We start from the raw sequence: 57,671 nt of genomic DNA, 5'->3' as shown, positions 1-57,671 counted from the left end.
CCGCTTGCGGCGGGTCAACGCGTCCATCAGGGTGTGGTCGAGTGCGTGCCCCATGTGCAGGTTGCCGGTGACATTCGGCGGGGGAAGCACGATCGAATACCCCGGCTTGGTGCTGGCCGGATCGGCGGTGAAGTAGCCGGCATCAACCCAGCGCTGGTAGATCGCGTCCTCGACCGCACCCGGCTCCCAGGATTTGGGCAGGTGTTCGGCGTTGGCGGCGTTGGGGGTGGCGGTCACCGCTCAATTCTAGGAACGACAGTCGAGCGATCCCGCCGAGGGCGGCAGCCCCCCGAGAAAAGACCCCCGAATCCAGCCGGATTCAGGGGTTTTCTCGTGTGGTCTCGCCGGTCGTTGCGCGGCTACTTCTTGCCGCCGAGCAGGCCACCGAGGATGTCGCCGATGGCGCCGCCGGTCTTGCCGCCGATCATGTTGCCCAGGATGCTGCCCATCGACTGGTTCTTAGCACCGCCACCGGAGGCCATGCCGCCCAGGATGCCGCCGAGGACGTCCCCGAGGCCGCCGCCAGAGGTCTGCTGCTGGGCCGGCTCGGCCTTCTGGCCGCTCAGTTGCTTGCCGATGTAGGCGAGCACGATCGGCGCGAGGATCGGGAGCAGCCGCTGCAGCAGGTCGTTGTTGCCGGCGCCGGCGCCCGACAGCGCCGAGGCGACCTGGCTGGTGTCGTTGCCGCCGAAGATGGTCGAGATCAGCTGTTGACCCTCGGCCTGGTTGGCGCCGAGCGCATTGTCCAGCAGCCCCTGGGCCGCGAAGGTGTTGGCCCTGCTGGCGATGTTGTCGGCCTGGCCCGGATCCTGAGCGTTGTGGCTGAGCCCGCTGACCAGCACGGGAACCAGCGTGCGGATGGTGCTGTCCACTTCGCCCGAGTCGGCACCGAGTTGGTTGGCGATGTCCTGGATGGGAATCTGCGCGAAGAGATCGTCGAGGCCGGCCATGAGTTCGTCCACCTTCGTTGCTCGGGTGCTGCAGGGACAACGGTCGAAAATGACACTAGCCCAAAGTGCAGCCACCAGCACCGGTCGTTTCCGGCCCGGTCAGCTCAGCCGGGACACCTCCAACGTCACCCCCGCCGCGGGCAGTCTGGTCAGCAGCGCATCGCCCATCGCGGCCGCCGGGGTCAGCACTCCGTACCGGTCGGGCAAGGAGTCGCGATCCAGCGCGAGCGCCAGCGCGCTCTCGGCCAGCAGCACCGCGGTGGCCTGGTAGCCGGGGTCGCCCTGCTGTGCGATCACCGCCCGGTAGCGCGCTCCGGTGCTGGTGGTGGCGTAGGTCTCCAGGCGGTAGTAGCCGTTTTCGCGCGTGCTCCGGCTGGGGCCGGTTCCCGGCTTGGGCAACACCCGCTCGAGCAGCGCGGCCGGCAGCAGCCGGAAGAGGTGGCCGCCGACTCCGAAGGTCAGCTTGCCCAGCGCGGTCGCGATCACCGACAGCGCGGGTGCCGCGACCGACGAACCGACGCTCATGTGTTCGGCGTAGCGGAAGCGGCGTCCGTAGGCCCAGTCCAGCAGCCCGTTGCTACGCCGGACGATGCGGGTGTTGTAGGGCGCCATGGCGAAGCCGGCGGTCCAGATACCGTCCAGTTCCGGCGCGATGTCACGGCCCCGGCGCCAGGTCAGGTCGGGTTCGGGGCCTAGCCGGGGTTCCGCGGACCGGTCGACGCTGAGCGTATGGGTGTCGAAGAGCTGGCGCCGGGCCTCCGGGTCGCTGGAGACGGCGCTCAGTACCTCGACCATCGAGGCGAGGGTGCCGCCGGACACCCCACCGGAGAAGCCCCGCACGACGAGGTCGGTGCCGAGCAGATCCCCGGTGCCCTCGTCTCGGGCCGTCCGGTAAAGCGCGTAGACGCTCATATCCGACGGAATGGCGTCGAAGCCGCAGGCGTGCACGATGCGGGCGCGGTTGTCGGCGGCCTGCTTGTGGTAGAGGTCGATGCTCTCCCGCACGAACGTCGCCTCGCCGGTCAGGTCGACGTAGTCGGTGCCCGCGGCCGCGCATGCCCCAACCAGCGGCATTCCGTAGCGGGTGTAGGGGCCCACGGTGGTGATCACCACCCGGGTGCGCGCCGCCATCGCCTCCAGCGTCGCGGGGTCTTCGGCGTCGGCGACCACGATCGGCCAGTCCTGCGCCGCCGCACCGAGCTCGTCGCGAACCGCGCGCAACCGTTCCTCGGAACGCCCCGCCAACCCGATTCGGGCAGCGGCACCGGCGCGGGACAGGTATTCGGCGGTCAGCTTCCCGGCAAAACCGGTTGCTCCGTAGAGAACGATGTCGAGCTCGCGCGGCGTGTCTGGCACGGAAGCGACGTTACTCGCCGCCCGTAGCCGGTTCCTACGGCGACGGCGCCGGGGGTGCTACCCCCCGGCGCCGTCGACAGCACTGTGCAGATGTTCAGCCGCGACGGCCGCACACCGGCCACGCGCCGATGCCCTGGGTGCGCAGGACGTTCTCGGCCACCCGGATCTGCTCGGCGCGGCTGGCGTTGTGCGGCAGACCGCTGCCGCCGTTGGCACGCCAGGTGCCCGCGTTGAACTGCAGGCCGCCGTAGTAGCCGTTTCCGGTGTTGATCGACCAGTTACCGCCGGACTCGCAGGCTGCGATGGCGTCCCAGTTGACGCTGTCCGCCTTGGCGGTGGCCTCGGACAGGGCAACCGCTCCGGTGACCAGGGCGCCGGCGATCGCGGCCAGGGTGAGGGGCTTCCGGACGTTCTTCAACATCGTTCCTTTCGCAGTGCGCGCGCCGAAGTACAAGTGGGTTGGCATGCCTGGCTCTGCAGGCGGGGAGTGGTGGTCTTCGAGACGTGCCATCTCGGTCAGGCACGACAGCGGGGGCAGGGTCTGCCCGCCGGGATGACACCCGGCACCGCGGAAGCATTCATTGGGGCCGCCCGCGGCCCCGCTCACACGCGGTTCCGTGGATTCAATTTGTTTGCCCGCTATTCGGGCGAGGGGAAACTTACGAAACGTTGAGGCGACAAGTCCAACCGCTAAACGTGGCATTTCGGGCAGATCACGAAACCATCACAGCTGTGGATCGAATGGTCACAGCAGGTCAACAATAATTTTTCGCGCCGCAACCCGTTAATCCGGCGGCGAATATTCGTGAGTCAGATCACGGCTATTTTGTGGGCTGAGCCACGCCGAAACGGGCGGTTCCGTGCCCGGAGCGGGCCGTCACGTGGCTGGTTCGACGCGCCAAACCCGCCCCATGCGCATCATCTGTCCCATAAATTGCTGGTCACGGGCGTTTCTGCCGTGCGGTCGCCGGCCGGCAGCACCGCACCGAAACGGTAGGCGCCATGAGGGTCGTGGGGTTCGATAATTCGCCACGCGGTGCAGATTTCTCCGCCCGGTAGGCACAAATTCACCGGGACCTTGGAGCAACCATTTACCGCCGATCTACGGCGCCGGCCGCTACCTGACTCTTGAAAGATGAACAGCCTTCGGCCACAAGGACTTTCGCTGCGCAGCCGCCCGTCGGCGTACAGCGCCGTGAGCCGCCGGCACGATCACAATAATGTTCGTATTTCACCGAGATAACAAAAAGGGTTGGTTACGCCTCAAATGGCACCGCAGAATCCATTCTGGAAGTCGTCGAGCAGTATTTGCTGTTGCAAGGTCAGAATGCGGCGCTTCGGCGGTGTGCTCAGGCCAGCCCGGCCAGGTCGTCGGGTGAGTTGAGGTTGGCCAGCGGGGACGCATCGGCCACCACGATCCGTTGGACGTCGACCATGTCGACCAGCGCACCCACCCGCCGTTCCCCGGCAGCGACGATCGCGTCGACGGTGTCGGCCAGCGCCGTGCGGTAGACCCCGGCCAGATAGTGATCCCGCTCTGCTCTCGGCAGCACGATGTCGGCCACGGCGGCGCCCGCCTCCGGAGTGGAGTCCGCCAGCCGGCCGATCAACTCGGGGGTCAGAAACGGCATGTCGACCGCGCAGACGAAGGCGCGTTCCGCACCGGCGCGCGCCGCGGCACGCAGCCCGAGCCCCACGGCCGGCAGCGGGCCCATTCCGGGTGCTTCGTCACGAAGCACGAGCGCGGAAAAAGCGGGCAGCGCCTGCTCCTGGGCGGCCACCACGAAGACCGGATCGCAACGCTGGGAGACGACCGACACCACGTGCTCCACCAGGGTCCGGCCCTCGAATCGCCCGGGCACGGTCAGCGTCGCCTTGTCCCGGCCCATCCGGCGCGATGCGCCGCCGGCCAATACGACCCCGGCCAGCCGGCCGGTCATGACGTCAGGCTCGCCTTAATCCACGGTCCAGGTGTCGCGGCCACGCAGCAGCGCCTGGAGGGCGGCCGTGTCGTGCGCGCTTGCCTGCCGGGCTTCGGCGACCTGCGCGCGAGCCAGGTCGTCGTAGGTCGGCTTGGTGACCTTGCGGAAGATCCCCATCGGGAAGTGCGACAGGTCCTGCTCGGAGAGCCGCGACAGCGCGAACGCGTAAGAGGAATCGGCCAGGGTGGCGTCGTGCACGACGATCTGGTCGGCCGATACGTTGGCGGTCTTGGCGACCTCCAGCCCGTAGCCGGTCTTGATCACGCAGTACTCGCCCTCGGCGCCGAAGACGATCCGCTCGCCCTGCCGGAGGTTGATGATGCGGTTCTCGGCACCTTCCTTGCGCAGCAGATCGAAGGAGCCGTCGTTGAAGACCGGGCAGTCCTGCAGGATCTCCACCAGCGCCGACCCGCGGTGCTCCATCGCCCCGCGCAGCACCTCGGTGAGGCCCTTGCGGTCGGAGTCCAGGGCGCGCCCGACGAACGTGGCCTCGGCGCCGATCGCCAGCGAGACGGGGTTGAACGGGTTGTCCAGCGAACCGTACGGGGTCGACTTGGTGATCTTGCCGGTCTCCGACGTCGGCGAGTACTGGCCCTTGGTCAGACCGTAGATCCGATTGTTGAACAACAAGATGGTGAGGTTGACGTTGCGGCGCAGGGTGTGGATCAGGTGGTTGCCGCCGATCGACAGGGCGTCACCGTCACCGGTGATGAGGAACACCGACAGGTCCTCGCGGGCGGTCGCAAGCCCGGTGGCGAACGTCGGGCCGCGGCCGTGGATCGAGTGCACCCCGTAGGTGTTCATGTAGTACGGGAAGCGGCTGGAGCAGCCGATACCGCTGACGAACACCACGTTCTCGCGCCGCACCCCCAGCTCGGGCAGAAAGTTGCGCATCGTGTTGAGGATGGCGTAGTCACCACACCCGGGGCACCAGCGCACCTCCTGGTCGGAGGTGAAGTCCTTGGACTTCTGCGGCTCGTCGGTGGTGGGCACTCCGCTCAGGGCGGTCAGCCCCAGCTCGGTACCGACCAGAGACTCGGTCGTCAGATCTGCGGTCATGAGTTCGCTCCTGCTGTACCCGCAATGGTGACCGCCGCGGCCTTGGCCAGCGACGCCTTCTCGTTCTCGCGCGCGGCCAGCGTCCCCGCCAGCGCGTCGTCGATGATCCCCTCCACCTCGTCGGCGAGGAACGCCTTTCCGGCCACCTTGGTCACCGACTGGATGTCGACGAGGTAGCGGCCGCGCAGCAGCAGCGCCAACTGGCCCATGTTCATCTCGGGCAGCACCACCTTCGGGTAGCGCCGCAGCACCTCGCCCAGGTTGGCCGGCAGCGGGTTGAGGTAGCGCAGGTGCGCCTGCGCCACCTTGACGCCGCCGCGCCGGACCCGCCGGCACGCCTCGGCGATCGGGCCGTAGGAGCTGCCCCAGCCCAGCAGCAGCAACTCTGCGTCACCGCTCGGGTCGTCGACGACCAGGTCGGGGATCTTGATGCCGTCGATCTTGGCCTGACGCAGCCGCACCATCAGATCGTGGTTGGCCGGCTCGTAGGAGATCTCCCCAGATCCGTTGGCCTTCTCCAGCCCACCGATCCGGTGCTCCAGACCCGGGGTGCCCGGGATGGCGAACTGGCGGGCCAGGGTCTCGGGGTCACGCGCGTACGGCTGGAAGGGCTCGCCGGCCTTGGCCACGTTGCGCTCGATGGGCTCCATCGCGCTGACGTCGGGGATGCGCCACGGCTCGGAGCCGTTGGCGATCGCACCGTCGGACAGCAGCACCACCGGAGTGCGGTAGGCCAAGGCGATCCGCACGGCCTCGATGGCGGCGTCGAAGCAGTCCGACGGCGTGCACGGCGCCAGCACCGCGACCGGCGACTCGCCGTTGCGGCCGTAGAGCGCCTGCAGCAGGTCCGCCTGCTCGGTCTTGGTCGGCAGACCGGTCGACGGGCCGCCGCGCTGGACGTCGATCAACAGCAGCGGCAGCTCGGTCATCACGGCCAGACCCAGCGCTTCGGCCTTGAGCGCCAGGCCGGGGCCGGAGGTGCTGGTGACGCCCAGCGCCCCGCCGTAGGAGGCGCCGATCGCCGCGCCGATACCGGCGATCTCGTCCTCGGCCTGGAAGGTCAGCACGTTGAAGTTCTTGTACTTGGACAGCTCGTGCAGGATGTCCGAGGCCGGGGTGATCGGGTAGGTGCCCAGCACCACCTGGGTGTCGGCCAACTGGCCGGCGGCGATGACACCGTAGGCCAGTGCGGTGTTGCCCGAGATCTGGCGGTACTCACCCGGCGGCAGCTTGGCTGGCGAGATCTCGTAGGTGGTGCCGAATGCCTCGGTGGTCTCGCCGTAGTTCCAGCCCGCCTTGAGCGCCAGCACGTTGGCGTCGGCGACGTCGGGCTTCTTGGCGAACTTCTCCCGGATGAAGCTCTCGCTGTGCTCCAGCTCCCGGCCGTACATCCAGGACAGCAGGCCGAGGGCGAACATGTTCTTGGCGCGGGCCCCGTCCTTCTTGGTTGCGCCGATCGCCTCGACCGCGCCCAGCGTCAGGGAGGTCATCGCGACCGGGACCACCACGTAGTCGGAGAGCTCGTTGGTCTCCAGAGGGCTGGCCTCGTAACCGATCTTGGCCAGGTTGCGCTTGGTGAACTCGTCGGAGTTGACGATCACCATCCCGCCGCGGGGCAGGTCGCCGATGTTGGCCTTCAGGGCCGCGGGGTTCATCGCCACCAGCACGTCGGGGCGGTCGCCGGCGGTCAGGATGTCGAAGTCGGCGATCTGGATCTGGAACGACGACACGCCCGGCAGGGTGCCCTGGGGGGCGCGGATCTCGGCGGGGTAGTTCGGCTGGGTGGCCAGGTCATTGCCGAACAGCGCTGCCTCGGAGGTGAAGCGATCACCGGTGAGCTGCATGCCGTCACCGGAGTCCCCGGCGAAACGGATCACGACTTTCTCGAGTTTTTGGCGCCCGGGCGCCGACCCGGCTCCGTTACCGCTCGGACCCACGGCCCCCGCCTTCCATCACTGTCTGCCCGGGCCCGCACAGCGCGACTGGCGACACCCATACTTTTTTCTGTCACTGCCGGTACCGATTATTGCACCGTTCTTAGAGACGATTCGACGCCACACCGTCTCGAAACCCCACCGACTTATTGTCAAACCCCGACGTCACGGCGGGGTTCTCGGACCACATGCTACCGAAATGTGGTTTTGGTCACGTTTGCCGGCCGCGCAACATTAAGAAAGTTTCGCTACCGGTGAGTAACCCTCGGTGGCGTGGCAGGGCGCCCCGGGGATCAGGCGCTCTTGTCGCGCCGCTCGGCGCGCGAGGTCTTGCGCGGCACGATGGTCGGCAACACGTTGTCCTGCACCGTTTCCTTGGTCACCACGACCTTGGCGACGTCGTTGCGGCTGGGGATGTCGTACATCACCGGCAGCAACACTTCTTCCATGATCGCCCGCAGGCCACGGGCCCCGGTGCCACGGTGGATGGCCTGATCGGCGATCGCCTCCAGCGCGTCCTGGGTGAACTCCAGTTCCACCCCGTCCATCTCGAACAGCCGGGTGTACTGCTTGACCAGAGCGTTCTTAGGCTCCGAGAGGATCTTGACCAACGACTCCATGTCCAGGTTGGTCACCGAGGCCACCACCGGCAACCGGCCGATGAACTCCGGGATCAATCCGAACTTGATCAGGTCTTCGGGCATCACCTCGGCGAAGTGATCGACGGTGTCGACCTCCGCCTTGGACCGGACCTCGGCACCAAAACCCAAGCCGCGCTTGCCGACCCGGTCGGAGACGATCTTCTCCAGTCCGGCGAATGCCCCGGCCACGATGAACAACACGTTGGTGGTGTCGATCTGGATGAACTCCTGGTGCGGATGTTTGCGCCCGCCCTGCGGCGGAACCGAGGCCTGGGTGCCCTCCAGGATCTTCAGCAGCGCCTGCTGCACGCCCTCGCCGGAGACGTCGCGGGTGATCGACGGGTTCTCGCTCTTGCGGGCGATCTTGTCGACCTCGTCGATGTAGACGATCCCGGTCTCGGCCCGCTTGACGTCATAGTCGGCGGCCTGAATCAGCTTGAGCAGAATGTTCTCCACGTCCTCGCCGACGTAGCCCGCCTCGGTCAGCGCGGTGGCGTCGGCGATCGCGAACGGCACGTTGAGCATCTTGGCCAGCGTCTGGGCCAGATAGGTCTTGCCGCAGCCGGTGGGGCCGAGCATCAAGATGTTGGACTTGGTGAGCTCTACCGGCTCACCGGAGCGGGAATCGCGGCTCTTCTCGCCGGCCTGGATGCGCTTGTAGTGGTTGTAGACGGCCACCGCCAGCGTGCGCTTGGCCGTGTCCTGCCCGATGACGTAGCCCTCGAGGAAGTCCCGGATCTCAGCGGGCTTGGGCAGCTCGTCGAGCTTGACGTCGTCGGCGTCGGCCAGTTCCTCTTCGATGATCTCGTTGCACAGGTCGATGCACTCATCGCAGATGTAGACGCCGGGACCCGCGATGAGCTTCTTGACCTGCTTCTGGCTCTTCCCGCAGAACGAACATTTCAGCAAGTCACCGCCGTCTCCGATGCGCGCCATGGTGCGTTAGGACCTACTTCCTGTTCGCCGTTCATCGTCGGGGTATCGGTGTCTGCCCCGACGCTACCCGCTCATTCCGGTGCGAGGCGACCGATAAGGCCGAATCGCGTCGTTGGTATTCGTTTCTGGGCCTGTATGTCTGCCCCAAGAAGATATCGCCCGTGTCGCTATACCCCGCGTGTGACGCGCTGGCGTGGCGTGAGCGTGTCGTCGGCGTTACCCGGCCGTGAGACGGCCGGAGCCCAGCAGCCCTACAGTGGCGAACGTGGGGTTCGCCGTGCCCGACGATACCGTGCTCGTAGCCGATGGCGGGCTGGCCACCGAACTGGAAGCCCGCGGCGCCGACTTGTCCGATCCGCTGTGGTCGGCCCGGCTGCTCGTCGAGCACCCCGAAGAGATTGCGGCCGTTCACGCCGCTTTCTTCGCCGCGGGCGCCCAGATCGCGACCACCGCCAGCTATCAGGCGAGCTTCGACGGGTTCGCCGCCCGCGGAATCGACCGACGCGCGGCCGACGGGCTGTTGCGCCGCAGCGTGAGCCTGGCGCGCCAGGCTTGTGGCGACGCGCCGTCCCGCTGGGTGGCGGCGTCGGTCGGACCGTACGGCACTGCGCGTGCTGACGGCTCAGAATACGTTGGCCGGTACGGCCTTTCGATTGCACAGTTGTCGTCTTGGCACCGACCGCGGCTGGAGGTTCTGGCCGGTGCCGGCGCCGACCTGCTCACGCTGGAGACCGTGCCGGACCTCGACGAGGCGGCGGCGCTGGTGGGCCTGGTCCAGGAGGCGAATGTGCCGGCGTGGCTCAGCTACACGATTGACGGCACGGCGACCCGCGCCGGGCAGCCACTCGCCGAGGCCTTCGCGGTGGCCGCCGGGGTGCCGCAGATCGTCGCTGTGGGAGTGAACTGCTGTGCGCCGGACGACGTTCTACCGGCGATCGAAATTGCCGCCGAGGTCACCGGCAAGCCGGTGGTCGCCTACCCCAACAGCGGCGAGCACTGGAGCGCTGGAGGGTGGAACGGGCCGGCGCGCTTCTCCCCCGCGCTGGTGCCGCAGTGGGTTGGCGCGGGCGCACGCATCGTGGGCGGTTGCTGCCGGGTCGGCCCGCCCGATATCAGCGAGCTGGCCGCCGCAGTCTCCCGGTTAAAACGCCGAACGTGCACTCAGCGCGAAAACCCAGCCGGCAATTCGCGCTGAGTGCACGCTCGGTGCGGAGAAAACTAGGCGGTCTGGGCCGACAGCTTGCGGTACTCCAGCACGGTGTCGATGATCCCGTACTCCTTGGCCTCGGCCGCGGTGAGGATCTTGTCGCGGTCGGTGTCCTTGCGGATCACGTCGGCGTCCTTGCCGGTGTGGCGGGCCAGGGTGGACTCCATCAGGGTCCGCATCCGCTCGATCTCGGCGGCCTGGATCTCCAGGTCGGAGAACTGCCCCTGGATCACCCCGGACAGCGAAGGCTGGTGGATCAGCACCCGGGCGTTGGGCAGCGCCATCCGCTTGCCCGGCGTGCCCGCGGCCAGCAGCACCGCGGCGGCCGACGCGGCCTGCCCCAGGCACACGGTCTGGATGTCGGCACGCACGTACTGCATGGTGTCGTAGATCGCCATCAGCGAGGTGAAGGACCCACCCGGGGAGTTGATGTACATGGTGATGTCGCGGTCCGGATCCAGCGACTCGAGCACCAGCAGCTGGGCCATGATGTCGTTGGCCGACGCGTCGTCGACCTGCACGCCGAGGAAGATGATGCGCTCCTCGAACAGCTTGTTGTAGGGGTTGGACTCCTTGACGCCCCAGCTGGAGTGCTCGACGAACGACGGCAGGATGTAGCGCGCCTGCGGCTGGATTGCTCGCAAGGTTTCAGGGTTCATTTTGCGGCTCCGTTGGTGTGGGCGCGGGTGATGATGTGGTCGACGAAGCCGTATTCCAGGGCTTCCTGTGCGGTGAACCAACGGTCGCGGTCGGAGTCGGCCTCGATCCGCTCGATCGGCTGACCGGTGAACTCGGCGTTGAGCCGGAACATCTCCTTCTTGATGACCGCGAACTGTTCGGCCTGGATCGCGATGTCGGCGGCGCTGCCGGTCACCCCGCCCAGCGGCTGGTGCATCAGGATCCGGGCGTGCGGCAGCGCGTAGCGCTTGCCCTTGGTGCCCGCGGCGAGCAGGAACTCACCCATCGAGGCGGCCATGCCCATCGCGTAGGTGGCGACGTCACACGGCGCCAGCACCATGGTGTCGTAGATCGCCATCCCGGCGCTGATCGAACCGCCCGGGGAGTTGATGTACAGCGAGATGTCTTTGGTGGGGTCCTCGGCTGCCAGCAGCAGGATCTGGGCGCACAACCGGTTGGCGATGTCGTCATCCACCTGCGACCCCAGGAAGATGATGCGTTCTCGCAGCAGCCGCTCGTATACCGAGTCGACGAGATTCAGACCGGGCTGGCTCACAGTGGGATACCTGCTTTCTCGAGATTCAGATGCCGAGACCTGTTTATGACCCTAACCAAACCGCGGCTCCGAGGACGGCCCGAACCGCCCTCGTTCGCTCACAGCGTCACTCGTCGGGTGTCGCCTCGGTGTCGGGAGCGTCCTCAGCGGCGTCGACGACCGCCTCGGCGGACTCCTCGGCGGCCGCGTTGCTCCCGAAAAACTCGGCGGTGTCGATTTCGTTGCCGTCGGTGTCGCTGACCGAGGCGGCACGCACCGCCGCAGCCAGCGCCATGCCCCGACGCACGTCGGCGAAGACCGCGGGCAACTGGTTGTTCTGCTGCAGGAACTGCATCAGCTGCTGCGGCGCGACACCGTACTGACGCGACATCAGCACCAGGTGCTGGGTGAGGTCGTTCTGGCCCACCTGGATCTCGAGCTTGTCACCCAGCGCGTCGAGCAACAGCTGCGTCTTGACCGACTTCTCGGCCTCGCTGCGGGTCTCGGCGTCGAACTCGGCCCGCGAGGAGCCCTGCTCCTGCAGCGCCTCGGCGAACTTGTTCTCGTCGTGGTCGAGACCGTGCAGGGCGTTGTGCAGCGCATTGTCGACGTGTGCCTGCACCACGGCCTCGGGCAGCGGCATCTCGACCTGCTCCACCAGCGCCTCCAGAGTCGCCTCCCGGACCTTCTCGGCCTGCTGGATGCGCTTGGTCCGGGCGACCTGCTCGGCGAGGTTCTCCCGCAGTTCGGCGATGGTGTCGAATTCGCTGGCCAATTGCGCGAACTCGTCGTCGGCCTCGGGCAGTTCGCGTTCCTTGACCGACTGAACGGTCACGGTCACCTCGGCCTCTTTACCGGCCTGTGGGCCGGCGACCAGGGTGGTGGTGAACGACTTGCTCTCACCGGCCGACAGCCCCACGATGGCGTCGTCCAGGCCTTCGATGAGCTGACCCGATCCCACCTCGTGCGACAGGCCCTCGGTGGCGGCCCCCTCAACCGGTTCGCCGTCGATGGTGGCATCCAGATCGATCGAAACGAAGTCGCCGTTGACGGCCGGGCGGTCGACCCCGGTCAGGGTTCCGAACCGGGCGCGCAGCGCCTGCAGCTGGGCGTCGACCTCGTCGTCACCGACCTCGATCGGGTCCACGCTGATCTTGAGCTGCTCCAGGTCGGGCAGCGTGATCTCCGGGCGCACGTCGACCTCGGCGGTGAAGGCGATCTGGTCGCCGTCGTCGAGCTGGGTGACCTCGATGTTGGGCTGGCCGAGCGGCTTGAGGTCCGAGCTGGTCACCGCCTCGCTGTACCGGCTGGGCAGCGCCTCGTTGACCACCTGCTGCAACACCGCGGCGCGGCCGAAGCGGGCCTCGATGAGCTTGGCCGGAGCCTTGCCCGGCCGGAACCCCGGCATCCGCACCTGCTGCGCCAGCTGCTTGTAGGTCCGGTCGAAGTCCGGCTGCAACTCGGTGAACGGCACCTCCACGTTGATGCGAACCCGGGTGGGGGTCAGCTGCTCGACGGTGCTCTTCACGGGCGTACTCCTCGATATCGTTGACGGTCAGTCGTGCCGGTGCGGCGCGCGCTGCTGGTCGGGGTGACAGGATTTGAACCTGCGGCCTTCCGCTCCCAAAGCGGATGCGCTACCAAGCTGCGCTACACCCCGCACTGACCAGGCGATCCTACGGCCCGGCAGCTATGGCGAGACAGCCGCCCGCACGGCACGGCCGCAATGGGAGTGCCAATTGGATTTGAGGCCGACTACGCCGGTACAGTCTGCCCTGGATATTGCGGGCGTAGCTCAATGGTAGAGCCCTAGTCTTCCAAACTAGCTACGCGGGTTCGATTCCCGTCGCCCGCTCGAAACGGGGATTTGCCCTGGCAGGAAGGCACGCCAATGGGCGGCACACAGCACGTCCAGATTCATGGGTCGTGCTCACCGCGCTTCGAACGGGTGCGGTATGAGTTCGAACGCAATTTCACGCTGCGCGAGGAACTCGGAGCCGCCGTCGCGGCATACGTGGACGGGGAACTCGTCGTCAACCTGTGGGCCGGGTCGGTCGATGTCGAGGGCCGGCAGCCCTGGCAGGAAGACACGCTGGGCACCGTGCTGTCCGGCACCAAGGGGCTGACCAGCACCTGCGTCCACCGGCTCGCCGAAGCCGGCGAACTGGATCTGCGCGCCCCGGTGGCCCACTACTGGCCGGAGTTCGGCCGGGCCGGCAAGCAGGACATCTCGCTGGCCATGGTCCTGGCACATCGCTCCGGGGCGATCGGGCCGCGCGAGCCGATGCACTGGCGCGACGTCACCGACTGGGACCTGGTCTGCGAAAGGCTGGCCGCCGCCGAACCGTGGTGGCGGCCGGGCACCGCCCAGGGCTACCACATGACGACCTACGGCTTCATCATCGGCGAGATCGTCCGGCGGGTGACCGGTATGACCGTGGGCCAGTATCTGCAACGTGAAGTCGCCGGCCCGCTGGCGGCCGAGGTGCACATCGGCGTGCCGGCCGATCAGCAGCCCTACCGCTGCGCCGACCCGGTGGGCAAGCCGACGATCCGGGAGATGCTGGCCTCGGCCGGCGCCCCGAAACGTCCGACCTCGTTGGCCGACCATCCCAAGGCGGGGCTGGCGGTCGCGATGGGGTTCGCCCCCGACGACGAGATCGCCACCAACGACCTGACCCTGTGGCGGCAACTGGAGTTCCCCGGCACCAACGCCCAGGTCTCGGCGCTGGGCATGGCCACGTTCTACAACGCGCTGGTGCAGGAGAAGCTGCTCAGTCGTCCCGCAATGGACCGCCTCCGGGTGTTGCAGGGCGGCACCGAAACCGACCTGGTGCTCGGGCCGCGGGTCGCCGAGCACGGCTGGGGCCTGGGCTACATGCTCAACGCCCAGGGGGTCAACGGACCCAACCGGCGGATCTTCGGTCACGGCGGGTTGGGCGGTTCTTTCGCGTTCGTCGATCTGGAGCACCGGATCGGCTACGGCTATGTGATGAATCGGTTCGACCACACCCAGGCCAACGCCGACCCGCGCAGCGTGGTGCTGTCCAACGAGATCTACCGGGCGCTCGGTGTGCCGATCCGGCCCCGGCGGGAAACGATCTACGACGACTGAGCGCGTGGCCCTACCGTGCCGCCCTGACACGACGGGCACCAGAACACGTTGCGGCCCTCCAATTCCGCGGTGCGCACCGTGGTTGCGCACAGCCGGCACGGATCCCCGGCGCGGCGGTAGACGTAGGTGCGCGGTTTGCCGGGCGCATACGCCGGTGCGCCGTGATCGTCCTCCGGCCGCACCACGACGATGTTGCCCCGGCGCAGCCCGACCTTCATCAGGGCGACCAGATCCGCCCAGATCGCAGCCAGTTCCGCTTCGCCCATGTCGGTTCCGGGCCGGTACGGGTCGATCTGATGCCGGAACAGCACTTCGCTGCGATAGACGTTGCCGACACCGGCGAGCACCGACTGATCCATCAACAGCGCAGCGATTGTCCTGCGGGACTTGGCGATTCGCTTGAAGGCTAGCGCCGGGTCTGCATCGCCGCGCAGCGGATCCGGCCCGAGTCGCGCGATCACGTCGGCGGCCTGCACCTCATCGACCACTTCACAGGCCGCCGGGCCGCGCAGATCAGTGCCGTACTCGGCGCCGATCATGCGCATCCGAACCTGGCCGACCGGCTCCGGCACGCCGCCACCGCCGCCGGACAGCTGGAACTCGGTGAAGTGGCCGTAGATGCCGAGGTGAACATGCACGATCGCCCCGCCGGCGTAATGGTGGAACAGATGCTTTCCCCAGGCCTCGGCGCGGGTCAGCGGTCGCCCGTGCACCGCGGCGGCGCCGGACTCGAACCGGCCCTGCGGACTCGACACCGCCACCGGAGCGCCGACGAAGCGGCGTTGATGCAACCGCGCCAGTCGGTGCAGGATGTGCCCTTCCGGCATGTCAGGCCCGTCCGGTCGGGGTCAGGCCGGAGCGCCGGGTACCGGTGGTGCCTCGTGGGTGCGTTCGTAGGCCGCCAGGATGTCGATGCGGCGCTGGTGGCGTTCGGCCTGCGACCACGGCGTGCTCAGGAACGCGTCGACGATCGCGAGCGCCTCGGCGACGGTGTGCATCCTGCCGCCGATGCCGATCAGCTGGGCGTTGTTGTGTTCACGGGCCAACTGTGCGGTCTCGGTGCTCCACGCCAACGCGCACCGCGCCCCGGGCACCTTGTTGGCGGCGATCTGTTCGCCGTTGCCCGATCCGCCGATCACGATGCCCAGGCTGTCCGGGTCGGCCACCGTTCGCGACGCCGCCGCGATGCAGAACGCCGGGTAGTCGTCCTCGGCGTCGTAGGTGTAGGCCCCGCAGTCGACCGGCTCGTGGCCGGCCTGCCGCAGGTGCTCGATGATCTGCTCTTTGAGCTCGTAGCCGGCGTGGTCGCAGCCGAGGTAGACGCGCATGGCCGACATTCTCTCAGACCCGCATCCTCCCCTCCCCTGCGTGCCCTGCTCCCCTCCCCGCGAGCGTGCGCGTCTGTCCGCGACACGCCGCACGTTGGCGTACAACTGCGCACGCTCGCGGGAAACCGTGACCGGCTAGTCGAATTCGGGCCCCTCGGTGCGGCCGCGCTTGAGCTCGAAGAAGTGCGGGTAAGACGCGAACGTCACCGAGGCGTCCCACAGCAGCCCGGCCTGCTCTCCGCGGGGGATGCGGGACAGCACCGGACCGAAGAAGGCCACCCCGTTGACGTGGATGGTCGGCGTGCCGACGTCTTTGCCGACGGCGTCCATCCCGGCGTGGTGACTTTTGCGCAGGGCGTCGTCGTAGACGTCGGTGGTGGCCGCGTCGGCCAGCTCGGCCGGCAGCCCCACCTCGGCCAGCGCACCGGCGATGACATCGGCGAAGTCCTTGTTGTTCTGGTTGTGGATCCGGGTTCCCATCGCGGCGTACAACGGGCGCAGGATCTCGTTGCCCCGCTGCTGTTCGGCGGCGATCGCCACCCGCACCGGGCCCATCGCCTGCTTCAAGCCCTCGCGGTACTCCTCGGAGAGGTCGTCGCGGCCCTCGTTGAGCACGGCGAGGCTCATCACGTGGAAGGTCACATCGATATCGCGGACCTTCTCGACCTCCAGGATCCAGCGCGACGTGATCCAGCACCACGGGCACAGCGGGTCAAACCAGAACTCGGCGTGTGATCTTTGTGCGGCCATGGGCGATCCTCTCCAACGACGACGGAAGCTTCGTTGTGCACAACTATGCCCGCCGTGCCCGTGTTCCCGAAGATGGCCGGGATCTCGCGGTTCGCCTGATCGCCTCAGAGGCCCAGCGCTACCAGCACCACCGCGATCGCCGGAAAGACACCTTGGACGCAGGCGGCTCGCGCCATGTTGGAGGCCGACGTCACCAGCACCAGCGCGGCGGCCAGCATCGATCCGAGCGCGGCGAACATCAATGCACCCCCAACAGCGTTGTGCCCCAATGCGACCGCACCGATCCCGACTCCGGTCACCACGGCCAGGAACAGGTTATAGAAACCCTGGTTGAACGCGAGCATCTTGGAGGTCTCGGCTTCCTGCGCCGTGGTGCCGAACACGGCTCGGGTGCGCGGTGATGTCCACCGCAACGATTCCAGCACGAAGATGTAGACGTGCACCGCCGCGGCCAGCGCGGCGAAGACCGAACCCGCAACAAGCATGGCGACCATTAAACCCGGCAGAACGCTCGCGCGCTCCGCCCGGCGGCTACTGTTGGCGGGCGTGGCACTTCCTAACCTCACCCGCGACCAGGCCGTTGAACGCGCCGCTCTGGTCACTGTCGACAACTACCGGATCGCGCTGGACCTGACCGACGGCAGCGGCAAACCGGGCGAGCGCACCTTCCGCTCCACTACGACGGTTACCTTCAATGCCCTGCCCGGCGCCGAGACTGTCATCGACATCGCCGCCGCGACCGTTCGCAGCGCCACCCTCAACGGCCGGGCGCTCGACGTCTCGGCCTACGACGAGTCCGTCGGGATCGCCCTGACCGGACTGGACAAGCACAACGTCGTCGAGATCGACGCCGACTGCTACTACTCCAACACCGGCGAGGGCCTGCACCGCTTCGTCGACCCGGTCGACGACGAGGTGTACCTGTACTCCCAGTTCGAAACCGCCGACGCCAAACGGATGTTCGCCTGTTTCGACCAGCCCGACCTCAAGGCCACCTTCGATATCACGGTCACCGCGCCGCAGCACTGGGAGGTCGTCTCCAACGGCGCGACCGCGGGCGTGACAAATACCGACGACGGCGCTGTGCACACGTTTGCGAGCACCCCGAAGATGAGTACCTACCTGGTGGCGTTGATCGCGGGACCGTACGCGAAATGGACCGACGTCTACCGCGACGAACACGGCGAGATTCCGCTGGGCCTGTTCTGCCGGGCCTCGCTGGCGCCGCACATGGACGCCGAGCGGCTGTTCACCGAGACCAAGCAGGGATTCGGCTTCTACCACCGCAACTTCGGCACACCGTATGCGTTCGGCAAGTACGACCAGCTGTTCGTGCCGGAGTTCAACGCCGGGGCGATGGAGAACGCCGGTGCGGTGACGTTCTTGGAGGACTACGTCTTTCGCAGCAAGGTGACCCGGGCGTCTTATGAGCGACGCGCCGAGACCGTACTGCATGAGATGGCGCACATGTGGTTCGGCGACCTGGTCACCATGCGCTGGTGGGACGACCTGTGGCTCAACGAGTCGTTCGCGACCTTCGCCTCGGTGCTGTGTCAAAGCGAGGCCACCGAATACACCAGCGCCTGGACGACATTCGCCAATGCGGAGAAGTCCTGGGCTTACCGCCAAGACCAGCTGCCCTCGACACACCCGATCGCCGCCGACATCCCCGACCTGGCCGCGGTCGAAGTCAACTTCGACGGGATCACCTACGCCAAGGGCGCATCCGTCCTCAAGCAGCTGGTGGCCTACGTCGGTCTGGAGCAGTTTTTGGCCGGGCTCCGTGACTATTTCGCCGCGCACGCCTTCGGCAACGCGACGTTTGACGACCTGCTGGCCGCGCTGGAGAAGGCCTCCGGTCGCGACCTGTCCGACTGGGGCCGGCAGTGGCTCAAGACCACCGGCCTGAACACCCTGCGTGCCGACTTCGACGTCGACGACGACGGCGCGTTCACCCGATTCGCGGTAGCCCAGAGCGGAGCTGCCCCCGGCGCCGGCGAGACGCGGGTACACCGGTTGGCCATCGGCATCTACGACGACGACCCCTCCGGCTCGGGCCGGCTGATGCGGGTACACCGCGAGGAGCTCGACATCGACGGGCCCAGCACGGAAGTGCCTGGCCTGGTGGGCGTTCCGCGCGGCAAGCTGATTCTGGTCAATGACGACGACCTGACCTACTGCGCGCTGCGACTGGACCCGGAGTCGCTGGGTACCGCACTGGAACGGATCGCCGACATCGCCGAGCCTTTGCCGCGCACCCTGGTGTGGTCGGCGGCCTGGGAGATGACCCGTGAGGCCGAGATGCGCGCCCGCGACTTCCTGGCGCTGGTCCACCGCGGTATCGGCGCCGAAACCGAGGTCGGGGTCGCCTCGCGGTTGCTGCTTCAGGCCCAGACCGCGCTGGGGTTCTACGCCGACCCCGGCTGGGCCGCCGAGCAGGGCTGGCCGGCGTTCGCCGACCGGCTGCTGGAATTGGCCCGCGCGGCCGAGGGCGGGTCGGATCACCAACTGGCCTATATCAACGCGCTGTGCACGTCGGTGCTGTCCGAGCGGCACACCGAGGTACTGGCCGCGCTGCTGGATGCCGACCCGGCGGATCAGGGTCTGGCCGGGCTGGCAGTCGACACCGATCTGCGCTGGCGGATCGTGGTGGCCCTGGCCCGCAGTGGTGTGCTCGACGCCGACGCGATCGACGCCGAAGTTCGACGCGATCCCACCGCGGCAGGCAAACGCCAAGGCGCCCAGGCCTCGGCGGCGCGCCCGCAGGCGGCGGTCAAAGAAGCGGCTTGGCAGCAGGTGATCGAGGACGACACCCTGGCCAACATCACCGGCCGCGCGATCATCGCCGGGATCGTGCAGCCCGGTCAGGGCGACTTGTTGGAGCCGTTCACCGAGAAGTATTTCGCGGCGATCCCCGGGGTGTGGGAACGGCGCTCCAGCGAGGTGGCGCAGACCGTGGTGGTGGGCCTGTATCCGGGGTGGGACGTCAGCCAGGCCGGACTGGATGCCGCCGATGCGTTCCTGGCCGATCCCGCGGTACCGCCACCGCTGCGGCGGTTGGTGCTGGAGGGCCGGGCCGGAGTGGAGCGATCCCTGCGGGCGCGGGCATTCGACACCGCCTGATCAACGGTCGCCCATCAGGACCGGGATCGGCTCACCGGTATCCCCCGTCGGATAACCCGGCGTCGCGCTCGAAACTGTTGACGCCGCCGAGAGCCCGCGCTCGTGCCTCCGCGGCGAGATAACGCACGGGCATCTGCACCGGCCCGAGCGCGGCCCACTGCTGGGCGTGGATCTCCTCGTGGTGCAGCAGCCTGTCCAGGCCGGGGCCATCGCTGGAGATCTGTCCGCATTCGACGATGTCACGCAACCGCCGGGCCGGGTCGCAGCCACGATCGGCGTTGACCATGAAAAGGTCGCCCCACATGGTGCCGGTACGACGGCTGAGGTGGGCGTGAAACCGGTTGCCGCCCAGCCCCATCAGGACGCCGTGGGGGGTGGTGACCAGGCAACCGCCGGTGCCGCTGATGCCCCGGACCGCCTCATAGCTCCAGCGGTTCGCGCGCTGGCGTGCGACGATCCGCGCGACCTCGGCGGCGCCGTACGGCGTCTCGGGAAAATCATTGCGGCTACCGGTGCGGGCGTAGCCGGTGCCGGCATTGATGATGTAGGTCAACAGGGTCGCGCGACGCGCTTCCTTGCCGCCGGCCCCCCGGGGAATCACGAAGAAGCTCTTACCGTCGGGATCGGTGATCTGCTCCATCGCGTCGAGGACCCGAAAGCTGTCGCGGGTCAGGAACCGCTGGCGGACGATGTCGGCCACGGCCTGCGGGGCGACCGCCCGCCGATCGAGGTTGGTCAACCAGCGGCGGTGCGCCGGGGAGGCCGTGACCGCGACAGCGCGAGCTGAGCCGCCCACCTTCGCGACCGATTCGACAGGGGCTAGGCCGGGGTGATGCCGGCGCTGAGCACCTGCACCGCGCTGACCAGGCCGTCGATCAGTTTGCCGTCGGTGAACGCCGCCGTGGCGGCGGCCACACCCTGGGATGCCGCCACCGGGGCTATGCGGGCACCGACGCCGGCGCCGTAGACCACCTCGATGGCCCGCTGGTCCGGCGAGACCGCGACCAGCACCGCGTCGTTAGGGGTGGGGACCTTCGCCAGGATCTCCCCGGCTCGCTTGGCGGTGTCGGACCCCAGGTCGCCGATGTAGACGGCGAAACGGGCCTTGGACGCCCGCGACCCGTAGGTCAGGGCGTCATCGAGCGCCACCAGCTCTTTGACCGGGAACGGATAGTGCAGCGACGCCTCACCGGGCTCGGTGACCCCGGATATGCGACCGCTGTAGGTGATCGCCGAGCCGTACGGAAGATCTCCCTGATCGATCGTCGCGACCTCACCAGTTGCCACTGGCTCCACCCCCCACACTGAACTCGGACTTGCCGTGACCGTGTCCGCCACCGACGACCTCATCGGTCGCCGCCCACAGGATCGGAGGATGCGTCCAACGGTCGGACATCTGATAGACGGCCGCGCGTGGCCCCTTTTGCGCCCAGATCCGCGCTGACAGCAGCGAGACCAGCAAAACCGGAATGCCGACGAAATAGCCGAGGAATGACAACACGCTCACGCCGTAGACCGTATCCCACCGCTTTGCCTTACGCCCATCGGATGGGTATCTAACGGCGACGCCATTCCTTCGCCCGGGCGCTCAGCGTGAGCAGGGCTGCTCCGGCGGCCGCGGGAGCCGGCCAGGCGCTCGGCAATGCCCCCCGAAAGCGGCAGCCGGCACGCCGTGATCGCCGGCGGCATGGCCCATTGGACGGGAATCGTTGCCGCACAAGCAGGTTAAACATGCGCAACCTTTCCGGCAGCCGATGTCCGCAGCCTGCTGCGCATTCGTCTGGGACAAGCTGACCGAGCTCAGATCGTGCCCCTTACCATGGAACCCACGGCGATCGCAGACGCTGCCGGAGGCGCAGGGCTGCGCGTGAGTACCGGAAAGGCGATGACGATGGTTCTGGCAGCGGCTGTCCAATTGGAGGCGATACTCGGCGATATCCCGGCCAACCTGGCCGCCTGCGAACGCCTCGCCGACGAAGCCGGTCGCGCCGGCGCCGAAGTCATCGCCCTGCCGGAGTTCTTCACCACCGGCATCGGGTTCGCGCCCTCGTTGGCCACCGCGGCCCTGCCCCCCGACGGTGCGGCAACCGAGCTGCTGACCGCACTGGCACACCGGCATCGAGCGTTGGTCGGCGGCTCCTTCTTGTGCCGCGATCCCGACGGGGATGTTCGCAACGCCTACATCCTGGCCGGCCCCTCCGACGTGCTGGGGCGACACGACAAGGATCTGCCCACCATGTGGGAGAACGCGTTCTATACCGGCGGCGACGACGACGGCGTGCTCGAGGCGGGCGAGCACACGGTCGGCGCCGCGGTGTGCTGGGAACTGATGCGCACCCAGACGGCGCGACGGATGCGGGGCCGGGTGGACCTGGCGATGACCGGCTCGGGCTGGTGGTCGATACCGCGGTGGCGTCCGCATCTGCTGTTCGACCGCCTGGAACGCAACAACACCGCCACCGCCCGACACGCGGCGGCCTCGTTCGCCCAGTACATCGGCGCCCCGGTGGTGCACGCCGCCCATGCCGGCGTCCTGGACTGCGCGATGCCGTGGCTGCCCCTGCGGTACCGCGGGCACTTCGAAGGGGCCACCCTGATCGCCGCCGCGGACGGCACCATCGTCGCGGAGCGGCGCGCCGAGGAAGGCGAAGGGGTGGTGCTCGGCGAGATCACGCTGCAGCGGCAGCCGTGCCGGCTAGAACCCCCGGCCGGTTTCTGGCTGCATCGGCGCGGGGCCATGCCCACCGCGGTGTGGCATTACCAGCGCTGGCACGGGCGTCGCTGGTACCAGCGCCACGTAGTGCAGGCAAACCCAGCTCAGGCGGCGCCTTCACCGAGGTAGCGCATCCACACCGGGTCGAGGTCGTTGATCACCGCCAGCAGCCGCCAGTGCTGGCCCTTCGGCGAGGTCGGCACCAGCCGCAGCGTCCAACCGAGTTCGGCGAGCAGCCGGTCGGCCTTGCGGTGATTGCAGGTCGAACAGGCGGCGACACAGTTCTCCCACGAGTGGTCGCCGCCGCGGCTGCGTGGCACCACGTGATCGACGGTGTCGGCCTTGCCGCCGCAGTAGGCGCAGCTGTGCCGGTCACGGTGCATCAGCGCGGCGCGGGTCAACGGGATCCGGGCACGATAGGGCACCCGGACATAGGACCGCAGCCGGATCACCGAGGGCACCGGCACCGACCGCGTCGCCGAATGGATGACCGGGCCGGCCGGGTCGTCGTGCACCACATCGGCCTTGCCGCAGATCAGCATGACGATGGCGCGCCGCAGCGGAAGCGCCGTCAGCGGCTCGAAAGTGGAGTTCAGCAGCAACACCCGCCGGCGGGTCCAGATGCTCGCGGCATCGGCACCGGACACCGAACCCGACGTGGCCACCGAGTGCAGGCATGGAGGGGCGGCAAGCCCGGACAGGCTCGCCGTGGGGGCACCGGTTCTGCGGTGGCCCCGACGTTTCATCGGCCGCTTTTGTGCTGCACCATAAATCCTCCGCGGAACAGTTCACCATGATTCGGCGCTGGTCGCACGCCTATTAGCTGTGTGTTCTCGATGTGTGTCCGGCGGCAATTCCTCGATGCCCCACAATGGTGGCGATGCAGCCGATAGAAGAGCCCTCGTTTTATGACGCCGTCGGCGGTGCGGAAACCTTTCACGCCATCGTGTCGCGGTTTTATCAACTGGTCGCCGAGGACCCGATCCTGTACCCGATGTACCCCGCCGACGACATGGACGGCGCCGAGGAGCGGTTGCGGATGTTCCTCGAGCAGTACTGGGGCGGGCCGCGCACCTACACCGAACGCCGCGGCCACCCGCGGCTACGGATGCGGCACATCCCGTTCCGGATCGGCCCGCTACAGCGCGACGCCTGGCTGCGCTGCATGGTCACGGCGATCGACGAGATCGACACCGAGACCCTCGACGACGAACATCGTGCCGAACTGCTGCACTACCTGCATTCGGTGGCCGAGTTCCTGGTCAACGCACCGATCTGATGGGCGCCGAGAACCCGTGGTGGGCCAACAGCGTGTTCTACCAGGCCTACCCGCGCTCCTTCGCCGACAGCAACGGCGACGGGGTCGGCGACCTGGACGGGGTGATCGCCCACCTGGACTATCTGCGCGCGTTGGGCGTCGACGCCATCTGGCTCAACCCGGTGACGGTGTCGCCCATGGCCGACCACGGCTACGACGTGGCGGATCCGCGCGACATCGATCCGCTCTTCGGCGACCTGGCGACGCTGGAACGCTTGGTGGCGGCCGCGCACGAACGTGGCATCCGGCTGACCATGGACCTGGTGCCCAACCACACCAGTTCGGCTCATCCGTGGTTCGTCGAGGCGCTGGCGTCCGCGCCGGGCAGTCCGGCACGGGCGCGCTACATCTTCCGTGACGGCCGCGGCCCGAACGGGCAGCTGCCGCCCAACAACTGGGTGTCGGTGTTCGGCGGCCCGGCGTGGACCCGGGTCAGCGGACCCGATGGCCCCGGCCAGTGGTACCTGCACCTGTTCGACACCACCCAACCCGATCTGAACTGGGACAACCCGGAGGTCATGGGCGATTTCGAGGAGACCCTGCGGTTCTGGCTGGACCGCGGCGTCGACGGCTTCCGCATCGATGTCTCCCACGGCATGGCCAAGGCCCCCGGCCTGCCCGACATGCCGGTCACCGACGTGAAACTGCTGGCCCACCGCGACGACGATCCACGGTTCAACCAGCCCGGCGTCCATCGGATCCACCGTGCGATCCGCGCGGTGTTCGACGACTATCCCGACGCGGTGTCCATCGGCGAGGTCTGGGTGCACGACAACGCCCTGTTCGCCGAATATCTGCGCCCCGACGAGCTGCACCTGGCCTTCAACTTCCGGTTGCTGCAGTCCGAGTTCGACGCTGATGGAATACGGGACGCGATCGAGAACTCCCTGGCCGCGGTCGCCTCGGTGAAAGCCACCCCGACCTGGGCGCTGGAGAATCACGACGTCGAGCGATCGGTCACCCGCTACGGCGGCGGGGCGACCGGACTGGCGCGGGCTCGGGCGATGGCGATGGTGCTGCTCGCGCTTCCCGGCGCGGTGTTCGTCTACAACGGTCAGGAACTGGGGCTGCCCGGCGTTGAGCTGCCCGATGAGGCACTGCAGGATCCGGTGTGGGAGCGCTCCGGCCACACCGAGCGCGGCCGCGACGGCTGCCGGGTGCCGTTGCCGTGGTCAGGCGACGCGCCGCCGTTCGGATTCTCCGAACGGTCCGAGACGTGGTTGCCGATGCCGCCGCAGTGGGCGCCGCTGACCGTCGAACGTCAACTCAGTGACACCGGCTCGACCTTGGCACTGTATCGGCGGGCAGTCGAATTGCGCCGGGAGCACGTGGGTTTCGACAGTCGCGTCGAATGGCTGCCGGCCCCGGACGGAGTGGTGATGTTCCGGTGCGGCGGGCTGGTGTGCGCACTCAACGCCGGCGACGAGCCGGTGGCGCGACCGGAAGGGCAGCTCATCCTGGCCAGCGCGCCGGCGGCCGACGGCGTCCTGCCGCCCGACACCGCGGCGTGGCTGGTCTGACCGACACGGCTTACCGGCGACCGCGGCCCCCGTGCTCGGTTGTGGCGCCGGCGAATTCGGCCACCAGCTTGCCTAGCCAGTCCGGCTGATCGAGCATCGAGAAGGTCCGGGCGCCGTGGATGAGTTCAAAACGACTGTCGGGCAACGTATCGGCGAGGCGCTTTCCGTCGTCGACGGGGAAGAAGAAGTCATCGGCCGACCACGCGATCAGTGCCGGCTTGGTGAACCCGCGCAGCCGGGCTCCGGCGTCCAGGGTGGTCTGCTGGTGCAGTGACTGGGTGAGACGGCGAAGGTCCTCGGCGATGGCCGCATCACGCAGCGCCGGTTTCACCCACTGGGCCACCAGAGCGTCGATGTCACCGTGGGACAGCGCCCCGAAACCACGGTTACGGAAGGTACGCAGCCGCATCGGCTGTAGCACGGCACGGAAGGTGAGGGATGTCTTGGCGGCCAGCATGAACGGTTTGAGGATCGGCGGCGGGAAATGTTCGAAGGCGTCGCAGCTGGTGAGAACCAGCGCACCGAGCCGGTCGGGGTGGTCTATCGCCACCAGCTGGGTGATCACTCCCCCGGTGTCGTTGCCGACCAACACGACGTCGTCGAGCCCGAGTGCGGCCATGAACGCGTTCACCATCGCCGCGATACCCGGCAGTGACCGGTCCGCTCCGGGCCGCAACGGCGTCGGGTGGGCGCCCAGCGGCCAGGTCGGGGCGATGCAGCGCAGGTTTCGCGCCGCCAGGCGTTCGCTCAGTGGCCGCCACAGCGAGGCGGCCATGGAATAGCCGTGGACGAACAGCGCCGGGCGGCCGTCCTGCGGGCCCGCAGTCTCGTAGTGGATTGTTCCGGCGTCAATGTCAACGGTCGGCATGGGAAGCTCCTACCATAGTTACGTGCAACCTGCCGATAACTTACCGACAGCCTGTACGGAAATCAAGCGTCGAACGCAGGCCGAGCGTTCCGCCGCCACGCGGGCCGCGTTGACCAGCGCCGCCCGCACGCTGTGGGGTGCGCGCGGCTTCGCCGCGGTCGGTACGCCAGAGATCGCCGAGGCCGCCGGTGTGACCCGCGGCGCGATGTATCACCAGTTCCCCGACAAGGCAGCGCTGTTCCGCGCGGTCGTGGAGGCCGTGGAAGCCGACGTCATGGCGCGGCTCGCCGAGGCCGTCGCCGGCTCCGTGGCCACCACTCCCGCCGCCGCGTTGCGCTCGGCTGCGGAGAGCTGGCTGGTGGTGGCCATGGATCCGGAGGTACGCCAGCTCATCCTGCTGGATGCGCCGAACGTCCTCGGGTGGGACGGCTTTCGCGATGTGGCCCAGCGCTACAGCCTGGGTATGACCGAGCAACTGCTCAGCGAAGCGATGAAGGCCGGCCAACTCGCCGAGCAGCCCGTCCGCGCCCTGGCGCACATTCTCATCGGCGCACTCGATGAGGCCGCGATGGTGATCGCCACCGCGGACGACCCCGACCGGACCCGTGCCGAGGTGAGCACCGTCGTGCACCGGTTGCTCGATGCCATGCTGACCGAGACCTGATCTGCGTAGAACTCAGAACGTCACCGGTGGCGGCGCCTGCTGTCCTTCGGTCGCCTGATAGAACGGCCGCGCGGCCACCTTGGCCATCCCGGTGAAGAACATCCACGGGATCGTGACCACCCGCTGGTTGAGGGTGGCGGTTGCGTCGTTGTAGTACTGGCGGGCGAACGCCAGCTGGTTCTCGGTGTCGGTGAGCTGTTCCTGCAGCTGCAGGAAGTTGACCGAGGCTTTCAGCTCGGGGTAGTTCTCGGCGACGGCGAGCACGTGGAAGATCCCGCGGTCCAGCTGGGCCTGGGCCTGCGCCTTCTCCTCGACGGTGCCCGACTGCGCCGCCTGTGTCGCCTTCGCCCGAGCGGCGGTGACCTCTTCGAACACCGATTTCTCATGCGTTGCATAGCCTTTGACGGTGGATACCAGGTTAGGAATCAGGTCGGCACGCCGGGTCAGCTGGACGTCGATGCCGCCCAATGCCTCCTGCGCCTTCACATCGAGCGTGCGCAGCAGGTTGAACGCGGTGATGCCGAAGGCGACCACCGCCACCAGCACCGCTGCCAGGACCGCGATGGCAGTGATTCCGTTCATCTGATACCTCTTTCCTCGATTGATCGTTCACCAGGAGCCGCCACCGCTGCCCCCGCCGCCGCCGAAACCACCACCGCCACTGCTGAACCCACCAGAACTCGACGAAGAGCTTTGGGAAGCCTGGTACGCACTGATCGAAGTCGCGATCGCGGCGCCCAGGCCGGCCAGCGCGGTCCCGCTGTACAGTCCGGCCGCGCCGCCCGCCCGCGTCCCCGGATACCACGGCACCTCCGGCGGCTCCTGCCCGGTCGCCGTCCGGTACTTCGCGGCCCACGTGTCGGCGACGCCGAACGCCACCGCATAGGGGATGTAGGCCATGAAAAGGTCCTTGCGCGCCGCAAAGTCGAACCGGTCCTCGCTGGACGGTGTGGACAGCAGGCGCTCGAATCCGCCGGCCCGCGACCACAGCCGGCGGCCCGCTGCGGTGCGCCGGGTACCCGCCCCCGTGGCGAACAGCCAGACACCGGCGATGGCGAACACGGCGAACGGCAGACCCCACATCGTCGGGTAGCCCCAGAACCGAACGACGGCGACGAGGATGCAGATGAAGACCAGCACTCGGCCGATGGTCACCATGGCCTCGTATCGCGACAACCCCTCCGTTTGAGCCCAGGATCGAGTGGAGGACTTGGCGGTCTGCGCAGCGTTCGCCAATTTCTCGCCGGCCCGTTTGCCGCCGGTGACAACACGGCGACCGGGTTCTGTGATGCCCAGTGCTTCGCCGACCCCACGAGTCACCGGATCAACGTTCGCCCACTCCGCCGAGGTAGCGGTGCCGGTGAGGGCCCACTTCTTCGCACCGATGCGCTCCAGCTCAACCAGCTTGCGCTCCGCCATATGCAACAGTGTCGCGACCAGGGCGTGCTCACCGACGGTCTCCTTGACGATGTAGACGGTCTGCGCCGGCCCGAGCCCGTCGGGCGGAACATAGGTCACCGGCAGGCCCGGAGGCGTCTCCCGTGACCGTCGAACCCACAGGGATCCCGCCAGCGCGGCAAGCAACGTCAATACCGCCACCGCACCCGCGGCGCGGGTCGAGCGGCCCAGGATCCCGTCGAAGCGCACCGGCCACGGCAGTGTGGTGCGGGCCGGCAGCGTCATCGGCAGATCAACGCGAACGGTGACCGGGTTACGCGGTGCCAGGTTTTCCGCGGTGATCGCGACGCGCTCAGTGCCCGCGCCCTCGATGGCGCACGGAATCGACCCGCCGGTGCTCGCGGCGCACTGCACCAGCCCGGATTGGACGGGCAGCTCGATCACGGACTGCGCGGTTCTGATCGGCATCTCCCAGAAGCCCACCGCGTTCCAGTAGAACGACGAGTCCGCCGCGATCCGGTTCTCCCCCGCCCAGGTCGGGAACTTCCCTTGTGCGCTGGGGGTTTTCGCCAATACGCCGTCGATGGTGTAGCCGATCTCGTACAGGTATGTACCCTGGGCCAGCGTCGTGGACGAATCGCCGATACGCGCAACGTAGACGCTGCGGCCGTTTCGCCACGAATATTCCACCGGGACCTCCCGGCCATTCATGGTGATGCCGGTGACGGCCGGGACAATCCGCAAATGGGAGTCGCTGGGGTCGGCGACCGGGAAATACCAGAAGATGCCGTGCCGGCCGCTTGGAAGGTCCACCGTCAGGCGCTCGGTGGCAATGAGGCGGCCGTCGGCGGCGACCCGATAGGTCGCGGCGTAGCGCCTGATCACCCCCGGATCGTTGGGCGGCGACACCGAATACGTCAGTCCCGAGGCAAGCGGCCACAGCAAGCCCAGACCCGACAGCGCAATCAGAATCGCTGACGCGATCAACAGCGACTTAGCCCTCACTCGATTCGTCTCCCGCCGCCGGACTGACGATCCCCTAAGCACAGTAAGGGTTGACGGTCACGGCAACCGGCCGAATCCTGTGACAGCCGCAATAACCCGACGTTGGGCTAGCGCATCCACCGCTGCAGGTACTCCCGGTGCTGCGCCGAGAGCCGCACCAGCTTCTGTTCGTCGATGCTGAACGCGGCCAACTGGGTTTCGGCGATCACCGCCGGCTTCGAATCGGGCTCGGCGCTCACCGAGCGCACCTCGTAGCCGATGGTGAAGTCCACCGCGCGCAGCCGCGGCACCCACATGGTCACCTGCAGCGGCGAGTCCATCAGCCGCAGCTGTCCCTTGTAGGCGATCTTGACCTCGGCGATCAGCAGACCGACTTCGGTGATGTCGACGGCGAAGGCCGGCGACAGGAACGGTACCCGCGCCTCTTCGAGGATGGTGACCATCACCGCGTGGTTGACGTGCTGGTACATGTCGATGTCCGACCAGCGCACCGGGACCGATGCGACGAATCCGGCGCTCACGACACCGAACCCCGGCCGCTGGCGCGGGTCATACTGCGGATCTGCCGCGCCGCCACCGACAGCGTCGCCAAATCCCGCTGGTCGGATTCATAGATCTGGCTCAAGGTGCGCCGCGCCCGCTCCACCCGCGAGCCGTTGGTCGATTCCCACTCGATGATCTTCTGCATCCCATCCTCGTCCGGTTCGCCGACCGCCAGCACGTCTAGGCACAGCGACCGCACCGAATTGTAGATGTCGTCGCGGATCGCCAACCGCGCCAAGGCATGCCAGCGGTCATCACGGGGTAGTTGGGCCACCGCGGTCAGCAGCCCGTCGGTGCCGAGTCGATCCATCAGCGCGAAGTAGGTGTCGGCGACTTCGCTCGCGTCACGGTCGGTGATGTCGGCGATATCGATGATGTCGAGCAGGCTGTAGCGATACAGGCCGATGGCGATATCGGCGGCGAGATCCTCGGGCACGCCTTGCGCACGGAACTCTCCGACGTGCTTGGCCACAATGGCGGCGTCGTCGCCGCGCAGCCATTCCAACATCCGCGGGGTCAACGCGGTCACCTTTGCGGCGAACCGGTTGATCTCGGCGCCCACCGCCAGCGGTTGCGGACGATAGTTGAGCAGCCAGCGCCCAGCGCGGTCGATGAGCCGGCGCAGGTCCAGCGTCATCCGGTCGGTCACCGCCACGGGCAGCCCGTCCTGCTCGCCGGCCGCGCGGATGCGGTGCCACAGCCGGCTCACCCCGAAGATCGCGTCGGTCGCCACGTAGGCCCGTACCGCGTCGACGAGGTCGACCCCGGCGTCCTCGGTGATGCGGAAGGCGTAGGTGATGCCGGCGGTGTCCACCACGTCGTTGATCAGCATCGTGGTCACGATCTCGCGGCGCAGTTGATGCGAGCGGATCTCGCCGGCGAATCGCTGCTGCAGCACCGACGGGAAGTACCGCGGCAACCGGGCGGCGAAGACGTCCTGCTCCGGCAGGTCGGTGCTGAGTACGGCCGCTTTGAGAGTCAGTTTGACGTGGGCCATCAGCGTCGCCAACTCCGGTGAGGCCAACCCCAACCCGGCCTCGGCGCGCCGCCGGATCTCCTTCTCCGACGGCAAGGCCTCCAGCTCGCGGTTCAGGCCTCGGTCGGCGACCAGGTGTCGGATCTGGTCGGCATGCACCGGCAGGAGGCTGGCGGCATTGGCCCGGCTGGTGCCCATCAGGTCGTTCTGAGCGGTGTTGTCGGCCAGCACCAGCGCACTGACCTCGTCAGTCATCGACGCCAGAAGCTGCGGCCGGTCGGCGACGTCCAGCTTGCCGACGGTGACCAGGGAGTCGATCAGGATCTTGATGTTGACCTCGTGGTCAGAGCAGTCGACGCCAGCCGAGTTGTCCAGGGCGTCGGTGTTGATCCGGCCGCCGGCCAGGTCGTACTCGACGCGACCCAGCGGCGTGACACCGAGGTTGCCGCCTTCGCCGATCACCTTGGCGCGCACCTGGTTTCCGTTGACCCGCACCTGGTCGTTGGCCCGGTCGCCGACGTCACTGTCGGACTCGGACTCGGCTTTGACGTAGGTGCCGATACCGCCGTTGAACAACAGGTCCACCGGCGCCCGCAGGATCGCTCGGATCAACGCGGGCGGCGTCAGCTCGGTGGTGTCCTCGCCGAGCCCCAAGACCGTTCGCACCTGCGGGCTGATCGGGATGGATTTGAGCTCCCGGGGATAGACACCCCCACCGGCACTGATCAGCGACTTGTCGTAGTCGTCCCAACTGGACCGCGGCAGGTCGAACATCCGCTGGCGCTCGGCGAAGGACCGGGCCGGATCCGGGTCGGGGTCCAAGAAGATGTGCCGGTGGTCGAAAGCGGCCAACAAACGGATGTGTTCGCTGCGCAGCATTCCGTTGCCGAACACATCGCCGCTCATGTCCCCGACACCGACGACGGTGAAGTCCTGGGTCTGGGTGTCGATTCCCATTTCGCGGAAGTGCCGCTTGACCGATTCCCACGCGCCCTTGGCGGTGATACCCATTTCCTTGTGGTCGTAGCCGACCGATCCCCCGGAGGCGAATGCGTCACCGAGCCAGAAGCCATAGGACTGCGCGACCTCATTGGCGATGTCGGAGAAGCTGGCGGTCCCCTTGTCGGCGGCCACCACCAGGTAGGCGTCGTCGCCGTCGCGTCGCACCACCTGCGGCGGCGCACTGACCGCACCGGTGGCGTGATCGACGTTGTCGGTGACGTCGAGCATGCCGGAGATCAGCAGCTTGTAGCAGGCGATTCCCTCTGCACGGGTCGCTTCGCGGTCGACGGCAGGGTCGCCGGTGGGAATCGGAGGCCTCTTGACCACGAACCCGCCTTTGGCGCCGACCGGGACGATAACGGCGTTCTTGACCTCCTGCGCCTTGACCAGCCCGAGGATCTCGGTGCGATAGTCCTCGCGGCGGTCCGACCAGCGCAGCCCGCCGCGGGCGACGAAACCGAATCGCAGGTGCACCCCTTCGACGCGAGGAGAATAGACGAAGATCTCGAACTTGGGGCGCGGCAGGGGTAACTCGTCGATCAGTCGGGCGTCCAGCTTGAGCGCCAGAACATTCTGCGCACGCGCCGAATCAGCGCGGGTGACAAAGTAGTTGGTGCGCAGCGTGGCCTGGATCAGGGAGGCGAACGCGCGCAGTACCCGGTCGGTGTCCAGACTCACCACGGCGTCGATGCCGGCCGCGACGTCCGCGGCGGCCGCCTGAGCATCGCGGCTGCCCGACGCGCGCGCCGGATCGAACAGCGCCTCGAACAACGCCACCAGGGCCCGCGCGGTGCCCGGATGCTCGTTGAGCACCGACGCGATGTGGGTCTCGCTGTAGGGAAAGCGCGCCTGACGCAGGTATTTGGCGTAGCCGCGCAGCACCACCACCTGTTGCCAGGTCAGCCCGGCCCGCAGGATCAGCTCATTGAGCCGGTCGGTCTCGACCCGGCCCTCCCAGATCGCGGTGACCCCGGCGGCGAACCGTTGTTGGGCCGCATCGCGTTCGGCGCCGGTCGCCGGGATCTCGATGCTGGGGTGCGGCGAGATTTTGAACTTGTAGATCCACACCTCCAAGCCGTCGGCGCGGGTGACGGTGAACGGGCGCTCCTCGAGCACCACTACACCCATGGACTGCAGCATCGGCAGCAGTTGACTCAGCGACGCACCGTGGCCGCCGAGGAACCAGCTCAACAGGACCGCGTCGTCGGTGCCGTAGCCGGAGACCACCAGCCGGACCGAACCGTCGGCCAGTTCATCGATGATCGCGATGTCCTCAACGGCCTCGGCAGGTGTGACGGCCTGTTTGTAGGTTTCGGCGAAGGCCGCCGCGTAGTGCTGCGCGTGCGGCTCTGCCGGGGTGCCGGCCGCGGCGGCGATCATCCGGTCCGCCCAGGTGCGGCTGGCCTCGGTCAACAGCGCCTGGATCCGCACCCGGTTGGCCTCGGAGGTGTCGACGGTGCGCGCCTCGGGATCCTCGGGCAGCCGGACCATGAAGTGAATCAGCGCCCAGGGAGCTTCGCTGACCCGGGCGCTGTATTCCACACCGACACCACCGAATTCGGCGGCCAGAATGTCCTCCATCTGCAGCCGGACCGGGGTGGTGTAGCGATCGCGCGGCAGGTAGACCAGACACGACACGAACCGCCCGGTCCGGTCGCCACGAAGAAACAGCAGCGCCCCACGACGTGAGCCCAGATTCGCCACGGCCATCGCCATGTTCAGCAGCTGCTCGGAGTTGATCGCGAAAAGCTCTGAGCGTGGGACGGTTTGGATGATGTCGAGGAGTAGCTGACCCGGGTGGCCGGGCTCACTCTCGGAGAGCGCCAGCGCCTGGCGCACCGTATGGGAGACGACCGGGATGTCGAAGACGTCGGCGTTCATGGCCCCGGCGGTGAACAGTCCGACGAAGCGGTGCGCGACGATGTCGTCGCCGGTGTTCTCGCGGATCACGACGACGTAGGTGTGTGAGCCGAACCGCATGTAGCTGGGTACGGTGGCCTGCGCCAGGGTCAGCAGATCTTCGCCGGTGAGCATGGGACGCAAAGACTTACGCAGCCGCAGCACCCCGAGCCGGTCCGCGTCGTTCACCAGCACCTGCCCGTCGCGCACCACCCCGCGCTGGTAGCCAAGCAGCACGAAGTGCCCGTCGGCAAGCCAGCGCAGCAACGCGGCCACCTCATGGCGATCCGGAGCGTCGTAGTGCCCCTGCGGGTCGGACTCGACGTCACCGGCCAGGGTGTTGAGCGCATCGTGCATCGCCTGGGAGTCGGTGGCGACCTGGCGGACGTCGGCCATCACGTGGGGCAGCAACTGTTCGGCTTCGGCCATCGCCTCGCCGCTGACCGAAGGCGCGAGCTGCACGTGGATCCAGGTCTCGGCGGCGGCGCCGTCCACGGATTTGGGTTCAACGTCCGGGTTTTTCGGTTCAACGTCGGGGTTCTTGGGTTCAACGTCGGGGTTTTTGGGTTCAACGTCGGGGTTTTTGGGTTCAACACTGCACAGGTCGCCGTCGGCATCTCGCCGCACGGTGAACACCGGTGTCATGATGCCGGTGTAGGCGACCCCCAGGCGGTGCAGTAGGACCGCGACCGAGTCCGTCAGCATGCCGGCGTGCCCGGTGACCGCTTGCAGGGCGGGACCGAATCCGGCGGCGTCGTCCGCCGCGTAGACGCCGACGCGGGTCTCCCCCGGCGGCCGGTGTTGCGCCAGTCGGGCGTGGGCTGCCAGCAGCGCCGGGGTCACGAACGCGGTGGCCCGGCCGGCCGGCTCGGCGGCGGACGCATCGTCGCCGCCCAGCGAGTCACTGTGTGGGCCGCGGTAGGTGGCGAGGTAGGCGCCTGCGACCCACTCGGGGATACCCTGCGGTTGGGCGGGATCGGGAAACGTCGTCCACGCGGCTGAAAGCCGCTCGGTGGAATCCGTCATCCCCACCCCTCCTGACCAGATGTCAGTTCCGGCAGCGCCGCTACCGGCCTTACCTTAATCGCGGGTGAGTCTGCGGTGGGTCACTCGATGCGGACGCGCCGCCTCGGCCCCCAACCTTTCCACTTTGTTCTCCTCATAGGCACCGAAGTTGCCCTCGAACCAGAACCACTTGGCCTCGTCGTCGGCGTCGCCCTCCCAGGCCAGGATGTGGGTGCAGGTGCGGTCGAGGAACCAGCGATCGTGGGAAATCACCACCGCGCAGCCCGGGAAATTCACCAGCGCGTTCTCCAGCGACCCCAGGGTTTCAACATCCAGGTCGTTGGTCGGCTCGTCGAGCAGGATCAGGTTCCCGCCCTCCTTCAGCGTCAGTGCCAAGTTCAGCCGGTTGCGTTCCCCGCCGGAGAGCACACCGGCCGGCTTCTGCTGGTCGGGTCCCTTGAAGCCGAATGCCGACACGTAGGCCCGAGACGGGATCTCGTTCTGCCCGACTTGGATGTAGTCCAGGCCGTCGGAGACCACCTCCCAGACCGTCTTCTTCGGGTCGATGCCCGCCCGGGACTGGTCGACGTAGCTCAGCTTGACCGTCTCACCGACCTTGACGGTGCCGCTGTCGGGCGCCTCCAGGCCGACGATGGTCTTGAACAGCGTGGTCTTGCCGACACCGTTGGGTCCGATCACGCCGACGATGCCGTTGCGGGGCAGCGTGAACGACAGATCCTTGATCAGCATCCGCCCACCGAAGCCCTTGTCGAGGTGTTCGACCTCCACCACCAGACTGCCCAGCCGGGGCCCGGTCGGGATCTGGATCTCTTCGAAGTCCAGCTTGCGGGTCTTCTCGGCCTCGGCCACCATCTCCTCGTAGCGCTGCAGCCGGGCCTTGTTCTTGGCCTGGCGGGCCTTGGCGCCCGAGCGCACCCAGGCCAGCTCGTCCTGCAGCCGCTTCTGCAGCTTGGCGTCCTTGCGACCCTGAACGGCGATCCGCTCGGCCTTCTTCTCCAGATACGTCGAGTAGTTGCCTTCGTAGGGGTAGGCCCGCCCGCGGTCGAGCTCCAGGATCCATTGCGCGACGTTGTCCAGGAAGTAGCGGTCGTGGGTGACCGCCAGGATCGCGCCGGGGTAGCTGGCCAGGTGTGCTTCGAGCCACTGCACGCTCTCGGCGTCGAGGTGGTTGGTGGGCTCGTCGAGCAGCAGCAGGTCCGGCTTGGACAACAGCAGCTTGCACAGTGCGACGCGGCGCCGCTCGCCACCGGAGAGGTTGGTGACCGGCTCGTCGGGCGGCGGGCAGCGCAGCGCGTCCATCGCCTGTTCGAGCTGCGAGTCGATGTCCCACGCGTTGGCGTGGTCGAGTTCCTCCTGCAGCCGGCCCATCTCCTCCATCAGCTCGTCGGAGTAGTCGGTGGCCATCAGTTCGGCGACCTCGTTGAACCGGTCCAGCTTGACCTTGATCTCGCCCAGACCCTCCTCGACGTTGCCGCGGACGGTCTTCTCCTCGTTCAGCGGCGGCTCCTGCTGCAGGATGCCGACGCTGGCCCCGGGAGCCAGGAACGCATCTCCGTTGTTGGGGGTGTCCAGCCCCGCCATGATCCGCAAGACGCTCGACTTGCCGGCCCCGTTCGGGCCGACCACACCGATCTTGGCGCCCGGCAGGAAACTCAACGTGACGTCGTCGAGGATGACCTTGTCGCCGTGCGCCTTGCGGACCTTTCTCATCGTGTAGATGAACTCAGCCATGCCGCGGTGTCGCCTCCTGGTCTCGGAATTTGCTCGCCGCCCATCCTAGGGGGTGGATTCACCCGGCCGTCGGCTGCGCTCAGGCGGTCAGCGCCATCCCGTCGTCGGCATCGGCCTTGGCAGCGGCGTCGGCGTCGGCGTCGGTGTCATCTCCGCCCGATTCGGTGTTTCCGTGGTCCGGGCTGTCGGCCTCCCCGGCTCGTGCAGCAACCGGACTGTCCGGTCCGGCGGCGATGATCTTCTCCACCCGGGCCGCGCAGCGCGCCAGATTAGGCCCGACCGCGGTCGCACGCAGCTCCACCGACGACCGGCGATTGCCGTCCTTGTCGTCGTATTCGCTGGTGAACACGTTCCCGACCACGATCACCGGTAACCCCTTGCTCAGCGACGCACCCACGCCGGTGACCAACCGGTCCCAGCAGGTGACCGTCATGAACAGGGAGTTGCCGGTCTCCCAGTTTCCGTCGGCACCGCGTTTGCGCGAGTTGCTGGCGACCCGGAACTTGATCAGTTCGTGCTCCCCCACCCGGCGGCGGATCGGGTCGGTCACGACATGGCCGATGATGGTCAGAGGCGTTTCATACATTGCGTGTTTCCTTCCTGGTTGCAGCGGAGCCGTCAGGCCCGCCGGTGCTGCACCCATTGAGCCCGGGAGTCCCGACAACCAGGCCGGGCCGACCGTCGGGCGCAACGGCAACTGTGGAAGAAAGCCGAACTGGGGATAACGGCGCGGCAGGCCGCTACACGCGCGGTTTACCGACGCTGACCGGCGCGTTCCAGTTCGAGAACGTCATCTGCACGGCGTTGTCGGCGCCGGAGGCCAGCTCAAGCCGAACCAGGTGGTGATCGCCGGTCTCCTGGATCCAGACGGTGCACGAGGTGCGTTTGTTCGCGTGCAGTTGGGGCACGATCTTCTTCGCCGCATCGGCCGACACCTCTCCGGTGACCCGGACGGTGTGCACCTCATCGATCGTCTCGCGGCCTTCGACCTCGGGATCGACGAAATCGGTCAGCATGTCGGCCAGGCCGGTGTCCGGGCTCAGGATCGTCGCCGCGTCGTAGAAATTCGCGGCGGGCCCGTAGTCGACCCACCGGCCGGGCGACTGCGACACGAACAGCTCCCCGCCGAAGACGACGAATTGCACATAGGCCGGTGCGCCTCGGTAGGCGATCTTGGCGTAGCCCTTCGCCGCGTCGGCGGGCCGGCGGGTCACGTCGGCGTCGAGCGCGGTGATCGCCATGTTGTCGATGCTGCCGGTCACCGACAGGCTCAGGTGCACGCTGTCGACGTCGGCGGTCGCGGCGCTGGCCTCCTTGAGGATCGCCGAGGCGTCGGGAAGTGGTTCGCTGGCCTTCTTCGACGACGTGGCCGAGGGAGATTCCGTCGGCGACGATGTCGCCCGGGCCGTGGAGGTCGCCACGGTCGTCGAGGATGTGGTCGTGGCCACGGATGACGCTGACGGAGCCGACGGGGAGGGGCTGGACGAGCATCCGGCGAGCAGGGCGGCGGCGGCGCCCGCAACGGTCAGGACGGCTGGGAGCCTGCGCATGCCCGTCATCGTAGAGGGCGCCTGGCGGTCCGGGCACCGCTCCTGTGTCAACGAGAACTGTGAACACAGTTGGTATACGTTGCTTAGCGGTGGATACCAACGGCCGGTCCGGCAGCGGTGCACACACGAACCGCACAACATGGGCACGCGACGATATCCGGGTTTCGGACCCGGCGGCCATGCAACGGTCGATCGCGGGCACCGCGGTCGGCAACTTCATGGAGTGGTACGACTTCGGCATCTACGGCTTCCTGGCAACCACCATCGCGCAGGTGTTCTACCCCAGTGACAGCTCCAGCGCGGTGGGTCTGATCGCCACGTTCGGCACCCTGGCCGCAGCCTTCGCCGTGCGACCGTTCGGCGGGATCGTCTTCGGTGCCTGGGGCGACCGGATCGGCCGCAAACGGGTCCTGATCATGACGGTCACGCTGATGGCGGTGGGCACCACGGTGACCGGGCTGCTGCCGTCCTACGAGTCGATCGGGGTCTGGGCCCCGATCCTGCTCATCGTCACCAAGATCATGCAGGGCTTCTCCACCGGTGGTGAGTACGTGGGCGCGATGACCTACGTCAGCGAACACGCCCCCGATCGCAGCCGCGGCGCACTGACCGGGTTTCTCCCGCTGGGGACGCTGAGCGGCTACGTGGTGGGCGCGGCGGTGGTGACCGGGTTGAAATCGCAACTGCCGGTCGCCGACATGCTGCACTGGGGCTGGCGAGTGCCCTTCCTGCTGGGCGTCCCGCTGGCCTTCATCGCGCTGTACATGCGGTTGCGCATCGATGAGTCGCCGGCCTTTGAAGAGCTGGAACAGATCAGCGAAAACCATCAGGGGCCCCGCAGCAGCGGCTGGCAGCAGTTCCGGCAGACCGTGGTGCGACAGCGCGCAGGCCTGCTGATCTGCATGGGCCTGGTGCTGGCCGAGAACGTCACCAATTACATGCTCACCGGCTACCTGCCGACCTACTTCAAACAGGTCGGACGCATCAGCGGCAGCCGCGGCCTGACGATGATCGTGGTGGCACTGTTGTTGATGCTGATCGCGGTGGTGCCGTTGGCCCGGTTGTCCGACCGGATCGGCCGCAAGCCGATCCTGTGGGCAGGCAGCGCCCTGCTGATCTTCGGCTCCCTTCCGGCATTCCTGTTGATCCGCCATGGCGGGAGCTATCCACTGCGGCTCCTCGGTGTGCTGCTCATCGGCGTGATGCTGCTGTGCTTCAACAGCACCACCCCGTCGACCCTGCCGGCCCTGTTCCCCACCAAGGTGCGCTATTTCACGGTGGCGGTCGGGTTCAACATCTCGGTGTCGGCCTTCGGCGGCACCACTCCCCTGGTGGCCGAGACGCTGGTGTCCGGAACCGGCAACGTGCTGGTGCCGGCCTACATCTTGATGGCCGCGGGCGTGGTGGGTGCGATCACGGTGTGGTTCACCCCGGAGACGGCCGGCAAGCGCCTCCCCGGGTCAGGTCCTTCGGTGGCCACCGAACAAGAGGCCGACGCGATCGCCGAGGCCGGGCTGCGCCTGCGCGAATAAGGGCTGCAGGCTCCTCTCACCTCGCGTCGGTCGACAGCACGAGGGGCAGGTCGAAGCCGCGCAACCCAGTGATGTCCATGAAGGCCACGACTCGAGCGACGCCCTGCGGCCCGAGACTGAGCACATGCAGGGCGTGCAGGCGATGGCGTCCATCCGTGGCCGCCGGGTATAGCGCCACCGCGGGTTGCCCGTTGGCCGAGGTGCGGATGACCGGGATTTTGCCGAAGCCACGCATGCGTGCGCCCAGGAAGGTGCCGATCGCCGCGCTGCCCGCAAACCAGGTGAGAAACGGTGGCATCTCATAGACCGCGTCCTCGGTCAACACTGCGACCAGCTCGTCGACGTCGGCGTTTTGAAATGCGGCCATACCGGTCGAGCAGTTGACGCTGCCGCAGCTCCGACGGCTGCACCAGCGAGTCGCTGTCTGCGGGAAGATGTGCGCGAGCGCGCTGTAGGGCACTGTTGACCGCGGCCACGCTGACATCAAGCTGTGCCGCCACCTCGGCTGCCGTCCAGCCCAGTACCTCTCGCAGGATCAGGACTGCGCGCTGCTGGGGCGGAAGGATCTGCAGGACGGCGATGAAGGCCAACCGCATGGTCTCGCGTGCAGCCACCACGGTGCCAGGGTCGCTGGTGGTGTCGGCCAACAGCGAATCGGGGGCGGGCTGTAACCAGGCCAGCTCGGGAGCACCGGTGACCACACCCGAGGTGGGGTCGGCGGCCGGCGCATGCAGATCTGAGGGCAATGGGCGTCGCTTTCGGCGCTCGATGGCTTTCACGAACGCCCGGGTGGCGATGCGATACAGCCAGGTGCGAAGCGATGAGCGCCCTTCGAAACCCTCATAGGCCCGCCACGCGTCCAGATAGACGTCCTGAACGACTTCTTCGGCATCGTCGACCGAGCCGAGCATGCGGTAGCCGTAGGCGACCAGCTCACGGCGGAACGGCTCGGCCAGCCGCGCGAAATCCTCACCCGTGATGCTCATGACGATCCGGTGTCTCCACCGTGTCGTGCCACGGCGATTCGTTGATGTAGCGCTGCCAGCCTGACGGGATCAGATCCAGGAACCGGTAGGCACTCAGGACGAAAGCCCGCCTTCACCATCATCTCGCCACACTGGCACTGTGGTAGGAGCCGATCAACACCGCATACATCACCACGGGCGGTGCGGCCAGACGCTCGGCGAGGGCACGGTGGAATTCGCGGTACGCGACGCATTCGGCGAAAGGATCGCTGGTGCCGTCGAATGCGACGACATGCATGAATCCCACTCCGCCATCGAACATCAACACCTGATACTCGACTCCCCCGGGATCTCGGGCAGCCAGTTCGCCTAACACGTCCTCGATCAGCTCGCGGTTGTGTTCCGCGCCCTCGCTCGTCGTGAAGTACTGCACCACCGCGGCTCTTCTCAACGCACACCTCCACACATACAGAGGCCCGATGGTCACCAGACTCATCGGCGGAATCCCGGCCTGTTGCCGACGTCGCGGCGAGTGCGATGAGTTTCAGCCGCCCGCTTCCTCCATATCAACGAGGGCTCGCTCAGCGAGCCCGTTCATCGCAGAGAACCGTTACTAGTTACAGGAGCAGACATGAACGATTTACTCGATCGCGCGCTCGCCGCGCACGGCGGCTTGGATCGATGGAATCAGGTCAAGTCGATCACCGTCGAGGCGTCCATCACCGGGGCACTGTTCGACGTCAAAGGCGATCCCGACGCCGTCAAGGACGTTCGATTCGAGGTGGACACCACACGCCAGCTGCTCACGATGGACTTCGCCGGCCAAGACAAACGGGCGATCTTCGAGCCCTCTCGCGTCGTCGTCCAGCGGCGCGACGGTACGCTCATCGACGCGCGCGACGACCCGGAGAGCTCGTTTGACGGTCATCAGCTCGAAACCCGTTGGGATGACGTCCATCTCGCGTACTTCACCGGAGAGGCGCTGTGGACGTATCTGAATACGCCGTTCCTCTACACCTGGCCCGGGTTCACCACCGAGGAGATCACCCCGATCGAGGTCGACGACGAAACCTGGCAACGGTTGAAGGTGACGTTCCCAGATCACATCAAAAGCCATACCCGCGAACAGATCTCGTGTTTCGGTCCGGACGGGTTGCTGCGTCGCCATGACTTCACCATCAACGTCATCGGCGGGGCACCCGGCATGCTCTACGCCGCCGACTACCGCGACGTCGACGGCATCGTCATCCCCACCAGGCGACGAGGCTACGCGTGGCAGGGCGACTACCAGCGCATCGCCGAGCCCCTGCTGGTCGCTATCGATATGAGCGAGATCACCCTCGACTGACCCACCTCGCGGCTACAACTGCCCGGCGGCGTCGCGGCGGGCCACCTCGGCCAGCATCGCGTTATAAGCGGCCAACTCGGCGTCCTCGTCGCGGTCGGCGGAACGGTCAAGTCGCTTCGCGGTCCGGCTGTCGCTGCGATGCCACTGCACCAACAGCGCGATCATCACCACCAACAGGGGAAGTTCTCCCGCCGCCCAGGTGATGCCGCCGCCGAGGTGCTGATCTCCGGCCAGGTCGGTGTGCCACGGCAACCGCAGGCCGGCGTAGAACCACTCGCCCAGCACCTTGTGCATGCCCATCAAAAACACCCCGAAGAAGCCGTGCATCGGCAGCGATGCGAATACCACCGCCAGCTTGGCCAGCGGTGAGATCGGCCGCGGTGTGGGATCCACGCCGATCACCACCCAATAGAAGAGATACCCGCTGAGCAGGAAGTGCACGTTCATCGCGACGTGCCCCGCGTGGCTGCCGACGATCGAGTCGAAGATGGTGCTGAAATACAGCCCGTAGAAGCCGGCCACGAAGATCACCGCCGCGATGATCGGGTTGGTCAGGAACCGCGAGACCCGGCTGTGCAGCGCCGCCAGCAACCATTCCCGCGGTCCGGGCGCCGTGCCGCGACCGGCGGCCGGCAGCGCCCGCAGCGCCAGCGTGGTCGGCCCGCCCAGCACCAGCAGGATCGGCACCAGCATCGACAGCAGCATGTGCACGATCATGTGCATGCTGAACATCGCCGGCATGTAGCGCCCGGTTCCCGATGAGGTGGCGACCAGCAGCGTCGCACAGCCCAGCAGCCAGGCGGTGGTGCGGCCGGCGGGCCAGGCATCGCCGCGGCGACGCAGGCGCAGCACCCCGGCCAGGTAGACCGCCGCCAGCACCACCGCGGCGGTGCCGAAGATCACGTCGAACCGCCAGTCGAACAGGATGCGTGCCAGCGTGGGCGGGCCGGCGAAGTCGTAGCCGATCTTGACCATGGGGATCGACGGGTTCAGCACCGGCGGCGGGGGCGGCGGGGTGCGGCCGAGTCCGACCGCGATGCCGAAGGTGACCGCGAAGACGCCGGCCTCGATCAGGGCCAGCCGGATCAGCGGCCCCCGCGCCTGACCGTCGGCCCGCAACGCGGCCACCCCGCGGCGCCGTTGCGCGACGCCGACGACACCGAGCACACCCAGCGCGATGACCTTGCCCAGCAGCAAGAGGCCGTACTCGCTGGTCAGCAGGTCGGACGGGGCCAGCCGCACCAGCGCGTTGAGCACTCCGGACAGGCCCATCGCCACAAAGCACCACAGCGCCACCGTGGAGAACCGCCGCGCCGCCAGGTCGGCGTGTTCACCGCCGCGCAGCGCGTGGACGAGCAGGGCGAACAGGCCGCCTGCCCACAGGCCCGCGGCGACCAGGTGAATCAGCAGGCTGTTGGTGGCCAGGTCATGGGAGCCGCCGGCCGCCGAGTGCCCGGTCAACCCCAGCGGGACCAGCGTCAGTACCGAGCCCGCCAGCAGCGCCGGCGTCCACGACCAGCGCAGCACCGGCAGGCTCGCCAGGGCCACCGCCGCAGCCAGCAGCGCCGTCCACCGCCAGGCGGACGCGGTGTCGATCAGGCTGGTCAGCGACCAGGTCGTCACCGGGTCGAGGAGTTCAGACACCGGATGGCCGGAGACATCCGAGATGGTCAGCGGGACCAGCAGCGCCGCGCACACCGCCCATGCACCCGATGCCGCCGTGCCCAGCCGCAGCGCACGGTAGCCGGCGACGTCAAGCACCCCGCTGTCCTGCGGCGGCACCAGAAACGCGGCGAGCAGAAACGAACCGACCGCCAGCACCGCGGCGGTCTCGCCGGCGGCGCGCACGAACGGCAGGCCCAGCGTGGTCACCGGACCGGGATCGGGCAGACCGGTCGCGGTCAGCGCGTCGGCCAACGACAGCGCCGCGATCCCGGCCGCGGTGCAGCCGGCCAGGATCGCCACCCCGGCCAATACCGGCAGATAGCTGGCCGAGCGGGCGCGGGTCGCCGGAATCGCGGTCATGCCCCCAGCGTATGGCGCGCGCCCGCCGCAGCGCATATCGAGCCGTCGCCGCGCTACCCCTCGCCGCGAGCCCGCCGAAGCCGCCTGGCCTCGGCATCTCTGGCGAAAAACTCCCGGCGGGCGATCCGGGCGATGTGATCGGAGTCCTTCAGGATGCGACGCAATTCGGCGCGGAACGCCCTGCGGCGTTCCGCCAGATCCGGTGTGTTCTCCAACAGCCCCTGATCGGCGACCACCTGACGTGCGGTGGCGAACAGCAGGGTGGACACCGACTCACTGCTGCGGATGCGCCCCTGCGCGACGTATTGCCGACCGACACCCAGCGCCAGCTGGGTCAGCTCCTTCTCGCCGATATCGGCCGGGGCATCGCAGAGCACGTCGGCGACGATCTCGTACGCCTCGAAGAACACCCGCAACATGACGTCGGACATCACCGGTTTCTTCTCCGACAAGATGCCGTCGATCTCAGCGCCGCCGGCGGCCACCCGGGCTTCCCAATCGGTGAACCACGACATCTCCTCGGCGATGTTCTCCCGGAACGCGGCCGAGTCCGCGAAGTAGAAGTCGAACTTGAGCAAATCGCGCAGCCGCATGGCCTGGTCCCAGAACGCGTCGAGTCGGTCGCCTTCGCCGCGGCCGGCATGGGCCAACGCCAACTCGACGATCGAAGTCTCCAGGAAGGCGTGGATCACCGAGTTGCGGTAGAACGATGCCGCGTGTTCGTCCTCGGGGGCGATCCGCCACACCGACTCCCGCCCGCCGTCCACCCGGGTGACCGGATGCCCGTTGGACAGCGCGTCCACCGCCGCCCGGACCCCGTCCCGGCTACGCAGCCGCAGCGCGCTGGTGGAGATCGGTGTCTGCTTGCGTTCCAGGTAGTCCAGACCCTCCTGCAACGAGTGGTGGATCTGCTCGAGCGTCAACGCGAGCCCGTGCGTGGTCAGCAGCAGCGCGGACACCAGGCCGGTCGCGCTGATCGGCGTGACCCGCTGGATACGCCACGCCACCTCGATGGCCATCTTCTGCATCGCAAGCCGCTTGGCGGCCGGATCGATCACGCCTGCGCCGTCGCGCGGTCCAAGGTACTGGCGCATCGAGACCGCCTCGGGGAACCGCACATAGATCTTGCCGTAGTTGCGTTCGCCCTGCGCCTTGATGAACCGGTACAGCCAGCGGATTCCCTCGGGCGTCTTCTCCCCGCCGCGGGCATAGGCGGCGTACTCGGCCGTCTCGTGCAGCTGGTCAAAGCTGATCGAAACGCCCTGCAGCAGAACATCATCGGTGCGGTCATCCAGGTAGGCATCGGCGACGTAGGTCATCAGCCCCAGCTTGGGAGGCAACATCTTTCCGGTGCGCGACCGGGTTCCCTCGATCGACCAGCTCAGGTTGAACCGCTTCTCCATCACGTAGCCGACGTACTCCTTGAGCACGTATTTGTAGAGCGGGTTGTCGCCGATGGCGCGCCGGATGAAGATGACTCCGGAGCGGCGCAGCAACGGTCCCATCAAGCCGAACGACAGATTGATCCCGGCGAACACGTGCACCGGCGGTAGCCGGTTCTCCTGCATGGCCACTGGCATCACCGCACCGTCGATATAGGACCGGTGGGAGAACAGCAGCACCGCGGGATGGTTTTCCAGCGCGGTGCGCAGCGCGGCGACCTGATACTCGTCGTAGTCGATCTCGGGGTCGAACCCGCGGCTGAGCAACTTGGTCAGCACGCCGACCAGGTCGACCGAGACGCGACTCCATCCGGTGGACAGCTCGTCGAGCATCTTGCCGGCCTCGTCGAGCGTGGCACCGGGAATGTCTTTCAGTCCGTCACGAAACCTGCTGGAGGCCAAGATCTCCGGCTTGACCAGCCGCGGGGACTTGTACTGCGGGCCCAGGATCCGGTATTCGGCGCGCTCGAGTGCCAGCACCGCCCGGCGGGTGACGAAATGAGCGAAGTCCCGGGGGTTGTCACCGACGGTGTTCTGACTCCACTGCTGGCGCAATTCGGCGACGCTGGCCGGCTCTCCGGCCACCACGCGGGCCAGCGACGATTCGGTGCGCACGATGCGCCGTTGCTGACGCTCACTGGGCCGGTAGGGGTTTCGGCCGGGCAGCAACGCGATGACCCGAGACAGCGCCGAGGCACCGGCGCGCGGCATCCAGAACACCCGAACCGGCAGGATGGACCTGCGCTCGTCGCGTTCGAGCTGCCCCACCAGCCGGGCCATCACCGCGGGCTGCCGATCCACCGCGTCCATCTGCAGCAGTTCGATGCGGGTGTCGGGTTGCGCGTCGCGATACCGGTCCAGCCATTCCTGGATCAGTTCGGCCTCCACCGGCGTCGACACGAACGCCAGCACCAGCGTGTCGCCGGTGTGGGTGGACCCGGAGGAGTCAGCGGAGTCGGTATCCGATGATGTGGTCACTGCCCCCCTTTCGGGCCGGCGGACGGGGGTGTATTGGCCGGCGCCTTGTGGGCCCGGGTCTTCTTCGCCGTCTTCTTGGCGGACTTCTTCGCGGAAGGCTTCGCCGCTGACTTGGGCCGCCACGGCGGCAACTCGTCGACGGGCCAGTCGGCCAGGGTGTCCAGGTAGAGCTGGCGTACCTCCGCGATCCGGTCCGACAGATTGTCGACCGTCCAATCGTCGACCGGGATCGCCGGGAACACCGCCACGTCCACGGTTCCGGGGTTGGCGCTCATCGAGTCCCGGGCGGCGACCACTTCGGCGTTCCGGATCACGATCGGCACGATCGGGATCCCGGCGGCCATCGCGATCCGGAACGGCCCCTTCTTGAACGGCCCCACCTCGGTGGTGTCCACCCGGGTGCCCTCCGGGGCGATCACCACCGACAGTCCCCGCTTGGCGCGCTCCTCGACCTCGTGCAGTGACTCCACCGCCGACACCGCGTCGTCCCGGTCGATGAACACCATCTCGGTCAGCTTGCCCAGCGGACCGGCGATCGGGTCTCGTTCCAGCTCCCGCTTGCCGACGCTGATCCAGTTGTCGCGCACCAGCGATGCGGTGATGACCGGGTCGACCTGGTTGCGGTGATTGAAGATGAACACCGCCGGCCGGGTTGCGGTGAGATTCTCCTTGCCGATCACGTTGAGCCGCACACCATTGAGGCTCAACAGCAGATGCGGAAAGTACGAGGTGAAGAAGTTGACGCCGCGGCGCCGGCTACCGCTCAGCAGCCCCAGCCCGATCGCCCCGGCGCCCACCGGCACCATCGACCCCAGTCCGGCCAGGTTCCGCAACTGGCCGAGGACACCGCCGCCGCGGCTGCTGAATCGCAGGATGGGCCAGCCGCGCTTGCGGGCGACCGAGGCCATCTTGCCCTCGGGGTTCGTCGGCCGGGGGTTGCCGACCAGATGCATCAATGCGACGTCCTCGTCGCCGTCGGCGTAGAAGTAGCTGTCCTGTAGGTCGATGTCGTGGTCGGCGGCAAACTTCTGCACCGCGGCGGCCTTACCCGGCCCCCACAGGATCGGTTCGACGACCTCTCCGGTGAGCACTCCGTTCTCGTCGGTGACGAACGCATTGGTGAGCGTGTTGGTGATGCCCAGGAAACGGGCGACCGGTTCGACTTGAATGGTCAGCGCCGAAGAGCTCAGCACCACGGTGTGCCCGCGCGCCTGGTGCGCCCGCACCAGCTCGCGCATCTCCGGGTAGATCCGCTTGGCGATCTTCTGGATGAACAACCGCTCGCCGATCTCATCAAGATCACTGATCGACCGGCCCCGCAACGCCGAGGACGCCGTGGTGATGAGCTCCTCGAACTCGATGCGGCCGAGCTGGTGGTTGAGCCCGGCCTGGATCATGCCGAACAGCTCCGCCAGCCCCATGTCGCGGCTACGGAAACGCTCCCGGGTGAGGATGACGGCGGTGAACCCGGCCACCAAAGTGCCGTCCAGGTCGAAGAACGCGCCGATCTTGGGGCCGGGCGGGCTGGCGGCGATCTCGGCTACCGATCCGGGCAGCCGCATGTCGCGCGGCGGCCGAGACTTCGCGTCGTCGGTCATGACTCGCCACCGGAGCCGAAGGAGGCCGGCACGCAGCGCGGCGCGGGATCGCCGGCGAGCGCCAGCACCTCGTTGAAGCCCTCTACCAGGCAGGTGGTGAACAACTTCGGGTCGCGCAGGGCGGCGCGGTCGTAGCGGACCGTGATGGTGCACTCACCGCCCCGGGAAATCAGCACCACCATCATCGCGACACCCGGCAAGGGACCGATCCCGTAGTGCCGCAGTACCTTCGCGCCCGCGATATAGGTTTCGCCGGGATAGAACGCCACGTTGCTGGCCTGCACGTCGGCGGCGACCACCGACTCGGTCATCTTCTCCAGAACCGGGGACGGAAAGAAGCTCAGCAGCGGTGCGACGGAGCCGATCACGTCCATCGCGGGCTCCTCACGACGCTGGGTCATCTGCGCCCGAATCCGCTTCATCCGCTCCACCGGGTCGGCGACTCCGACCGGGGCGGCCAGGTTCACCCCGGTGAAGCGGTTGCCGCCGGCCGGATCGGCGTCGGCGCGCAGGTTCACCGGGATTGCCATCGGCAGGGTTGCGATCGGCACCCCCAGCGCCCGGTGATAGCGCCCCAGCGCACCGGATAGCGCAGCCAGGTAGGCGTCGTTGATGGATCCACCGCCGGCCTTGGCGGCCCGATGCAGATCCGAGAGCCGGACGTCGATCGCCTCGGTCCGGCTGGCCAGGCTGCGCCGACGCAACAGCGGGGAGGGTTCAGCGGCCTGGCTCATCACGCGCGCACCGGAGCGGGCATAGGTGATGGCGCCGGTGACCGCCGACAGCGGATCACGCACGGTGCGGGTCGCCATCGACAGCGCCCCCAGCAGAACATCACGGGCGCCGCCGAGCATCGCGATCGGCAGGTGGTTGATGCCGTCACGCATCAGGTCGTTGGCCGACAGGTCCTGCGGTACAGGCTGCGGCGGCATCGACCGCGGCGGCGGATCGCGTTCCAGGTCATAGATCCGGCCGAACATCGCGGCGCCCCCGACACCGTCGGTGACCGCATGGCTCAGATGCATCAGGGTGGCCGCGCGCCCCTCGGCCAGCCCCTCCACCAGCGTCGCCGACCACAGCGGGCGCTGAATGTCCATCGGGGATTGCAGCGCCAACTCGGCCAGATCCAGCACCTCGCGCAGCCCCCCGGGCTCGGGCACCCGGATCCGCCGAACATGAAAATCGAGATTGAAGTCGGGGTCTACCACCCAGCGCGGCGCCGCCGTCGGCAGCGTGGGCACCACCACCTTCTGACGCAGCCGCAGCACGCGCCGCGAGACGTTTTCGAACAGGCTCCGGAACCGGTCCCAGTCCGGGGTGGTGTCGAGCAGCTCCAAGCCCATGATCCCCGACCGGGTGCGCGGATTGGCCTCACCGCGGTGTAACAGGTAGTCGAGAGCACCGAGCTCAGTGGGCAGGCCCGCGGCGTCGACCAGGTCACCCACGTGCAGCTCCCGGCCCCGGCTCGCCGCACGGTCTCTCCCGGCGCACCGACGCTGCGACCACCACGTTCCCCTCCTGACTCACACTCTTCACGAGCACCATTCAACGCTAATTGTTAGCCCGCGGCGACGGGGTCGATTGTCCAGATCGGGTCCCCGACCTGCAAAACGAAACACTCTGGTGGCCCGCCGAATTGGAAATGGCACCGGGCGCCATTGCTCAGTCGCCGCCGATCCCCTGCTACCAGCCGATAAACTGGTTTGCATTGCCTCCGTAGCTCAGGTGGATAGAGCACATGACTTCTAATCTTGTGGTCGCAGGTTCGAGTCCTGCCGGGGGCGCAATGCTCGGGAGCGAAGCGCGGCACGTCGTCGCGTGACATTGTGCCGAAGAACGGCGAAGATACCGGGTAAACCGGGAAAGGTAGGGCCATGAGCCACGAACGCACGATCATCCTCTACACCGCCTTCATGATCGCGCTGGTGGTGGCGTCCGCCGTGATCATCGCGTTGGTGGCCTGACCCGTTCCGACCGGATACCGTCATCCCCGATGACAGATTCCGAGCTCGTACTGTTCGCCGTCACCGACCGGGTGGCGTTGATAACCGTCAATGATCCCGATCGCCGCAACGCGGTCACAGCCACGATGTCGGCGCAGCTTCGGGCCGCCGTTGAGCGGGCCGAAGCCGACCCCGGCGTGCACGCGGTGATCGTCACCGGTGCGGGGCGGGCGTTCTGCGCCGGCGCCGACCTCTCCGCCCTCGGGACGGCCACCGAAGACGGGCTGTTGGCGCTCTACGACGGTTTCATGGCGGTCGCGCAGTGCACGCTGCCCACCATCGCCGCGGTCAACGGCGCCGCGGTGGGCGCCGGGCTGAACCTGGCGTTGGCCGCCGACGTGCGCATCGCCGGCCCGGCGGCGCTGTTCGACGCCCGCTTCCAGCAGCTGGGGCTGCACCCGGGAGGGGGCGCTACCTGGATGCTGCATCGCGCGGTGGGGCCCCAGGTGGCCCGGGCCGCGCTGTTGTTCGGCATACGGTTCGACGCTGAGGACGCGGTACGTCACGGGCTGGCCCTGCAGGTCGCCGACGACCCGGTCGCCGCGGCTATGGCGCTGGCCGCCGGCCCCGCTTCCGCACCGCGAGAAGTCGTGTTGGCCACCAAGGCCACCATGCGCACGACCGCCAGTCCGGGCGCGGTCGAAGGCGAGCAGCACGATTTCGCCAAACGCACCGAGTTGGGTCCGCAGGCGGCGAGCGTCGAGTCACCGGAGTTCGCATCGCGGCTGGCCGCAGCGCGGCGCAGATAACCCGGCGGACTACAGTTCCAGCAGCGCGGTGTCGGGATGCTCGATCAGATCGCGTAGCGCACAAAGGAATTCGGCGACCTGTGCACCGTCGGCGATACGGTGGTCGAACGCGCACGTCAGCCTCATCTGCGGGCGCACGACGACGGTGTCGCCCAGAGCCACCGGCCGCGGTTTCAGCGATCCCATACCCAGGATCGCGGCCTCCGGGTAGTTGATCACCGGGACCCCGTCATCGAGGCCCAGGGCGCCGAAGTTGGAGACGGTGAAGGTCGAGCCCTGCAGCTCGGCGGGTTTGAGGCTGCCCGCCCGGGCGTCGGCGACCAGCCGGGTCACGCAATCGGCGATTTCACGGGTGGTCTTTCGGTGCGCGTCGAACACCACCGGCACCAGCAGACCGCGAGGGGCGGCCACCCCGACACCGAGGTGTATTGCGCGGTGGGTGCGCACCCGCGGACCCTCCGGCCCCTCGACCCAGGACGCGTTGAGCACCGGGTGTCGCAGAAGGGCGATGACCAACAGCCGCAGCGTCAGCACGAACGGCGTGATCGCCGCGCCGTCCGGACCGGCGGCCAGGCGATCCCGCAACTGCACCAGGTTGGCGCAGTCTACTTGCACACTGCCGTGGGCGTCCGGAATCCTGCTGCGCGACAGTGCCATCCGTTCGGCCATCGCCGCCTGCACGGGGCTGGGCGCGCGCAGCTCCTGGCCACCGGCGGCCGCGAGCACATTGTCGGTAGTGATCACACCACTCGGGCCCGGTGGGACACCGCTCAGGTCGACGCCGAGTTCGGCGGCGAGTTTGCGGGCGCCCGGCTTGGCTTTGGGCCGCCCGGTGGTGGCGCAGGTGCGGCGGCTGGTGTCGAAGGCCTCGTCGGCGCCGTAGCCCACCAGAACCGGGGTACGCCCGGCGGGTGCGGCATCAGAACCCTCAGCCGCCGTGCCGGTATCGATACGCACCAGCGGCGCCCCGACCGCGAGAACCTCGCCCTCGGCCCCGCCCAGTTCGACGACCCGGCCGGCGTAGGGGCTGGGAATCTCCACTTCGGCTTTGGCCGTCTCCACCGAGCACAACACCTGGTTGAGCTCCACCTGGTCGCCGACGGCGACGTTCCAGCTGGTCACCGTCACCTCTTCGAGCCCCTCACCGAGATCGGGGACCACAAAGGTCTTCGGCTCGGTGCTCACGGCAGCTCCAGGAGCCGCTGGACACTGTCGAGTAGCCGGTCGGGGCCCGGCAGCCAGAGCCGTTCCAGCCGGGCCGGCGGATAGGGTGTGTCGAATCCGGTGGCGCGCAGCACCGGCGCCTCGAGTTCGTAGAACAACTCCTCTTGGATGCGTGCGGCCAGTTCGGCGCCGTAGCCGAGGTTTCGCGGACCCTCGTGCAGCACCACGCACCGTCCGGTGCGGCGGACCGATTCGGCGACGGTGTCGAAGTCCAGCGGGACCAGGGAGCGTAGGTCCACCACCTCCAGGCTCCAATCGTGTTGTTGAGCACCGATTTCGGCGGCCGACAGCGCGGTGGCCACCCCGCCGCCGTACGTCAGCACCGTGACGTCGGTACCCGAACGGCGCACCGCGGCGCATCCGATGCCCGGCTGTGGGCGGGTGGTGTCCACCGGCCCGCGGGACCAGTACCGCCGCTTCGGCTCCAAAAACATCACCGGGTCCGGTGCGGCGATGGCGTGCCGCAACAGCCAGTAGGCATCCGAGGGATCGGCGGGGACCACCACCTTCAGCCCGGCGGTGTGCGCCCAGTAGGTTTCGGTGGATTCCGAATGATGTTCGGCCGCACCGATTCCACCGAACGACGGTATCCGCACCGTGACCGGCATCGAAATCTCGCCGCGGGTGCGGGTCCGGTACTTCGCCAGATGGCTGACCACTTGGTCCAGCGCCGGGTAGCTGAACCCGTCGAACTGAATCTCCGGGACCGGAACGAAGCCGCGCACCGCCAACCCGATCGCGATGCCGATCACCGCGGATTCGGCCAACGGTGTGTCGAAACAGCGTTTCTCACCGAAGGTTTCGGCCAGCCCTTCGGTCACCCGGAATACACCGCCCTGCACGCCGACGTCGGTGCCGAACACCAGCACCTTGCTATCGGCGTCCATCGCATCACGCAGCGCCCGATTGAGCGCCTGCACCATGGTCAGCTGCTCAGTCCCCGCGGTCGGTCCCCCGGGGCCGTCTGCCGAGGCCGGGGTCGGCGAGCGGGTCGGCGGTTCGAGGATCTGGGTCATCAGCGCTCCCTGGCCAGCTCGTCGCGCAGCGCGCGGCGCTGCTGCTGCAGGTCCGGGGTGATGTCGGCGAAGACGGAGGTGAACACCTCGTCGACGTCGACATCGGCCGCACCGACCGTGGCGTCGCGCAACTCGGTGCGCAGCCGCTGCGCCCGGGCCGTGACCCGCTCCTCGAGGCGCTGCGACCAGACCCCGGTGTTGCGCAGGTAGGCGCGGTAGCGCGGGATCGGGTCGAGCGCGGTCCACCGCTCCAGTTCGGCGTCGCTGCGGTAGCGGGTCGGATCGTCGGAGGTGGTGTGCGGCCCGAGCCGGTAGGTGACGGCCTCGATCATGCTCGGCCCGCCGCCGGCGCGGGCCCGCTCGGCGGCTTCGGCCATCACCGCGTAGCAGGCCAGCACATCGTTGCCGTCCACCCGGATCCCCGGCATCCCGTAGCCGATCGCCTTGTGCGCCAGCGACGGCGCGGCGGTCTGCCGGTGCAGCGGCACCGAGATCGCCCACTGGTTGTTCTGCACGTAGAAGACGCACGGCACGGCGAACACCGCGGCGAAGTTCAGCGCTTCGTGGACGTCGCCCTCGCTGGTGGCGCCGTCGCCGACGAACGCGACGGTGACGGAATCCTCGCCGAGGCGCTGCGCTCCCATCGCAGCGCCCACCGCGTGCAGCGCCTGGGTGCCGATGGGAACCGAGATCGGCGCGCAGCATTTCGTGGTGAAATCCAGCCCGCCGTTCCATGTTCCGCGCCAGGAGGCCGCCAGGTTCCACGCGGGGATGCCGCGGGTGATGAACACCCCCAGCTCGCGGTACTGCGGGAACAGCCAGTCGGTTTTGCGCAGGCAGGCGGCGGCACCGACCTGGGCCGCCTCCTGACCGCGGCACGAGGCGTACAGCGCCAGCTCGCCTTGGCGCTGCAGGTTGACCAGTTCGGTGTCGAACTCGCGGGTGAGCACCATCAACTCGTACAGCCAGCCCAGGGTCTCCTCGGGCAGCTCGCGGCTGTAGCGATTCTCGGCGGTCGGCGCCCCGTCCGGCCCGACGAGCTGCACAGGTTCAAGGGCGACTTCGGGACCGGTAATGCCTGGCAGCTGGCCCATGCGAGCCTCCTTGTGACGCTGCTCCCATTATGCCAGCGACCACCCGCCGATTCGGGTTTGCGCGCGCGGCGGTGGCGCCGTGTCGGGTGTTATCCGGCGACGTCGAAGATGCCGTGCGCCCCGTTCTCGGCGTGCCGCATGTCGTGATCCATGAACGGGTAATGGCCGGCCTCGGGGAAGGTCAGTTCGACGAATCCGCCTTGGGCGGGTGCCAGGTCGAGGGCCTGCGACCCGCCGGCCGGGGCCGAGGCATCGCCGGGTCCATGCAGCAGCCAGGCGCCCTCTTTGTAGACGGTGTCGAACTGCGAGCCCACGACGTGGAAGGCGATCGAGTCGCCCGGCCCGGCGTTGACCACCCAGACCCGCACCCGCTCTCCGACGCGGGCCGGCAGCGGGGCGTGCATGTACTGGGCCGCGGTGCCGTTGAACATCCAACCGTCCGGCTGCCCGGCACGGATCGCCGTGGTCTTGGCGTCGGCGTCGGGTGCACCCGTGTAGAGCTGCGCGCCGACCAGGGCATATTCCCGGTCCACCGCCGGCAGCCCGGGTGGGTCGATGATCACCGCGCCGTACATGCCGTTGGCGATGTGCAGCGTCATCGGCGGTGTGCTGCAGTGATACAGCCACGCGCCGGCCCGCCGCGCGGTGAACCGGTAGACCAGCCGCTCCCCCGGCTCGAGCGTGCGCATCGGTTGGTCGGGCGCGAGCGCCCCGGCGTGAAAGTCGATGCCGTGGCCCATGCTCGCGTCGTTGATCAAGGTGATCTCGAAGGTGTCCCCGACCCGGCCGTGCAGGGTCGGGGCCGGCTCGACACCGCCGAAGGTCCAGCGGATCTCGCGGCGCCCGGGCGCGACCTCCAGCTCCCGGTCCACTGCGCGCAGTTCCACCCGATGCACCCCCGGGGTTGCCGGGGCCAGCACCGCATCGCGCGGTGTGAAGCCCGGCGACGGGTCGGCGGCCAGGTTCAAGCTGGCCGGTGCCGGCACTCCCGGGTGCCGGTCGCCGCCGGCGTGCTCGTGGCGGGGGACGCCGCCGACGGCACGGATCGTCATCGTCATCCCGGCTGCCCGGTGTCCGGGTACGTCGCACCAGACGTCCCGGTCCTGGCGGACCACCCCGAGATCGAGCACCGCGGTCTGGCCGCGGCTCAGCCGCGGGGTGTGCTCGCCGGTGTCGACGTGCAGGTCGTGCGGCAGTCCGTCGACGTTGGTGACCCGCAGCACCAGCCGTGTTCCGGCCGGCACCTCCAGCACGTCCGGGGAGAAGCGCATTTTGTTCAGCGTGACGTCGACGGTGCGTGCGGCGCCGGTGACCTCGGCGGCCCCCGAGGGCGTCGGGACACCCAGCCCCAGGACCAGCGCCAGCGCAACCCCGGCGGCCGAGGCCAGGGCCACCGCCCCGGTCACCGCCGCCGAATGCGGCTTGATCGCCTCGGTGTCGATCGGGCCGCGCAGCGCCACCGGCAACGCCAGCCGCAGCGCCAGCAGCAGGAAACTGCCGACCGCGACGGCGGCCAACACCCAGCCGGCCATCGGCAGCGGGCCACGCCACGGCCCGGCCACCAACGGCACCGCGACGTTGATCGCCGCCACCCGCAGCTGCCAGCCCTGGTCTAGGTAGGCGATGACGGCCTTGCGGACCGGGGGGCCGTTGGCCACCAGAATCGGCAGTAGCTGACTCAGCGCACCGAGCAGGATCTGGGCGACGAATCCCACCGCCAGCAGGGGCAGCAGGGTGTGCTCGACGAAGCCGGGCAACACGTCGACCGAGCGGGCCCCGCTCAGGGCGACCACCTCGATCGCGACGGCCACTCCGAGCCAGCCGGTCGCACCGACCAGCATCCAGGCCGCGGGACCGGTGAAGCTTCGTCCCGGCCACAATCCGGCGATGGCCAGGCCCACTCCGAGCGCATAACCCACTAGCCCCGCCGCTGCCAGCCACCAGCTGCCGGCCAGCAGACCCACCGTGGCGACGGTCAATCCGGCCGTCAGGGTCGGCAGCGCACGCCGGGCCATCGCGAAGCTGCGGGGGGTGATCTTCTCCCGGATCGTGGTGGGCCACAGGGTGAAAAGCGTGCCCACCACGGTCAGCCCGATCCAGCCGTAGAGCATCACGTGCACGTGGGTCGTCCATAGCCGCGCATACCACCGTGCAACACCGAGCGCCATCGCCGCACCCGTGCCCGATCCGGCCAGCAGCGCGACCACGGCGGCCAGATAGAAGCCGACGAGATAGTCGAAGCGCGCGGAGAGCGCGCGCTTTTTCATCGCGATCAATTCGGCGCCGTGGGCGAGGCCGACCACGGCCACGACGGCCCCGCCGATACCGGTCAGCACCTCGGCGTTCCACCCGACACCGGACAGGGCCGCGACCACGCCGACGTTGAGCCCGGCCAGCTTGGCCACCAGATGCCAGTGCGGCGGGTCGGGGACCCGGCACAGCGTCGTGGTGAAGTGTCCCGACCAGATCACGATCGCGTTGGTGGCCGCGCCGAGCAGCAGCGCGTGCACCGGTAGCCAGATCGGGTGCGCGAGGGCGTCGTTGCCGACCAGCAGCGCCACCGAGACCGCCAGCCAGGCCAGCACCACGATGTTGGCGCCCAGGAACACCGGCCCGCGCGGTCCGCCCCGGCGACGGAGCTTGGTGGCCGGCGCCGGGGGTGGTGGGGAACCCAACTGGATCATGATCGCCAGGCTACGGTCAGTGCATCACCAGAGGTAAGGGACTTCGGTCGTTGGTGATCTGCCAATGTGGCATCGGCTCGGTAAGCGGGAGCAAGGCGTTGATGTGCGCAAAACTCGAGGGCGTCTATGTCGGAAATCCGTCTCTTGCCATCTCGGCGATCTCGTCAACAGACCTCGACATCAAATGGCTGAAAATAGTGGAATCCGTTTGCGATAGAACCGCGGATCCAACGGGTGACGTTATCTCGGTCCGCCATGGACTGGTGGCCGGCTTCACACTGACATCGCCGCTGTAGCCCTGTCTGAATAGTTGCGGGCCGGACAACGGCAAGCCCAGGACCATGCGCATGAAAGATCCCCATCTCCAGAGGAGATACTTCTCAACTAACGCGAAGTTGGACAACTGCGCAGTCTCGTTATAACGCTTCCGACGGTCATCGGTCTCATCGATAACCCACCAATCGCCCTCGCGTCGAAGGTGAAAGGACTGCGCATCGGAGACAAAGCTGATTTCACAGTCGGGACAGTCAGTCATCACGGACGCCGGTATATGGGACAAGTCGTTCCATTCGACCCACGTGGAGGACAATAACGAGAAATTGTGCATCAGTTTTGAACCACTTTCAGATAGCCTCGCTGGATCAATACTTCGACGCTTGCGCGTTCGCCGGGTGGTGCGATGATCCGATACTGAGTACCGCCACCTGGTTGATGGAACCACGGTGCTGCCCGGGATTGTTCAATCTGCCAGCCCGGCGGGAGCATAGTTGGGTCGTCAACCACATACCGAAAATAGGGACTGGAAGCGCTTTTGGGCGGGAGCGACAATTGAGCGAACGGTGTTCCGTCTGGTGCCAAGTAGCTGCCACTCGGAGGCCCGAACCGTCCGAGTTCGGTTCCCGCGGCCAGGTTGGCATCCGGGACGACGGTGCCTGGTATGGCGTAGGGCTTGCTGGGCAGGGTGTCGTCGGGGTAGATCAGGTGCCCGGCGGAGTCGGTGAATTGGGGTCCTGGCTCGACGGGGTGGTATCCGTCGAACAGCGGCGAATCAGGTGGCAACGGGTGCGCCTCGGCTGCTGGCGCCGGCACATGTGGGCCGCTTGGCGGGACGTGGTCGTGGGCAAGCACAGGTGGGCTGTGGTCGGCGGTCGTTAGTGGTGGGGTGTGGTCGCCACTGGTGGTGGTGACTGGGGTGTGCCCGCTTGG

General features: G+C 67.8%; 48 protein-coding genes, 3 tRNA genes and 1 pseudogene (1 of these 52 running past the window's edge). 12 read left to right on the top strand and 40 right to left on the bottom strand.

The window, feature by feature from the left end:
• From BST28_RS10825 to clpX, 8 genes are all read right to left on the bottom strand, one after another.
• Positions 1-237 carry the beginning of a valine--tRNA ligase gene (locus BST28_RS10825; protein ID WP_019737256.1) on the bottom strand. It extends 2,430 nt beyond the left edge of the window, so 237 of the gene's 2,667 nt are visible here — the first part of the coding sequence; the start codon lies at positions 235-237; its stop codon lies beyond the left edge, outside the window.
• Positions 238-359: 122 nt separating this feature from the next.
• The gene (locus BST28_RS10820; protein ID WP_065288314.1) at positions 360-950 is read right to left on the bottom strand and encodes a DUF937 domain-containing protein; all 591 of its coding nucleotides are present in this window, start codon (positions 948-950) and stop codon (positions 360-362) included.
• A gap of 99 nt (positions 951-1,049) precedes the next feature.
• Positions 1,050-2,306 (bottom strand): saccharopine dehydrogenase family protein, encoded by a 1,257-nt coding sequence (locus BST28_RS10815; RefSeq protein ID WP_019737254.1) that lies wholly within the window; start codon positions 2,304-2,306, stop codon positions 1,050-1,052.
• Between the two features lie 94 nt (positions 2,307-2,400).
• On the bottom strand, positions 2,401-2,724 hold the full coding sequence (locus BST28_RS10810; RefSeq protein WP_205634604.1) for a transglycosylase family protein: 324 nt from the start codon (positions 2,722-2,724) through the stop codon (positions 2,401-2,403).
• Positions 2,725-3,655: 931 nt separating this feature from the next.
• Entirely contained in the window at positions 3,656-4,246 is a 591-nt protein-coding gene (gene mobA / locus BST28_RS10805; protein ID WP_065288300.1) for a molybdenum cofactor guanylyltransferase, read from the bottom strand.
• A gap of 15 nt (positions 4,247-4,261) precedes the next feature.
• The gene (locus BST28_RS10800) at positions 4,262-5,347 is read right to left on the bottom strand and encodes a 2-oxoacid:ferredoxin oxidoreductase subunit beta (protein WP_019737251.1); all 1,086 of its coding nucleotides are present in this window, start codon (positions 5,345-5,347) and stop codon (positions 4,262-4,264) included.
• The gene (locus BST28_RS10795) at positions 5,344-7,284 is read right to left on the bottom strand and encodes a 2-oxoacid:acceptor oxidoreductase subunit alpha (RefSeq protein ID WP_065288299.1); all 1,941 of its coding nucleotides are present in this window, start codon (positions 7,282-7,284) and stop codon (positions 5,344-5,346) included. Before BST28_RS10795 ends, BST28_RS10800 begins: the two co-directional genes overlap by 4 nt.
• A gap of 290 nt (positions 7,285-7,574) precedes the next feature.
• Positions 7,575-8,858: an ATP-dependent Clp protease ATP-binding subunit ClpX gene (clpX, locus tag BST28_RS10790; RefSeq protein WP_064921249.1), complete on the bottom strand. Its 1,284-nt coding sequence runs from the start codon at positions 8,856-8,858 to the stop codon at positions 7,575-7,577.
• Between the two features lie 256 nt (positions 8,859-9,114).
• Between clpX and mmuM the strand changes: the two genes are divergently transcribed.
• A complete protein-coding gene (gene mmuM, locus BST28_RS10785) occupies positions 9,115-10,053 on the top strand; it encodes a homocysteine S-methyltransferase (RefSeq protein WP_109560680.1) in 939 nt (312 codons plus the stop codon).
• A gap of 23 nt (positions 10,054-10,076) precedes the next feature.
• Here the strand turns inward: mmuM and clpP2 are convergent, their stop codons facing one another.
• From clpP2 to BST28_RS10765, 4 genes are all read right to left on the bottom strand, one after another.
• Positions 10,077-10,724 carry an ATP-dependent CLP protease proteolytic subunit ClpP2 gene (gene clpP2 / locus BST28_RS10780; RefSeq protein ID WP_019738067.1) on the bottom strand — a complete coding sequence of 216 codons (648 nt, stop codon included), beginning with the start codon at positions 10,722-10,724 and terminating at the stop codon, positions 10,077-10,079.
• Positions 10,721-11,299: an ATP-dependent Clp protease proteolytic subunit gene (locus BST28_RS10775; RefSeq protein WP_019738066.1), complete on the bottom strand. Its 579-nt coding sequence runs from the start codon at positions 11,297-11,299 to the stop codon at positions 10,721-10,723. Before BST28_RS10775 ends, clpP2 begins: the two co-directional genes overlap by 4 nt.
• A gap of 106 nt (positions 11,300-11,405) precedes the next feature.
• Positions 11,406-12,806, bottom strand: coding sequence for a trigger factor (gene tig, locus BST28_RS10770; RefSeq protein ID WP_019738065.1), 1,401 nt, complete (start codon positions 12,804-12,806; stop codon positions 11,406-11,408).
• A 55-nt stretch (positions 12,807-12,861) separates the two neighbouring features.
• A tRNA-Pro gene (locus BST28_RS10765) sits at positions 12,862-12,938 on the bottom strand.
• A 124-nt stretch (positions 12,939-13,062) separates the two neighbouring features.
• Between BST28_RS10765 and BST28_RS10760 the strand changes: the two genes are divergently transcribed.
• Positions 13,063-13,133, top strand: a tRNA-Gly gene (locus tag BST28_RS10760).
• A gap of 36 nt (positions 13,134-13,169) precedes the next feature.
• Positions 13,170-14,393 carry a serine hydrolase domain-containing protein gene (locus tag BST28_RS10755; protein WP_083080975.1) on the top strand — a complete coding sequence of 408 codons (1,224 nt, stop codon included), beginning with the start codon at positions 13,170-13,172 and terminating at the stop codon, positions 14,391-14,393.
• Here the strand turns inward: BST28_RS10755 and BST28_RS10750 are convergent.
• The 4 genes from BST28_RS10750 to BST28_RS10735 all read right to left on the bottom strand — a co-directional run bounded on the left by BST28_RS10750 (position 14,381) and on the right by BST28_RS10735 (position 16,956).
• Positions 14,381-15,220 carry an Fpg/Nei family DNA glycosylase gene (locus tag BST28_RS10750; RefSeq protein WP_083080974.1) on the bottom strand — a complete coding sequence of 280 codons (840 nt, stop codon included), beginning with the start codon at positions 15,218-15,220 and terminating at the stop codon, positions 14,381-14,383. The genes BST28_RS10755 and BST28_RS10750 overlap by 13 nt on opposite strands.
• Before the next feature lie 21 nt (positions 15,221-15,241).
• Complete coding sequence (locus tag BST28_RS10745) at positions 15,242-15,721, bottom strand: ribose-5-phosphate isomerase (RefSeq protein WP_019738062.1); 480 nt, start codon at positions 15,719-15,721, stop codon at positions 15,242-15,244.
• 135 nt (positions 15,722-15,856) lie between these two features.
• Entirely contained in the window at positions 15,857-16,471 is a 615-nt protein-coding gene (locus tag BST28_RS10740; RefSeq protein ID WP_019738061.1) for a mycothiol-dependent nitroreductase Rv2466c family protein, read from the bottom strand.
• A 104-nt stretch (positions 16,472-16,575) separates the two neighbouring features.
• A complete protein-coding gene (locus BST28_RS10735; protein WP_029249393.1) occupies positions 16,576-16,956 on the bottom strand; it encodes a DUF1304 domain-containing protein in 381 nt (126 codons plus the stop codon).
• 61 nt (positions 16,957-17,017) lie between these two features.
• Here BST28_RS10735 and pepN point away from each other — a divergent pair, with 61 nt between their 5' ends.
• The gene (gene pepN / locus BST28_RS10730; protein ID WP_029249392.1) at positions 17,018-19,594 is read left to right on the top strand and encodes an aminopeptidase N; all 2,577 of its coding nucleotides are present in this window, start codon (positions 17,018-17,020) and stop codon (positions 19,592-19,594) included.
• Between the two features lie 31 nt (positions 19,595-19,625).
• On the opposite strand, the gene BST28_RS10725 is transcribed toward pepN, so the two are convergent.
• The 3 genes from BST28_RS10725 to ctaJ all read right to left on the bottom strand — a co-directional run bounded on the left by BST28_RS10725 (position 19,626) and on the right by ctaJ (position 21,101).
• Positions 19,626-20,333 (bottom strand): hypothetical protein, encoded by a 708-nt coding sequence (locus BST28_RS10725; protein WP_234808251.1) that lies wholly within the window; start codon positions 20,331-20,333, stop codon positions 19,626-19,628.
• An 80-nt stretch (positions 20,334-20,413) separates the two neighbouring features.
• A complete protein-coding gene (locus BST28_RS10720; RefSeq protein WP_019739168.1) occupies positions 20,414-20,881 on the bottom strand; it encodes a DUF5130 domain-containing protein in 468 nt (155 codons plus the stop codon).
• Positions 20,868-21,101 (bottom strand): aa3-type cytochrome oxidase subunit CtaJ, encoded by a 234-nt coding sequence (ctaJ, locus tag BST28_RS10715; protein ID WP_019739167.1) that lies wholly within the window; start codon positions 21,099-21,101, stop codon positions 20,868-20,870. The genes BST28_RS10720 and ctaJ overlap by 14 nt, the downstream gene beginning before the upstream one ends.
• Before the next feature lie 384 nt (positions 21,102-21,485).
• Between ctaJ and BST28_RS10710 the strand changes: the two genes are divergently transcribed.
• Entirely contained in the window at positions 21,486-22,436 is a 951-nt protein-coding gene (locus BST28_RS10710) for a carbon-nitrogen hydrolase family protein (protein ID WP_083080999.1), read from the top strand.
• Here the strand turns inward: BST28_RS10710 and BST28_RS10705 are convergent.
• Positions 22,412-23,053 carry an HNH endonuclease gene (locus BST28_RS10705; protein ID WP_029249644.1) on the bottom strand — a complete coding sequence of 214 codons (642 nt, stop codon included), beginning with the start codon at positions 23,051-23,053 and terminating at the stop codon, positions 22,412-22,414. The two genes, BST28_RS10710 and BST28_RS10705, sit on opposite strands and share 25 nt — an antisense overlap.
• Positions 23,054-23,178: 125 nt before the next feature.
• Between BST28_RS10705 and BST28_RS10700 the strand changes: the two genes are divergently transcribed.
• Complete coding sequence (locus BST28_RS10700; protein ID WP_019739164.1) at positions 23,179-23,586, top strand: globin; 408 nt, start codon at positions 23,179-23,181, stop codon at positions 23,584-23,586.
• Positions 23,586-25,145: a glycoside hydrolase family 13 protein gene (locus BST28_RS10695; RefSeq protein WP_065288294.1), complete on the top strand. Its 1,560-nt coding sequence runs from the start codon at positions 23,586-23,588 to the stop codon at positions 25,143-25,145. The genes BST28_RS10700 and BST28_RS10695 overlap by 1 nt, the downstream gene beginning before the upstream one ends.
• 10 nt (positions 25,146-25,155) lie before the next feature.
• On the opposite strand, the gene BST28_RS10690 is transcribed toward BST28_RS10695, so the two are convergent.
• Positions 25,156-26,013 carry an alpha/beta fold hydrolase gene (locus BST28_RS10690; protein ID WP_019735466.1) on the bottom strand — a complete coding sequence of 286 codons (858 nt, stop codon included), beginning with the start codon at positions 26,011-26,013 and terminating at the stop codon, positions 25,156-25,158.
• On the opposite strand from BST28_RS10690, the gene BST28_RS10685 reads away from it, so the two are divergent.
• Positions 26,012-26,677 (top strand): TetR/AcrR family transcriptional regulator, encoded by a 666-nt coding sequence (locus BST28_RS10685; protein ID WP_020425459.1) that lies wholly within the window; start codon positions 26,012-26,014, stop codon positions 26,675-26,677. The two genes, BST28_RS10690 and BST28_RS10685, sit on opposite strands and share 2 nt — an antisense overlap.
• A gap of 12 nt (positions 26,678-26,689) precedes the next feature.
• Here the strand turns inward: BST28_RS10685 and BST28_RS10680 are convergent, their stop codons facing one another.
• From BST28_RS10680 to BST28_RS10650, 7 genes are all read right to left on the bottom strand, one after another.
• The gene (locus BST28_RS10680; RefSeq protein ID WP_019735468.1) at positions 26,690-27,259 is read right to left on the bottom strand and encodes a LemA family protein; all 570 of its coding nucleotides are present in this window, start codon (positions 27,257-27,259) and stop codon (positions 26,690-26,692) included.
• 27 nt (positions 27,260-27,286) lie between these two features.
• On the bottom strand, positions 27,287-29,080 hold the full coding sequence (locus BST28_RS10675; RefSeq protein ID WP_165758069.1) for a DUF2207 domain-containing protein: 1,794 nt from the start codon (positions 29,078-29,080) through the stop codon (positions 27,287-27,289).
• A gap of 107 nt (positions 29,081-29,187) precedes the next feature.
• On the bottom strand, positions 29,188-29,601 hold the full coding sequence (locus BST28_RS10670; protein WP_019735470.1) for an acyl-CoA thioesterase: 414 nt from the start codon (positions 29,599-29,601) through the stop codon (positions 29,188-29,190).
• Positions 29,598-34,526 carry an NAD-glutamate dehydrogenase gene (locus tag BST28_RS10665; RefSeq protein ID WP_083080972.1) on the bottom strand — a complete coding sequence of 1,643 codons (4,929 nt, stop codon included), beginning with the start codon at positions 34,524-34,526 and terminating at the stop codon, positions 29,598-29,600. The genes BST28_RS10670 and BST28_RS10665 overlap by 4 nt, the downstream gene beginning before the upstream one ends.
• Before the next feature lie 54 nt (positions 34,527-34,580).
• The gene (ettA, locus tag BST28_RS10660) at positions 34,581-36,257 is read right to left on the bottom strand and encodes an energy-dependent translational throttle protein EttA (protein WP_083080971.1); all 1,677 of its coding nucleotides are present in this window, start codon (positions 36,255-36,257) and stop codon (positions 34,581-34,583) included.
• A gap of 79 nt (positions 36,258-36,336) precedes the next feature.
• Positions 36,337-36,843: a single-stranded DNA-binding protein gene (locus BST28_RS10655; RefSeq protein WP_083080969.1), complete on the bottom strand. Its 507-nt coding sequence runs from the start codon at positions 36,841-36,843 to the stop codon at positions 36,337-36,339.
• Between the two features lie 154 nt (positions 36,844-36,997).
• On the bottom strand, positions 36,998-37,678 hold the full coding sequence (locus tag BST28_RS10650; protein ID WP_207570078.1) for an LppX_LprAFG lipoprotein: 681 nt from the start codon (positions 37,676-37,678) through the stop codon (positions 36,998-37,000).
• Positions 37,679-37,986: 308 nt separating this feature from the next.
• On the opposite strand from BST28_RS10650, the gene BST28_RS10645 reads away from it, so the two are divergent.
• On the top strand, positions 37,987-39,339 hold the full coding sequence (locus tag BST28_RS10645; protein WP_083080998.1) for an MFS transporter: 1,353 nt from the start codon (positions 37,987-37,989) through the stop codon (positions 39,337-39,339).
• Positions 39,340-39,355: 16 nt separating this feature from the next.
• Here the strand turns inward: BST28_RS10645 and BST28_RS10640 are convergent.
• Positions 39,356-40,325 (bottom strand): annotated as a pseudogene (locus BST28_RS10640) (RNA polymerase subunit sigma-70).
• Positions 40,326-40,443: 118 nt separating this feature from the next.
• Entirely contained in the window at positions 40,444-40,800 is a 357-nt protein-coding gene (locus BST28_RS10635; protein WP_065289917.1) for a hypothetical protein, read from the bottom strand.
• 135 nt (positions 40,801-40,935) lie between these two features.
• On the opposite strand from BST28_RS10635, the gene BST28_RS10630 reads away from it, so the two are divergent.
• The gene (locus tag BST28_RS10630; protein WP_083080967.1) at positions 40,936-41,652 is read left to right on the top strand and encodes a hypothetical protein; all 717 of its coding nucleotides are present in this window, start codon (positions 40,936-40,938) and stop codon (positions 41,650-41,652) included.
• Between the two features lie 12 nt (positions 41,653-41,664).
• On the opposite strand, the gene BST28_RS10625 is transcribed toward BST28_RS10630, so the two are convergent.
• The 4 genes from BST28_RS10625 to BST28_RS10610 are packed head-to-tail and all read right to left on the bottom strand — an operon-like array spanning position 41,665 to position 49,140.
• Complete coding sequence (locus BST28_RS10625; RefSeq protein WP_083080966.1) at positions 41,665-43,677, bottom strand: bifunctional copper resistance protein CopD/cytochrome c oxidase assembly protein; 2,013 nt, start codon at positions 43,675-43,677, stop codon at positions 41,665-41,667.
• A gap of 53 nt (positions 43,678-43,730) precedes the next feature.
• Positions 43,731-46,097 carry a glycerol-3-phosphate 1-O-acyltransferase gene (locus BST28_RS10620; RefSeq protein WP_083080965.1) on the bottom strand — a complete coding sequence of 789 codons (2,367 nt, stop codon included), beginning with the start codon at positions 46,095-46,097 and terminating at the stop codon, positions 43,731-43,733.
• On the bottom strand, positions 46,094-47,695 hold the full coding sequence (locus tag BST28_RS10615) for an HAD-IB family hydrolase/lysophospholipid acyltransferase family protein (RefSeq protein WP_083080964.1): 1,602 nt from the start codon (positions 47,693-47,695) through the stop codon (positions 46,094-46,096). The genes BST28_RS10620 and BST28_RS10615 overlap by 4 nt, the downstream gene beginning before the upstream one ends.
• Positions 47,692-49,140, bottom strand: a complete 1,449-nt coding sequence (locus BST28_RS10610) for a wax ester/triacylglycerol synthase family O-acyltransferase (protein WP_207570076.1) — start codon at positions 49,138-49,140, stop codon at positions 47,692-47,694. Before BST28_RS10610 ends, BST28_RS10615 begins: the two co-directional genes overlap by 4 nt.
• Before the next feature lie 265 nt (positions 49,141-49,405).
• On the opposite strand from BST28_RS10610, the gene BST28_RS10605 reads away from it, so the two are divergent.
• Positions 49,406-49,479, top strand: a tRNA-Arg gene (locus BST28_RS10605).
• Positions 49,480-49,688: 209 nt separating this feature from the next.
• Positions 49,689-50,447 (top strand): enoyl-CoA hydratase, encoded by a 759-nt coding sequence (locus BST28_RS10600; RefSeq protein ID WP_083080960.1) that lies wholly within the window; start codon positions 49,689-49,691, stop codon positions 50,445-50,447.
• 9 nt (positions 50,448-50,456) lie between these two features.
• Here the strand turns inward: BST28_RS10600 and BST28_RS10595 are convergent, their stop codons facing one another.
• The 6 genes from BST28_RS10595 to BST28_RS10570 all read right to left on the bottom strand — a co-directional run.
• Complete coding sequence (locus BST28_RS10595) at positions 50,457-51,632, bottom strand: dihydrolipoamide acetyltransferase family protein (RefSeq protein WP_083080957.1); 1,176 nt, start codon at positions 51,630-51,632, stop codon at positions 50,457-50,459.
• Positions 51,629-52,687, bottom strand: coding sequence for an alpha-ketoacid dehydrogenase subunit beta (locus BST28_RS10590; RefSeq protein ID WP_083080954.1), 1,059 nt, complete (start codon positions 52,685-52,687; stop codon positions 51,629-51,631). Before BST28_RS10590 ends, BST28_RS10595 begins: the two co-directional genes overlap by 4 nt.
• Complete coding sequence (gene pdhA / locus BST28_RS10585; protein ID WP_065288281.1) at positions 52,687-53,781, bottom strand: pyruvate dehydrogenase (acetyl-transferring) E1 component subunit alpha; 1,095 nt, start codon at positions 53,779-53,781, stop codon at positions 52,687-52,689. Before pdhA ends, BST28_RS10590 begins: the two co-directional genes overlap by 1 nt.
• Positions 53,782-53,870: 89 nt before the next feature.
• Positions 53,871-56,465: a multicopper oxidase domain-containing protein gene (locus BST28_RS10580; RefSeq protein WP_083080951.1), complete on the bottom strand. Its 2,595-nt coding sequence runs from the start codon at positions 56,463-56,465 to the stop codon at positions 53,871-53,873.
• A 124-nt stretch (positions 56,466-56,589) separates the two neighbouring features.
• A complete protein-coding gene (locus BST28_RS25380; protein ID WP_526022680.1) occupies positions 56,590-57,000 on the bottom strand; it encodes an Imm61 family immunity protein in 411 nt (136 codons plus the stop codon).
• Positions 57,001-57,071: 71 nt separating this feature from the next.
• Positions 57,072-57,671 (bottom strand): TNT domain-containing protein (locus tag BST28_RS10570; protein WP_133054293.1); only part of this gene is annotated, 600 nt, incomplete at its 5' end.

Origin of the sequence: Mycolicibacter kumamotonensis, assembly GCF_002086285.1 — a bacterium.
GTDB lineage: Bacteria > Actinomycetota > Actinomycetes > Mycobacteriales > Mycobacteriaceae > Mycobacterium > Mycobacterium kumamotonense.
Note: the sequence above shows the minus strand (reverse complement) of the source record. Positions and strands in the feature narration are given on the sequence as shown.

Coding starts and splice junctions, on each gene's coding strand:
- BST28_RS10705 (WP_029249644.1), bottom strand. CDS start 23,053: ATGAAACGTCGGGGCCACCGCAGAACCGGTGCCCCCACGGCGAGCCTG.
- ettA (WP_083080971.1), bottom strand. CDS start 36,257: ATGGCTGAGTTCATCTACACGATGAGAAAGGTCCGCAAGGCGCACGGC.
- BST28_RS10820 (WP_065288314.1), bottom strand. CDS start 950: ATGGCCGGCCTCGACGATCTCTTCGCGCAGATTCCCATCCAGGACATC.
- BST28_RS10680 (WP_019735468.1), bottom strand. CDS start 27,259: ATGAACGGAATCACTGCCATCGCGGTCCTGGCAGCGGTGCTGGTGGCG.
- BST28_RS10685 (WP_020425459.1), top strand. CDS start 26,012: ATGGGAAGCTCCTACCATAGTTACGTGCAACCTGCCGATAACTTACCG.
- BST28_RS10695 (WP_065288294.1), top strand. CDS start 23,586: ATGGGCGCCGAGAACCCGTGGTGGGCCAACAGCGTGTTCTACCAGGCC.
- BST28_RS10635 (WP_065289917.1), bottom strand. CDS start 40,800: ATGAGTCTGGTGACCATCGGGCCTCTGTATGTGTGGAGGTGTGCGTTG.
- BST28_RS10655 (WP_083080969.1), bottom strand. CDS start 36,843: ATGTATGAAACGCCTCTGACCATCATCGGCCATGTCGTGACCGACCCG.
- BST28_RS10630 (WP_083080967.1), top strand. CDS start 40,936: ATGAACGATTTACTCGATCGCGCGCTCGCCGCGCACGGCGGCTTGGAT.
- BST28_RS10710 (WP_083080999.1), top strand. CDS start 21,486: ATGGTTCTGGCAGCGGCTGTCCAATTGGAGGCGATACTCGGCGATATC.
- BST28_RS10625 (WP_083080966.1), bottom strand. CDS start 43,677: ATGACCGCGATTCCGGCGACCCGCGCCCGCTCGGCCAGCTATCTGCCG.
- BST28_RS10665 (WP_083080972.1), bottom strand. CDS start 34,526: ATGACGGATTCCACCGAGCGGCTTTCAGCCGCGTGGACGACGTTTCCC.
- clpP2 (WP_019738067.1), bottom strand. CDS start 10,724: ATGAACCCTGAAACCTTGCGAGCAATCCAGCCGCAGGCGCGCTACATC.
- BST28_RS10750 (WP_083080974.1), bottom strand. CDS start 15,220: ATGCCGGAAGGGCACATCCTGCACCGACTGGCGCGGTTGCATCAACGC.
- BST28_RS10615 (WP_083080964.1), bottom strand. CDS start 47,695: ATGACCGACGACGCGAAGTCTCGGCCGCCGCGCGACATGCGGCTGCCC.
- BST28_RS10690 (WP_019735466.1), bottom strand. CDS start 26,013: ATGCCGACCGTTGACATTGACGCCGGAACAATCCACTACGAGACTGCG.
- BST28_RS10590 (WP_083080954.1), bottom strand. CDS start 52,687: ATGACCCAGATCCTCGAACCGCCGACCCGCTCGCCGACCCCGGCCTCG.
- mobA (WP_065288300.1), bottom strand. CDS start 4,246: ATGACCGGCCGGCTGGCCGGGGTCGTATTGGCCGGCGGCGCATCGCGC.
- BST28_RS25380 (WP_526022680.1), bottom strand. CDS start 57,000: ATGACTGACTGTCCCGACTGTGAAATCAGCTTTGTCTCCGATGCGCAG.
- BST28_RS10755 (WP_083080975.1), top strand. CDS start 13,170: ATGGGCGGCACACAGCACGTCCAGATTCATGGGTCGTGCTCACCGCGC.
- pdhA (WP_065288281.1), bottom strand. CDS start 53,781: ATGGGCCAGCTGCCAGGCATTACCGGTCCCGAAGTCGCCCTTGAACCT.
- BST28_RS10740 (WP_019738061.1), bottom strand. CDS start 16,471: ATGGCCGCACAAAGATCACACGCCGAGTTCTGGTTTGACCCGCTGTGC.
- BST28_RS10735 (WP_029249393.1), bottom strand. CDS start 16,956: ATGCTTGTTGCGGGTTCGGTCTTCGCCGCGCTGGCCGCGGCGGTGCAC.
- BST28_RS10800 (WP_019737251.1), bottom strand. CDS start 5,347: ATGACCGCAGATCTGACGACCGAGTCTCTGGTCGGTACCGAGCTGGGG.
- clpX (WP_064921249.1), bottom strand. CDS start 8,858: ATGGCGCGCATCGGAGACGGCGGTGACTTGCTGAAATGTTCGTTCTGC.
- BST28_RS10600 (WP_083080960.1), top strand. CDS start 49,689: ATGACAGATTCCGAGCTCGTACTGTTCGCCGTCACCGACCGGGTGGCG.
- BST28_RS10700 (WP_019739164.1), top strand. CDS start 23,179: ATGGTGGCGATGCAGCCGATAGAAGAGCCCTCGTTTTATGACGCCGTC.
- BST28_RS10580 (WP_083080951.1), bottom strand. CDS start 56,465: ATGATCCAGTTGGGTTCCCCACCACCCCCGGCGCCGGCCACCAAGCTC.
- BST28_RS10645 (WP_083080998.1), top strand. CDS start 37,987: ATGCAACGGTCGATCGCGGGCACCGCGGTCGGCAACTTCATGGAGTGG.
- BST28_RS10745 (WP_019738062.1), bottom strand. CDS start 15,721: ATGCGCGTCTACCTCGGCTGCGACCACGCCGGCTACGAGCTCAAAGAG.